This is a genomic window from Microbispora sp. H11081 (assembly GCF_012999535.1).
GTDB lineage: Bacteria > Actinomycetota > Actinomycetes > Streptosporangiales > Streptosporangiaceae > Microbispora.
This window is the reverse complement of sequence record NZ_JABBWV010000005.1, coordinates 1-57,671: the sequence shown is the minus strand read 5'-3', so window position 1 is coordinate 57,671 and position 57,671 is coordinate 1. Positions and strand designations below refer to the sequence as shown.

48 protein-coding genes and 1 tRNA gene (1 of these 49 running past the window's edge) are annotated in these 57,671 nt (G+C 71.3%); 33 read left to right on the top strand and 16 right to left on the bottom strand.

From position 1 onward, the window contains the following. The 7 genes from HHX31_RS15135 to HHX31_RS35660 all read left to right on the top strand — a co-directional run. Positions 1-1,089: the 3' portion of a metallophosphoesterase gene (locus HHX31_RS15135; RefSeq protein WP_311931801.1), read on the top strand. Its footprint begins 219 nt before the window's first position; the window shows 1,089 of its 1,308 coding nt (coding positions 220-1,308); its start codon lies beyond the left edge, outside the window; it ends in the stop codon at positions 1,087-1,089. Between the two features lie 151 nt (positions 1,090-1,240). Continuing rightward, positions 1,241-3,307 carry a dTMP kinase gene (gene tmk, locus HHX31_RS15130; protein WP_169948925.1) on the top strand — a complete coding sequence of 689 codons (2,067 nt, stop codon included), beginning with the start codon at positions 1,241-1,243 and terminating at the stop codon, positions 3,305-3,307. 4 nt (positions 3,308-3,311) lie between these two features. Further along, a complete protein-coding gene (locus HHX31_RS15125; protein ID WP_169948924.1) occupies positions 3,312-4,490 on the top strand; it encodes a DNA polymerase III subunit delta' in 1,179 nt (392 codons plus the stop codon). A gap of 139 nt (positions 4,491-4,629) precedes the next feature. Then, positions 4,630-5,142 carry a SigE family RNA polymerase sigma factor gene (locus tag HHX31_RS15120; protein WP_311931800.1) on the top strand — a complete coding sequence of 171 codons (513 nt, stop codon included), beginning with the start codon at positions 4,630-4,632 and terminating at the stop codon, positions 5,140-5,142. Beyond that, positions 5,139-6,515, top strand: coding sequence for a hypothetical protein (locus HHX31_RS15115; protein ID WP_169948922.1), 1,377 nt, complete (start codon positions 5,139-5,141; stop codon positions 6,513-6,515). Before HHX31_RS15120 ends, HHX31_RS15115 begins: the two co-directional genes overlap by 4 nt. Before the next feature lie 136 nt (positions 6,516-6,651). Then, entirely contained in the window at positions 6,652-7,503 is an 852-nt protein-coding gene (locus tag HHX31_RS15110) for a regulatory iron-sulfur-containing complex subunit RicT (RefSeq protein ID WP_169949252.1), read from the top strand. Between the two features lie 148 nt (positions 7,504-7,651). Beyond that, positions 7,652-9,823, top strand: coding sequence for a helicase-associated domain-containing protein (locus tag HHX31_RS35660; RefSeq protein WP_169948921.1), 2,172 nt, complete (start codon positions 7,652-7,654; stop codon positions 9,821-9,823). A gap of 62 nt (positions 9,824-9,885) precedes the next feature. Here HHX31_RS35660 and HHX31_RS15100 read toward each other — a convergent pair whose 3' ends face one another. Both HHX31_RS15100 and HHX31_RS15095 read right to left on the bottom strand, forming a co-directional pair. Further along, complete coding sequence (locus tag HHX31_RS15100) at positions 9,886-11,736, bottom strand: lectin (RefSeq protein WP_311931799.1); 1,851 nt, start codon at positions 11,734-11,736, stop codon at positions 9,886-9,888. A 354-nt stretch (positions 11,737-12,090) separates the two neighbouring features. Next, the gene (locus tag HHX31_RS15095) at positions 12,091-13,623 is read right to left on the bottom strand and encodes an alpha/beta hydrolase (protein WP_169948920.1); all 1,533 of its coding nucleotides are present in this window, start codon (positions 13,621-13,623) and stop codon (positions 12,091-12,093) included. A gap of 422 nt (positions 13,624-14,045) precedes the next feature. Between HHX31_RS15095 and HHX31_RS15090 the strand changes: the two genes are divergently transcribed. Beyond that, positions 14,046-14,122, top strand: a tRNA-Thr gene (locus tag HHX31_RS15090). Between the two features lie 498 nt (positions 14,123-14,620). Here HHX31_RS15090 and HHX31_RS15085 read toward each other — a convergent pair. Continuing rightward, on the bottom strand, positions 14,621-14,974 hold the full coding sequence (locus tag HHX31_RS15085; RefSeq protein ID WP_169948919.1) for a hypothetical protein: 354 nt from the start codon (positions 14,972-14,974) through the stop codon (positions 14,621-14,623). Between the two features lie 495 nt (positions 14,975-15,469). Next, entirely contained in the window at positions 15,470-17,632 is a 2,163-nt protein-coding gene (locus HHX31_RS15080; protein ID WP_169948918.1) for a phosphocholine-specific phospholipase C, read from the bottom strand. An 866-nt stretch (positions 17,633-18,498) separates the two neighbouring features. On the opposite strand from HHX31_RS15080, the gene HHX31_RS15075 reads away from it, so the two are divergent. Beyond that, complete coding sequence (locus tag HHX31_RS15075; protein WP_211589762.1) at positions 18,499-19,554, top strand: serine hydrolase domain-containing protein; 1,056 nt, start codon at positions 18,499-18,501, stop codon at positions 19,552-19,554. Between the two features lie 73 nt (positions 19,555-19,627). On the opposite strand, the gene HHX31_RS15070 is transcribed toward HHX31_RS15075, so the two are convergent. Then, a complete protein-coding gene (locus tag HHX31_RS15070) occupies positions 19,628-20,068 on the bottom strand; it encodes an iron chaperone (RefSeq protein WP_169948916.1) in 441 nt (146 codons plus the stop codon). A 57-nt stretch (positions 20,069-20,125) separates the two neighbouring features. Beyond that, positions 20,126-20,581, bottom strand: coding sequence for a carboxymuconolactone decarboxylase family protein (locus HHX31_RS15065; RefSeq protein WP_169948915.1), 456 nt, complete (start codon positions 20,579-20,581; stop codon positions 20,126-20,128). A gap of 164 nt (positions 20,582-20,745) precedes the next feature. On the opposite strand from HHX31_RS15065, the gene HHX31_RS15060 reads away from it, so the two are divergent. The 7 genes from HHX31_RS15060 to HHX31_RS15030 all read left to right on the top strand — a co-directional run bounded on the left by HHX31_RS15060 (position 20,746) and on the right by HHX31_RS15030 (position 27,860). Next, positions 20,746-22,995, top strand: a complete 2,250-nt coding sequence (locus HHX31_RS15060; protein ID WP_211589761.1) for a tetratricopeptide repeat protein — start codon at positions 20,746-20,748, stop codon at positions 22,993-22,995. Between the two features lie 66 nt (positions 22,996-23,061). Then, a complete protein-coding gene (locus HHX31_RS15055; protein WP_249346026.1) occupies positions 23,062-23,784 on the top strand; it encodes a TOPRIM nucleotidyl transferase/hydrolase domain-containing protein in 723 nt (240 codons plus the stop codon). Between the two features lie 44 nt (positions 23,785-23,828). Next, a complete protein-coding gene (locus HHX31_RS15050; protein ID WP_211589760.1) occupies positions 23,829-24,269 on the top strand; it encodes a hypothetical protein in 441 nt (146 codons plus the stop codon). A 326-nt stretch (positions 24,270-24,595) separates the two neighbouring features. Beyond that, complete coding sequence (locus HHX31_RS15045) at positions 24,596-26,125, top strand: CARDB domain-containing protein (RefSeq protein WP_211589759.1); 1,530 nt, start codon at positions 24,596-24,598, stop codon at positions 26,123-26,125. Positions 26,126-26,199: 74 nt separating this feature from the next. Beyond that, positions 26,200-26,583: a nuclear transport factor 2 family protein gene (locus HHX31_RS15040; RefSeq protein WP_169948912.1), complete on the top strand. Its 384-nt coding sequence runs from the start codon at positions 26,200-26,202 to the stop codon at positions 26,581-26,583. Between the two features lie 114 nt (positions 26,584-26,697). Beyond that, positions 26,698-27,225, top strand: a complete 528-nt coding sequence (locus tag HHX31_RS15035; protein ID WP_169948911.1) for a sigma-70 family RNA polymerase sigma factor — start codon at positions 26,698-26,700, stop codon at positions 27,223-27,225. Then, positions 27,222-27,860, top strand: coding sequence for a permease-like cell division protein FtsX (locus HHX31_RS15030; RefSeq protein ID WP_169948910.1), 639 nt, complete (start codon positions 27,222-27,224; stop codon positions 27,858-27,860). The genes HHX31_RS15035 and HHX31_RS15030 overlap by 4 nt, the downstream gene beginning before the upstream one ends. Before the next feature lie 91 nt (positions 27,861-27,951). Here the strand turns inward: HHX31_RS15030 and HHX31_RS15025 are convergent, their stop codons facing one another. Both HHX31_RS15025 and HHX31_RS15020 read right to left on the bottom strand, forming a co-directional pair. Beyond that, positions 27,952-28,998 carry a hypothetical protein gene (locus tag HHX31_RS15025; protein ID WP_169948909.1) on the bottom strand — a complete coding sequence of 349 codons (1,047 nt, stop codon included), beginning with the start codon at positions 28,996-28,998 and terminating at the stop codon, positions 27,952-27,954. Positions 28,999-29,250: 252 nt separating this feature from the next. Next, positions 29,251-29,907, bottom strand: a complete 657-nt coding sequence (locus HHX31_RS15020; RefSeq protein WP_169948908.1) for a class I SAM-dependent methyltransferase — start codon at positions 29,905-29,907, stop codon at positions 29,251-29,253. 413 nt (positions 29,908-30,320) lie between these two features. Between HHX31_RS15020 and HHX31_RS35655 the strand changes: the two genes are divergently transcribed. Continuing rightward, entirely contained in the window at positions 30,321-31,043 is a 723-nt protein-coding gene (locus HHX31_RS35655; protein ID WP_169948907.1) for a GNAT family N-acetyltransferase, read from the top strand. Here HHX31_RS35655 and HHX31_RS15010 read toward each other — a convergent pair. From HHX31_RS15010 to HHX31_RS14995, 4 genes are all read right to left on the bottom strand, one after another. Next, positions 31,030-32,154: a S9 family peptidase gene (locus HHX31_RS15010; protein ID WP_169948906.1), complete on the bottom strand. Its 1,125-nt coding sequence runs from the start codon at positions 32,152-32,154 to the stop codon at positions 31,030-31,032. The two genes, HHX31_RS35655 and HHX31_RS15010, sit on opposite strands and share 14 nt — an antisense overlap. A gap of 31 nt (positions 32,155-32,185) precedes the next feature. Beyond that, complete coding sequence (locus HHX31_RS15005) at positions 32,186-33,556, bottom strand: aldehyde dehydrogenase family protein (RefSeq protein ID WP_169948905.1); 1,371 nt, start codon at positions 33,554-33,556, stop codon at positions 32,186-32,188. Beyond that, the gene (locus tag HHX31_RS15000; protein WP_169948904.1) at positions 33,557-34,651 is read right to left on the bottom strand and encodes a phenazine antibiotic biosynthesis protein; all 1,095 of its coding nucleotides are present in this window, start codon (positions 34,649-34,651) and stop codon (positions 33,557-33,559) included. A gap of 219 nt (positions 34,652-34,870) precedes the next feature. Then, entirely contained in the window at positions 34,871-36,187 is a 1,317-nt protein-coding gene (locus HHX31_RS14995) for an NAD(P)/FAD-dependent oxidoreductase (RefSeq protein ID WP_169948903.1), read from the bottom strand. A 235-nt stretch (positions 36,188-36,422) separates the two neighbouring features. Here HHX31_RS14995 and HHX31_RS14990 point away from each other — a divergent pair, with 235 nt between their 5' ends. Next, on the top strand, positions 36,423-38,033 hold the full coding sequence (locus HHX31_RS14990) for an ABC-F family ATP-binding cassette domain-containing protein (protein ID WP_169949248.1): 1,611 nt from the start codon (positions 36,423-36,425) through the stop codon (positions 38,031-38,033). Between the two features lie 22 nt (positions 38,034-38,055). On the opposite strand, the gene HHX31_RS14985 is transcribed toward HHX31_RS14990, so the two are convergent. Together HHX31_RS14985 and HHX31_RS14980 are read right to left on the bottom strand one after the other, a co-directional pair. Next, positions 38,056-39,066 (bottom strand): alcohol dehydrogenase catalytic domain-containing protein, encoded by a 1,011-nt coding sequence (locus HHX31_RS14985; protein ID WP_169948902.1) that lies wholly within the window; start codon positions 39,064-39,066, stop codon positions 38,056-38,058. Between the two features lie 80 nt (positions 39,067-39,146). Next, positions 39,147-40,016 (bottom strand): helix-turn-helix transcriptional regulator, encoded by an 870-nt coding sequence (locus tag HHX31_RS14980; RefSeq protein WP_169948901.1) that lies wholly within the window; start codon positions 40,014-40,016, stop codon positions 39,147-39,149. 194 nt (positions 40,017-40,210) lie between these two features. Between HHX31_RS14980 and HHX31_RS14975 the strand changes: the two genes are divergently transcribed. The 4 genes from HHX31_RS14975 to HHX31_RS14960 all read left to right on the top strand — a co-directional run bounded on the left by HHX31_RS14975 (position 40,211) and on the right by HHX31_RS14960 (position 45,694). After that, on the top strand, positions 40,211-40,984 hold the full coding sequence (locus tag HHX31_RS14975) for an FxLYD domain-containing protein (protein WP_169948900.1): 774 nt from the start codon (positions 40,211-40,213) through the stop codon (positions 40,982-40,984). A gap of 47 nt (positions 40,985-41,031) precedes the next feature. Then, a complete protein-coding gene (locus HHX31_RS14970; RefSeq protein WP_169948899.1) occupies positions 41,032-42,129 on the top strand; it encodes a trans-acting enoyl reductase family protein in 1,098 nt (365 codons plus the stop codon). 164 nt (positions 42,130-42,293) lie between these two features. Beyond that, positions 42,294-44,384 (top strand): sigma-70 family RNA polymerase sigma factor, encoded by a 2,091-nt coding sequence (locus HHX31_RS14965; RefSeq protein WP_169948898.1) that lies wholly within the window; start codon positions 42,294-42,296, stop codon positions 44,382-44,384. Positions 44,385-44,527: 143 nt separating this feature from the next. Further along, positions 44,528-45,694 carry a C40 family peptidase gene (locus tag HHX31_RS14960; protein ID WP_169948897.1) on the top strand — a complete coding sequence of 389 codons (1,167 nt, stop codon included), beginning with the start codon at positions 44,528-44,530 and terminating at the stop codon, positions 45,692-45,694. Here the strand turns inward: HHX31_RS14960 and HHX31_RS14955 are convergent, their stop codons facing one another. Next, positions 45,695-46,192 (bottom strand): inorganic diphosphatase, encoded by a 498-nt coding sequence (locus HHX31_RS14955; RefSeq protein ID WP_169948896.1) that lies wholly within the window; start codon positions 46,190-46,192, stop codon positions 45,695-45,697. It lies immediately after the preceding gene. A gap of 86 nt (positions 46,193-46,278) precedes the next feature. Between HHX31_RS14955 and dacB the strand changes: the two genes are divergently transcribed. The 11 genes from dacB to HHX31_RS14900 all read left to right on the top strand — a co-directional run bounded on the left by dacB (position 46,279) and on the right by HHX31_RS14900 (position 56,371). Further along, positions 46,279-47,664, top strand: a complete 1,386-nt coding sequence (dacB, locus tag HHX31_RS14950; protein ID WP_311931798.1) for a D-alanyl-D-alanine carboxypeptidase/D-alanyl-D-alanine-endopeptidase — start codon at positions 46,279-46,281, stop codon at positions 47,662-47,664. A gap of 269 nt (positions 47,665-47,933) precedes the next feature. Beyond that, the gene (locus HHX31_RS14945) at positions 47,934-48,983 is read left to right on the top strand and encodes a zinc-dependent metalloprotease (protein WP_169948895.1); all 1,050 of its coding nucleotides are present in this window, start codon (positions 47,934-47,936) and stop codon (positions 48,981-48,983) included. Positions 48,984-49,171: 188 nt separating this feature from the next. After that, a complete protein-coding gene (gene tilS, locus HHX31_RS14940; protein ID WP_169948894.1) occupies positions 49,172-50,182 on the top strand; it encodes a tRNA lysidine(34) synthetase TilS in 1,011 nt (336 codons plus the stop codon). Between the two features lie 12 nt (positions 50,183-50,194). Beyond that, positions 50,195-50,752 (top strand): hypoxanthine phosphoribosyltransferase, encoded by a 558-nt coding sequence (gene hpt / locus HHX31_RS14935; RefSeq protein WP_396711029.1) that lies wholly within the window; start codon positions 50,195-50,197, stop codon positions 50,750-50,752. A 268-nt stretch (positions 50,753-51,020) separates the two neighbouring features. Further along, on the top strand, positions 51,021-53,027 hold the full coding sequence (gene ftsH, locus HHX31_RS14930; RefSeq protein WP_169948893.1) for an ATP-dependent zinc metalloprotease FtsH: 2,007 nt from the start codon (positions 51,021-51,023) through the stop codon (positions 53,025-53,027). A 2-nt stretch (positions 53,028-53,029) separates the two neighbouring features. After that, positions 53,030-53,629, top strand: coding sequence for a GTP cyclohydrolase I FolE (folE, locus tag HHX31_RS14925; protein WP_311931797.1), 600 nt, complete (start codon positions 53,030-53,032; stop codon positions 53,627-53,629). A gap of 73 nt (positions 53,630-53,702) precedes the next feature. Continuing rightward, complete coding sequence (folP, locus tag HHX31_RS14920; protein ID WP_169948892.1) at positions 53,703-54,575, top strand: dihydropteroate synthase; 873 nt, start codon at positions 53,703-53,705, stop codon at positions 54,573-54,575. A gap of 22 nt (positions 54,576-54,597) precedes the next feature. Next, complete coding sequence (locus HHX31_RS14915) at positions 54,598-55,026, top strand: nuclear transport factor 2 family protein (protein WP_169948891.1); 429 nt, start codon at positions 54,598-54,600, stop codon at positions 55,024-55,026. Further along, complete coding sequence (folB, locus tag HHX31_RS14910; RefSeq protein ID WP_169948890.1) at positions 55,023-55,406, top strand: dihydroneopterin aldolase; 384 nt, start codon at positions 55,023-55,025, stop codon at positions 55,404-55,406. The genes HHX31_RS14915 and folB overlap by 4 nt, the downstream gene beginning before the upstream one ends. After that, the gene (gene folK, locus HHX31_RS14905; RefSeq protein WP_169948889.1) at positions 55,403-55,903 is read left to right on the top strand and encodes a 2-amino-4-hydroxy-6-hydroxymethyldihydropteridine diphosphokinase; all 501 of its coding nucleotides are present in this window, start codon (positions 55,403-55,405) and stop codon (positions 55,901-55,903) included. Before folB ends, folK begins: the two co-directional genes overlap by 4 nt. 18 nt (positions 55,904-55,921) lie before the next feature. Next, positions 55,922-56,371, top strand: a complete 450-nt coding sequence (locus tag HHX31_RS14900; protein WP_169948888.1) for a DUF3180 domain-containing protein — start codon at positions 55,922-55,924, stop codon at positions 56,369-56,371. Positions 56,372-56,375: 4 nt separating this feature from the next. On the opposite strand, the gene HHX31_RS14895 is transcribed toward HHX31_RS14900, so the two are convergent. Then, positions 56,376-57,578, bottom strand: a complete 1,203-nt coding sequence (locus HHX31_RS14895) for an NADH-quinone oxidoreductase subunit D (RefSeq protein ID WP_169948887.1) — start codon at positions 57,576-57,578, stop codon at positions 56,376-56,378. Positions 57,579-57,671: the final 93 nt, after the last annotated feature.

The window sequence follows — 57,671 nt, the reverse complement described above, 5'->3', positions numbered from 1 at the left end:
CTGGCCCTGATGTTCTACCTGTTCGTGTTCGGGCTGGTCATGGAGGTGCCCAGGGCGGTCGCGACGTTCCTCGTGTCCAGGCGCGGCCGGGCGACGGCCGCGGCTCCGGCGGCGGAGGAGGCGGCGCCGGTGGACGAGGTGGTCCTCGCCGGCGCGGCGGCCGGGGGAGGATCCGCCGCGCACGGCCCGGCCGCGACCGGCGGGCCGGCAGCGGGAGGGACGGGCGCGGGCGCGCCGGCGATGGACCGCAGGCTGTTCATCTCCCGTACGGCCTCCGGGATCGTGGCGGCGGGCGCGATCGCGACCGTGGGCTACGGCGTGAGCCGGGCGCTCGGCGACCCGGTGATCGAGCGGGTGGCGTTGCGGCTGCCCAGGCTCGACCCCCGGATGAACGGCCTGCGCATCGCGGCCGTCAGCGACATCCACCTCGGCCCGCTGACCGGGCGGGGGCACGCCGAGCGGATCGTCCGGATGATCAACGGCCTGGAGGCCGACGCCGTGGCGATCGTGGGCGACCTGGTCGACGGCACCGTCGCCGAACTCGGTCCCATCGCCACGCCCCTCAGGTCCCTCGAATCCCGTTATGGCGCGTACTTCGTGACCGGCAACCACGAGTACTACACGTCGGCGGGTCCCGAGGAATGGATCGAGGAGTTGCGCTCGCTCGGCATCCGGCCGCTGCGCAACGAGCGGGTCGAGATCCGCCATGGGGGAGCCGTGCTCGACCTGGCGGGCGTCAACGACCTGAACGGCGCGCCATCTGGCGACGGCCCGGACTTCGGCAAGGCGCTCGGGGGCCGCGACGCGGACCGGCCCGTCGTGCTCCTGGCCCACCAGCCGGTCCAGGTGACCGAGGCCGCCGCCCACGGCGTGGATCTCCAGCTGTCCGGGCACACCCACGGCGGGCAGATGGCGCCGTTCAACCTGCTGGTGACGCTGCAGCAGCCTGTGGTGGGTGGGCTGGCGAGCGTGCCGCGTACGGGTGGTGGCGACACCCGGCTTTACGTCACCCGGGGCGCGGGTTTCTGGGGGCCGCCGGTGCGGGTCGGCGCGCCGCCCGAGATCACCCTCGTCGAGTTGCGGGCCTGACCGCGGCCTCGCGCGCGGGATTCGAGCAGAACATTGCCGCCATCTCGACAGCGAGGACGAGGCGGACGTAATACCCTCAGGCGACGAGCAGGCCCCCGTGGCCCGTTCGTCCGTCTCCCAAGCCCAGCGAGCACCTGGATACGCTGACATCATGAGCACCCCTGGCCGTGCCGCCGCCGCGCGACGCAAGCAGCCGCACGTGCTGGCGAACGCGCCGTTCCGCAGGCTGTGGACGGCGATGGCGACGTGCAGCCTCGGCGACTGGCTCAACATCATCGCGCTGACCGCCCTGGCGGGTAACCTCACCGCCGGCTCCGGCTTCAAGGCGCAGAGCCTCGCCATCGGCGGTGTCTTCGTCGTCAAGATGCTGCCCGCGATCCTCCTCGGCCCGCTCGCGGGAGTGATGGCCGACCGGTTCGACCGTAGGCTCACAATGGTCATCGCCGACCTCGCGAGGTTCGCGGTGGTCCTGTCGATCCCGCTGGTCGGCGCCTACCAGTGGCTGATCGTCGCGACGTTCCTGGTCGAGTGCGTGAACCTCTTCTGGGTCCCCGCCAAGGACGCCACCGTGCCGAACCTGGTGCCCAAGGACCGGCTGGAGGAGGCCAACCAGCTCAACCTACTCGTCACGTACGGCACCGCCCCCGTGGCCGCGGCGCTGTTCGCGGTCGTCTCCGGCGTGGTGACGACGATCTCGGCGGCCTTCCCCTCGTTCACCGTCGCGGCCACCAGCGTGGCGCTGTACGCCAACGCGCTGGCCTACCTGGCCTCGGCCGTCATGGTCTTCACGCTGCGGGCGATCCCGAAGACCCACATCGGGCACGTGCCCACGCCGTCGGTGCTCCGGCAGATCACCGAGGGCTGGCGGTTCGTCGGCGGCAACCGGATCGTGCGCGGCCTGATCATCGGCATGCTCGGCGCCTTCGCCGCAGGCGGCGCGGTCGTCGGAGTGGCCAAGGCGTACGTGCAGGCCATGGGCGGCGGCGACGCGGGGTACGGCGCGGTGTTCTGCGCCGTCTTCCTCGGCATGGCGTTCGGCATGTTCTTCGGCCTGCGACTGCTGAAGGGCCTGTCGAGGCGGCGGCTGTTCGGGCTGTCGATCGTGCTCGCGGGGCTGGCGCTGGCCGCCGTCTCGCTCATCCAGAACCTCGTGGTCGTCGTCGTGCTGACCGTGGTGCTCGGCGCCTGCGCCGGCATCGCCTGGATCATCGGCTACACGGTGATCGGCCTTGAGGTGGAGGACGGGCTGCGCGGCCGCACGTTCTCCTTCCTGCAGTCGCTGGCCAGGGTGGTGCTGCTGGTGGTCGTGGCGCTGGCCTCCAGCCTCGCGGCGCTGTTCGGCGCGCACACCGTGCGCATCGCGGACATCAGCTACCGCTTCGACGGCACCAACATCGTGCTGCTCCTGGGCGCGCTGCTGGCGATCGCCGTCGGGGTGGTCGCGCTGCGGCACATGGACGACCGCCCCGAGGTCCCCATCGGGACCGACCTGCTGAACGCGCTGCGCGGGCGGCGGATCGTCGAGGAGGAGGCGGACCCCGAGCGCGGGCTGTTCATCGCCTTCGAGGGTGGTGAGGGCTCGGGCAAGACCACCCAGTCGCGGCTGCTCGCGATCTGGCTGCGCGACCAGGGCTTCGACGTCGTGCAGACCCGCGAGCCGGGTTCGACCAAGGTCGGCATGAGGTTACGGGCGATTCTGCTCGACGCCGCCCACCAGGGCCTGTCGCCGCGGGCCGAGGCGATGCTGTACGCCGCGGACCGCGCCGAGCATGTGGAGAAGGTCATCAGGCCCGCGCTGCGGCGAGGCTCGACGGTGGTCTCCGACAGGTACGTCGACTCGTCGCTCGCCTACCAGGGCGCCGGGCGCTCGCTCGACCAGGAGGACGTCGCGAGGATCAACAGGTGGGCGACGGGCGGGCTCGTCCCCGACCTGACCGTGCTCGTCGACGTGCCGCCCGCGGTCGGGCTGCGGCGGATGGCCTCGCCGGCCGACCGCATCGAGGCCGAGCCGCTGGAGTTCCACGAGCGGGTCCGGCGGGAGTTCCGGGCGCTGGCGGCGGCCGACCCCGACCGCTACTTCGTGGTGGACGGCACGCTCGAACAGCGTGAGGTGTCGCGCCTGATCCAGGACCGGGTGCGTGAGATCCTGCCCGACCCGGTGCCGCAGGAGGCCGAGGAGGCCACCGGCACCATGCCCGCCATCCGCGACTTCGGATAGCGGGATGACCGTCTTCGGGGATCTGATCGGGCAGGACCGGGCGGTCGACGTCCTGGGGCGGGCCGCGTCGGCCGCCGCCGAGTTCGTCGCCGGAGGCCGGGGCGCGGGCATGACCCACGCCTGGCTGTTCACCGGGCCGCCGGGATCGGGGCGGTCCACGGCCGCCAGGGCGTTCGCGGCGTCGCTGCTCTGCGCACGGCAGGGCTGCGGCCACTGCGACGCCTGCCACCAGGTCGAGGTCGGCTCGCACCCGGACGTCACGTTCGTACGGCCCGAAGGGCTGTCGTACAGCGTGCGGCAGACACGAGAGCTCGTGCTCAAGGCGGCGGGGGCGCCCACGCTGGGCCGGTGGCGGATCGTGCTGTTCGAGGACGCCGACCGGGTGACGGAGGCGGCGGCGAACGCGTTGCTGAAGGCCATCGAGGAGCCGCCGCCGCGGACCGTGTGGCTGCTGTGCGCGCCGTCCCCGGACGACATGATCATCACGATCCGCTCGCGCTGCCGGGTCGTGACGCTGCGCACGCCCCCCACGGAGGCGGTCGCGAACGTGCTGGTGACCCGGGACGGAGTGCCCCACGACGTGGCGCTCGACGCCGCGCGGGCGGCCCAGGGCGACATCGGCAGGGCGCGGCGGCTCGCGCTGGACGAGGAGGTGCGGCGCAGGCGCGACGAGGTCCTGTCGATCCCCCGGTCCCTGACCGGTGTGGCGGAGTGCGTCACCGCCGCCGAACGGCTGGTCAAGACCTCCACCGAGGACGCGGAGGCGGCCACGACCGCGCTGAACGAGGCCGAGACGGCCGAGTTGCGCAAGGTCTACGGCGAGGGCTCCTCGGGCAAGGGGCTCAACAAGGGCCTCGTGCGCGGCGGCGCGGGCGCGATGAAGGAACTCGAGACCATGCAGAAGTCGCGGGCGACCCGCATCAGGCGCGACTCCCTCGACCTCGCGCTGCTCGAACTCGTGGCGTTCTACCGCGACGTGCTGGCCGTGCAGTTCGGGGCCCTGGTCGAGCTGGCGAACGAGGACCGCAGGCACGAGGTGGAGGCCATCGCGCGCGCGTCCACCCCCGAGCAGACGCTCCGCCGTACGGACGCGATCATGAAGTGCCGGGAGCGGCTGGCGGCGAACGTGCACCCGCAGATCGCGGTCGAGGCCATGACCCTCGCCCTCCGCTCGCCCGCGTAGGTCGCCCGCGTAGGTCGCCCGCGTAGGTCGCCCGCGTCAGGGCTCCGTTCGCGCGACGCGAGCAACCTCGGCGGGCGTACGGCGTCTCTGGTACATGAAGACCGAAACGCTCGATCCCGACCGGCAACCTGGGGGGCCCGTGCCCGTCCCGCCTCTGTCGGCGGGCGCCGACGCCACGATCAGCGGTCTCTACGCCGAGCACGCACTCGGCCTCACCCGACTCGCCCTGATCATGGTCGGCGACCGGGAGAGCGCCGAAGACGTGGTGCAGGAGGCGTTCCTCGGTCTGCATCGGCGCTTCGACCGCCTGCGTGACCGGGACAAGGCGCTCCTCTACGTGCGCGCCGCGGTGCTCAACAACGCCCGCACGGTGCTGCGCAGGCGGCGGCTGCCGTCCCTGTTCGCCGGCACGTACGACCCGCCCGTCTGGTCGGCGGAGTCGGCCGCGATCCTCGGCGCGGAGCGGCGGGAGGTCATGGAGGCCCTTCATCGCCTGCCCCGGCGCCAGCGGGAGGCCCTGGTCCTGCGCTACTACGCCGAGTTGTCCGAAGAGGAGACGGCGCGGGTCATGAAGATCAGCCGGGGCACCGTCAAATCCACCACCTCCCGGGCGCTCGACGCGCTCGGCCGCCTCCTGGGAGAGACCCGATGAACGACGTCATCCGCCGGTTGCAGGACGCCGCCCACGCGGTGGGGGAGACGGTCGACGCCGTCCCGCCGTTCGCCCCGGCGGCCACCCCGGCCCGCCGCCGTACGCGCGTGGGCACAGGACGGGGCAGGACGTGGCTGATGCCGGTCGCGGCGGCGGCCGCCGTGATGCTCGCGGTCGCGGGCGGCGCGGCCGTCGCGCGCCATGGCGGCGGCAGCGACGACACGGCCGCCGGCATCGCCGTCGGCCCGGCCGCCGACCCCGCTTTCCTCGCCCACATCGGCGACCCCGGCGACATCACGATCAGGAGCGTCACCGACGGGCACAGCACCGACGTCGTGCCGCGGCCCGCGAAGGACGAGGCGTTCTTCGCGGTCCAGGCGGCGCGCGACAACCGAGTCTTCTACGCGGCCACCATCTCGGACGGCTGCCGCTCGCGGCTGTACCAGTTCACGCTGGACGGGGAGGGGAGGGTCGCCTCGCATGGCGAGCTTCCGTACACGCCGCCGGGAGGCACCGAGATCACCGCGCTCGCGGTGAGCGGCGACGGTGCGACGCTCGCGTACGGGCTGTCTTCCTGCGAGCCGGAGCAGCCGCGCGTGTCCCTCGTCGTCACCGACACCGCGACCGGCGGCAGTCGTACGTGGACGTCGACGCGTCCGGCGGGCATCCGGGATCTCGCCCTGACCGAGGACGGACGCCGCGTGCTCCTCACCAGGGGCATCGGAACGGCTTTCGGGATCTCGGAAGTACCCCGGTCTCCCAGGTCGGAGCCCCCGGCCTCGGGAGTGCCCGGCGAGGCCGGTGCGTCGGCGGTGCCCTCCGCGTCGGACAGCCCCGGGGCAGTGCCGGACGGATGGGAATGCGGCGTGCGGTCGATGGGCGCGGAGCCCGGCGGCTCTCCGGACGCCACTCCGAACGCGAAGGTCGCCTGGGCCTGCTCGGGCCGGCAGGATCCGGTGCTGCTCGACACCGGCGTCGCCGGCACTCTCGACGACGCCCGTGTGATCAAGCTGACGTCAACGACAGGGACGCCCCCGGCCCTGATTCTCGGGGCCACGATCACACCCGACGGGTCGCGAGTGATCGCGGCGCAGATGACCCTCAAGCCGGGCACGGCAGAGGAGGCCGCGAGAAAGGACGACGCCGACGGCATCGTGGCGTACGACCTCGAAGGGCGTCAGATCGAGGTTCTCGATGCCCACGGCGGCAGAGGGGTGGCTCCGATCGGGGCGCTCGACGTCGACGGCACCGGCCGGAACCTGCTGGTCTCCAGACCCGGCGAGCTGGGCGAGATCACCCCGTCCGGCTACCGGACGCTGCACTCCTACGACGTTCCCCCGCAGGACGTGCCCGTCGGCGAAGTGGCCTGGTAGGCGCATCACCCCAGCGGGGCCGGCCTCCCGGCCCCGCCGGGGGTCGTCCACAGGTGATGATTGCCGGTGCCGTACGGCACGTATGGTGGGTTCGGACGCGTTAGCCGTACGGATCGAGGAGGGCCGGCGCTTGGGCATGATGATGGCCGTGAGCTTCACCCGCTACGGACGGCTCTACTACCTCGATCCGGGCGGCCACTCACCCAAGGTGGGCGACAAGGTCCTCGTGCCGACCGACTCCGGGCCCGAGGTCGCCGAGTGCGTGTGGGCACCGCAGTACGTGAGCGAGGACGTCGAGGGGCTGCCCGTCTGCCAGGGCATCGCGGGCGAGGAGCACCTGACAAGGGACGAGGCCAACCGGCGCCGCAGGGCGGAGGCCCGCAGCGTGTCCAAGCGCCTCATCAAACGGCACGAGCTGCCGATGAAGGTGGTCGGCGTCGACTACCTGGACGCCGACAACGTCTACACGGTGTACTTCTCCGCGCCGCACCGGGTCGACTTCCGCGCGCTCGTGCGCGACCTGGCCCGCAACCTGCGGGCCAGGGTCGAGTTGCGGCAGATCGGCCCGCGCGACGAGGCCAGGCTCCAGGGCGGCATCGGGCCCTGTGGCCGCGACCTGTGCTGCGCGACGTTCCTCAAGGACTTCGAGCCGGTCTCCGTGCGAATGGCCAAGGACCAGGACCTTCCGGTCAACCCGCTCAGGATCGCGGGCGCCTGCGGCCGGCTGATGTGCTGCCTGAAGTACGAGCATCCGCTCTATCAGGAGTTCCGGGCGTCGGCGCCGCGCACCGGCCTCGCCGTGGACACCCCGCAGGGCCCCGGCACGGTGGTGGGCCACAACGTGCCGTCCGACTCCGTCATCGTCCGTCTCAACGAGGGCGGCCGGCGCTGCGCCTGCTCCAAGGCCAGCGTCTGCGCGCCCCGCAAGGCCCACGACGCCAGGTACGGCGAAGAGCGGCCGGTGGCCGAGAGCGACCCGAGTGCCTGACGCGGGGGGCCTTGCTGTCACAGATGGCGGTGGAGAAAACCCGCCGTCGTCTCTGCGGCGCGCGTGACGTACGGCTCCCTCCGGCGGTGCCCATCGGGTGAACCGGCAACAGGTCCGGCTGCCGAACGCGGAGTTATACGCTGCGGTGGTGAGCACTCGGCGCCGCCTTGAGGCATGGCTGAAGACGAAGACGCCAGAGGACCGGCGGCTGATCCTCGCCCGGATCGGGTTCACGTCCGAAGACGACGTGACCCCCCAGGACCTCGCCCGCCTGCTGCTCCAGCCGCGCGCGGCCCTCTCGCTCGCGCGGTTCTGCACCCTTCCGCAGCATCAGGCGCTGTCGGCCGTCGCGTGGCTGGCGGCGGAGCGGCACGAGCCGCTGCTCAACCTCTGGCATGACGCGGACCCGGCCACAAGGGCCGTGCCGCGCGCCGACGTGCTCGACCTGCTGGCCGGGAGCGATCCCGCCCTGCGGGTGCACGCCGCCGCCGCCCTGGACGCGCTCGCCGACATGGCGTTGGTGCTTCCGCCGCACGACGACCAGGTGATCGTGTCCACCGGCGTCCACGCGCATCTCGCCGAGGCGGCGGGGCTGGGCCGGCCTGCGGCCGAGCTCATCAGGCTCCACTTCAATGCCCCGGAGGTCCACGCGATCGCCGAGGCCCTGGGATTCCCGAAGGCCAGGGCGCGGGAGGGCGCGGAGCAGAACGTGCTCGGCCTGCTCACCGACCAGGAGCGGGTACGGGCCCTGCTCGCCCAGGCTCCCGCGGAGGCCAGGGAGTGGCTGCTCGACATCATCGGGCACGGATCGCAGGTGCTCAGCCACGTTTATCAGGCGCGCGGCGGTTTCGGCTACCAGCAGGCGCCGAAGTACGCCTTCCGGCCGGGAGGTTCCGGCGACCCGAACACCGACTGGCTGGCCGCACGCGGCCTCCTCCTGCCCGCCGGGCAGTACGACACGGCGGAGGTGCCGATCGAGGTCGCCGTTGCCGCCCTCGGCGAGCTGCGTGTTCCGTTCGTCCCGGAGCCGCCGCGGCCCCCGGCCGGCCTCCCCGATGCCGCCGGGGCCGACGGTTCCGCCCAGGCGGCCGCCACCGCCGCGCTGTCCCAGATCGAGCGCGTGCTCGCCGCGTGTGCCGACCAGCCTCCCGTCCTGCGCAAGGCCGGCGGTCTGGCGGTCCGCGACACCAAGCGGATCGCCAAGACGGCCGGTGCGGCCGAGGACGTCACCCGGCTCTGGCTCGACCTGGCCACGCAGGCCGGGCTGCTCGGCCTGCACGCCGAGCCGGTGCGGCGACCGAAGGGCCATCGCGGCAAGCTGCCTGAGCCGGTCGTGAGCCTGCTGCCGAAGACGGCGTACGACGACTGGCTGAAGCGGTCTCCCGTGGAGCGGCTGGTGGCGATCATCGCCACCTGGGCGACCATCCCCGCCGTGTACACATTCTGGCCGGAGGAGGCCGGGACGCCGGTCGCCCTCACCGAGCCCGAGGACCCGTACGCGGTCGGGATCAGGACCGCCGTCTTCGAGGCCCTCGCCGCGCTGCCCCAGGGCAGGGGCGTCTCCGCCGACGGCCTGGCGTACGTGACGGAACGGGCGGCCTGGCATCGCCCGCACCACTTCGCGGAGTCGGGGGCCGGCGACGAGCTGGTCGGCGCCGTCGTGCGTGAGGCCGAGTCGCTCGGCCTGGTCGCCGGGGGCGCCCTCACCGGCGTCGGCCGCGTCGTCCGCGATCTGCTGGTCAGCGGCGAGGCGTGGACGTCGCCGGAGCCCGCGCTGACCGCGGCCCTGGCCGCCATGCTCCCGCCCGCGCAGGCCACCGCCTTCTTCCAGGCCGACCTGACGGCCGTGGTCCGGGGGATGCCCGGACCGGAGCTCGCCGAACTGCTCGACGACGTCGCCGACCGCGAGTCGGAGGGACACGCCGTGGTCTGGCGCTTCTCCGGTGCGACCGTGCGCCGGGCCTTCGACCGGGGACACGAGGCCGACGCCCTGCTCGCGCGGCTCGCCGAGGTGGCCGAGGCGCCCCTGCCGCAACCGCTCGAATACCTGATCAAGGACACGGCCCGTACGCACGGACGCGTCCGGGTGGTGCGCTCCGGGTGCTGCGTCCGTTCCGACGACGAAGCGCTCGTCGAGGAGCTCGCCCGCTCCCGGGCGCTGCGCACGCTGGGCCTGCGCAAGATCGCCCCGACCGTCCTGATCAGTGCGGTGGGCGAGGAGGAGACCCTGGCCCGCTTGCGCGCCGCCGGCTACCCCCCGGCGCTGGAGTCCGAGACCGGGGCGGCGATCGTCGAGAGAGCCGCTCGCCGGCGTGCCTGACGTGCGGCCGGCCAGGGACGGCGCTCAGCGCGCCACCCCTGGCCGGCCGGCCGCGGACAGCGTCAGACGCGGGTCCACTTCTGGTTGGTGCCGCCGTGGCAGGTCCAGATGTGCACCTTGCTGCCGTTGGCGGTGCCGTAGTTCGACACGTCCAGGCACTTGTTCGCCCCGACCGCCGTGATGCTGCCGTCGGAGTTGAAGCGCCACTTCTGGTTGTTCTGCCCGTTGCAGTCCCAGATGATCACTGCCGTGCCGTCCGCCGTGCCCGCGCCGTTCACGTCGAGGCACTTGTTGCCGTAGACGCGCAGTTCGCTCGCGCTGGTGGAGGTCCACCGCTGGTTGGCCTGGCCGTTGCAGTCCCAGATCTGCGCCTGCGCCCCGTTGGCCTGTGAGCTGTCGGTGACGTCAAGGCACCGGCCCGAGCCCGTGCCCCGGATGGCGTTCGCCGCCTGGGGAGTGCCCGACGGCGACGGAGACGGCGACTGCGCGGGCGAGGGCGATGCCGGGGGCGTGGGTGACGGGCTGGTGGCCGGCCCGCTGCCGCTGAACTGCCACCAGTTCACGTTCATCAGGTAACCGCTGCCGCCGGTGAACCTGAGATACAGGTCGTGGGTGCCGGTCGCGTTGCTGACCGGGCATGAGACGGTCGTCCAGGTCTGCCAGCCGCCGGTGCCCGGAACGTCGCACGTCCCCATGAGCGTGCCGCTGACGCTGTCGCGCCGCAGTTCGATCTTTCCGCCGCTGGCGCCCGAGGCCACCCGTGCGCTGAAGGACGTGGCGCCGTTGCCGAAGGCGACGCCCTTGACCTTGATGTAGTCGCCGTTGTCGATGAAGCCGACGTTCATGCCCCCCTCGGTGGACGCCTCGGTCTCCACGCCGGACTCCCAGGCGATGGTCTCGGCCTCCTGCCGGACGTACGGGTCCAGCGTGCCGATCTGGGGCGCTCCGGTGGTGGTCATGTTGATCGTCGGGATGGTGCCGTCGGCGTTGTAGTTGAACTTCTCCACGGCCACGGACCTGGTGAAACCGCCACCGCCCGGCAGCGCGCCGTTGTGGTAGAAGAAGTACGAACCGCCGTTGAAGTCGACGATTCCCGGGTGGTTGGTGAAGCTGCTGCCCTGCGTCGGCATGACCGTGCCCCGGTAGGTCCACGGCCCGGTGGGGCCGGTGGCCGTGGAATAGCCGATGAACTCGGAGCAGCACTTCGCCGCGAACACGTTGTAATAGAGGCTGCCCCGCTTGTAGACCCAGGGTCCCTCTTCGTACAGGGTCGGCCGGCTGGCGTCACCGGTGCGGGTGCCGAACCCGGAGGTCGTGAGGTTGACCTTCGTCGGGCTGCCCGAGTAGGAGATCATGTCGCTGTTGAGCTTGACGTACCACAGGTTCGGGTTGCCCCAGTAGAGGTACGCCTGCCCGTTGTCATCGATGAAGACGGTGGGGTCGATCTCGCCGTTCTCCACCAGCGGGCGTCCGAGGGCGTCCTTGAACGGGCCGGTGGGGCTGTCGGAGACGGCCACGCCGATGGCCATCCTGCCGCTCGCCCGGCTGGTCGTGGGGACGTACCAGTAGAACTTGCCGTTCCGGTAGATGGCCTGGCCCGCCCACGCGTCGGATTTCGCCCAGCTGAAGCTGGAGACGCTCAACGGCGAGCCGTGGTCGGTCCAGTTCACCATGTCGGCCGACGACCAGACCCGCCACTCGTTCATCGTGAACCACGTCGAGCCGTCCTCGTCGTGGCCGGTGTAGAGGTAGACCCGGCCGTTGTGGACGAGCGGCGCGGGGTCGGCGGTGTAGATGGTCTGGACGATCGGGTTGTCCGCCCTGGCCGCGGTGGCCGGGAGCAACGCCAGCATGCACAGCAGGCCCACGATCCAGGTCGCGGTGCGCCTGGACAGTGAAAACGCGTTTCTCACATGCGCCTCCTGAGGTGGTGGTCGCTCACCGTGCACGCGAGGGTCGTCCGACCGTCAACGTCACCGAGGGAATGTGAGCGTTAACAATTCGCGGTGGCGACCGTGGTCATGCGGCGGAGCAAACCCCAGGCGCGAGGGACGGTCAAGGCGGCGGACCCGCGCGGGCCCACCCGCGCCTCGCGGGCGGCCGTACGCGCACCGGCGCTGAGCTGGCGCCCGAGTCCGGTCCGAGCGCACCACGGCCCTTACCGAGGAGTGAAACTTTCACCCACTGAGCCGGTTAACGTACGGGAGGATGGCGCACCGCCGGCGGTGCGCCATCCTCACCGGCCTGCCGTCGAGCCCCGTGAGGGCTCAGCCCGCCTTCGGGCAGACCGTGCCGTTCTTGGGCGCGCGCAGAGCGAGCAGGTAGTCGTCGACCGCCGTGTCCACACAGGTGGAGCCGCTGCGGTAGGCCGTGTGCCCGTCGCCGTCGTAGCCCAGGAGCACGCCGGAGGTCAGCTCCCTGGCTAGGCCCTGCGCCCACTCGTACGGCGTGGCCGGGTCGCGCAGGGTGCCGACGACGAGGATCGGGGGCGCGCCCGCCGCCTTGAGCGGCTTGTCGCCGCCGACGGACTTCGCCGGCCAATAGGCGCAGGGCAGCGAGCCCCACATCACGAACTTCCCGAAGTGCGGCGCCACCTTGGCGGCCTCGTCGGCGGCCTGGCGGTACGCGTCGAGCGACTTGGGGTAGGGGTGGTCCACGCAGTTGACGGCCATGTTCGACTCGGTCTGGTTCGAGTACGAGCCGTTGGGCCGCCGGTCGACCAGCAGGTCGGCCATCCGGAGCAGATCCGTGCCGTCGCCCTCGTTGATCGCCTTGCCCAGGGCCTCCCGCAGCCGGGGCCACGCGGCGCGCTCGTACAGCGGAGTGGCGATGCCGATCACTGTCCACGCCTCATTGACCTTCCGGCCGTCGCCGAGGTCGTTCTTCAGCGGCTGCCGGTCGGCCTTCGCCAGCAGGTCGCTGATCTCCTGCAACGCGCCGTCCACCGTACGGCTCTTGAACGGGCAGGAGGCGCTGAGGAGGCAGTCTTCGACGAAGGCCCGCAGCGCCACCTCGAAGCCCTTGGCCTGCACCTCGTTGGACTTCAGCGACGGCACCGCCGGGTCCACCGCGCCGTCGAGCACGAGAGCCCGCACGCGCTTGGGGAACAGGTCGGCGTACATCGCGCCGAGGAAGGTGCCGTACGACTTGCCCAGATAGGTCAGACCGGGGTCGCCGAGGACCCCGCGCAGGACGTCCATGTCCCTGGCCGCGTCGGCCGTGCCGACGTGGGGGAGCAGGCGGGCCGCCTTGGCTCCGCAGCTCTCGGCGAACTCCTTCGACGCGGTGTCGAGCGCCGAGAGCTCCGCCGGCGTGTCCGGGCTCGAGTCCATCCCGATGTACGTGTCGAGCTGCGACGCCGTCATGCACGTGATGGGGGTCGACTCGCCGACGCCGCGGGGGTCGAACCCGACGACGTCGTACTGGGCGCGGACCTTGTCGCTGACCACGGACTTGGCCGCACGCGCGTACTGGACGCCGGAACCTCCCGGCCCGCCGGGGTTGATGAGCAGCGAGCCGGCGCGCTTGCCGGTGGCCGGCAGGCGGATCACGCTGAGGTCGATGCGCTCGCCGGTGGGCTTCTCGTAGTCGAGGGGCACCTGGATCTTGGCGCACTGGAAGCCGTCGCCGCAGTCGCGCCAGTCGGGCCGCTGGGCGTAGAACGGCCTCAGCTCAGCCGTGGGAGCCTCCACCGGCGGCTGCGCCGCCTGCGTGCCCGTGGCCGGCTGATCGGTTGCGGGCGGCGTCTGGGCGGAGCACGCCGTGAACGGCAGCATCGCGGCCAGCGCCGCGACCGCCATTCGCCGGCTCGGACCGCCGCCGTACCGCGTACGAGACAGTGTGACCTTCGCTTTCTGCCCGGCCGATCGCATACCCGTCGTTTCCCCTGCCGTCGCCTGCGTGACGAAGACCAGCATGCCGCCTACGGCGGACGGGCGGTGACGTACGGGCCGCGCCGGCGAAGGACGAGGTCGAACGTCCGGCGGCTCGACCCCGCCGAGAGGCGGGACAGGGTGCTTTTCCTGTGACGGATGGGCCTGATACGTCCCGTTTCCGCTGGTCACTCGGCAAAGGCAGAGCCGATGGACGGCCGGTAAATTTTTACCCGTCTCGCGGGAACGCGCCCGGTCCCGGCTCCGCCCGGGGGGCGCGCCACTCCGGCGATGACGGGTGCACGAGAACCGTGCCGACCCTGTAGACTGTGCGAAGCCGTTCGCGGCGTGCCGCCTTAGCTCAGTCGGCCAGAGCACTTCACTCGTAATGAAGGGGTCAAGGGTTCGATTCCCTTAGGCGGCTCCACTACAGAGGCCCTCCCGGACCACCTGGGAGGGCCTCTTGCTAACACCCTTGCTGGCAGGCGTTCGTGACCCTGGGATCGTGCGATCACGGACATGGAGGCCGTGGCCTCGGCGAGGTCTTCCCGCTCCGGTGACGAGCGGTGCCGTCGGGGGGCGTACCTGAGCGTCGCCCGCTGAGTCGGCCTGCTCGTCGCGTTCGGTGGCGCGCAGGACCAGGGCCCGCTGTGGTGCGCGCGAGGTCGCGTCAATCCATCCAGGTAACGCGAACGATCAGCACAAGGCGCAGATGCTCTGCGACGATGAAGTTGAGGAAGCCGCGGCCGCCGTACAGATCGAGTGTCCGAAGGCCTCCACCGTGCAACGCGCCTCTACCGGCATGGACCGCATCCCTTCCGAGGATTGCGAGTTGGTCGGCAAGCCGCTCGACCTCAAGGATGACGGTCGGGGGGAACCGGCAATGACATGCTCGGCGTCGGGGTTGTACTCCCAGGTTTAGGCGTCAGTCACCAACGGCCTCTTGGCGTGCGGACATTGTGATCTCGTTGATCTCGGCCAGGGCTGTGTCCAGTTTGGTTCTGTCGGTCGCGGCGGCGACTTCCGTCTCCAACGCGCGGAGGCGGGCCGCTAGGCCGGGACGACGGTGTATCGCCACGAACTCACCCCACTGCTGTATGAAGTTCTGCAGAGGTGCCACGGTGCTCTGGCGCGCCGCCTGCTCGGTCGCCTGGTCGAGGTGGTCGACGAACTGGTTGAGATATGCGGGAGCAATCTGGGCGACTGCTGCCCTGAGGGCGGCGGTGGTAAGTGGCGGGCGGGGAATCAGTGCCTCGCTGTCTTGATGCGGGGTGGGCATCGTTGACCTCCAAGCTGTTACGCCTGCACGCTGCCGCTATGACGGAACCCTTCGCATCCTGAAACCGCAGGTCAAAAGCCCGACATGGGTGGGGCCGATTTCCTACGACCGCGGCTGGCGGATTCGGTTACGCCTCGTCGTCAGAATAGACCTCTGCCGGCTGACGAGCCCGCCTCCCGTTCCGGCACCGGCTTCGTGCCGTCGGACGATCGACAACCCTGGAGCACCGCGCCCGCTGATACCGCTACCGCAAACGCCTCGCCCTCACATAACCCGAGCTTCCAGCATCAGACGCTGCTCGTCGAGACGGAGGGCCGGATCGTGAAGTACGGCGTCGTGCTAGGGCCTGTACGGGGTTCGGATCTTCAAGCCAGGAGGCTTCGGATCCACAAGATGGCACCTCGTAAGTAGAGGCCGGCGAGATAGCTCTCCGGTCGCGATGCACTCGCGGTCGGGGGCGCAGCGGGAAGGGCCTGCTCTTGGTGCGGTCCCGGATCAGCCGGTGATGCTGGCCTCGCCGGTCTCGAGGTGGCCGACGAACCGCTGCGACCAGCCCGCGTCGATGTCGGCCGTGACCGTCACGTCGTACCAGCCGTCGCTTTCCTTCACCGGGTTCACCGCCCACGCCTCCTTGCCGTGCGCGTTGACCTGCACGGTTTCCGGCTTGCCCGAGATGTAGTTGTTGTGCGTGATCGTGAACGTCACGCGGGTGTCGCCGTTGTTGCGCAGCCAGAGCTTCAGCTTCGGGTTCTTCGTCGACTTGCCGTCGTAGTAGTCCGCCTCGACGACGAGGTCCCTGCCCGCGGTGGCGACGTCGCCGACGAACCGGCGCAGGAACCGGTTCGGGCCGGTGACGGTGATGTCGTATGCGGTGTCGTCGGCGGAGGAGCCCACGGCGCCGGTTCCGGACATCGTCGACTTCGCGGCGACCGTGTACTGGCCCGGGAACGCGGCCGGGTACTGCGCCAGCGTCGGGAGCCCGGCCCGGTTGTTGTACACGGCGAAGTGGCTCGCCTTGGTCACGAAGGGGGCCTCGTTGCTGAAGGTCAGGTTCGCCACGGCGCCGGTGAACCCGGTCAGGTTGGCGTTCGGCTGGTACGGCAGCGGGCGCGCCCGCTTGGTCCCCTCCTCCTGCGTCGGCATCGTGTTGTCGCCCGGCAGCGGGGTGTACCGCGTCTCGGGGATGAGAGGCCCGGTCTCCGGAAGGTCGGGCATGCCGTAAACGGGCTTCTCGAAGTCGAAGGCGTTCGTCAGGTCGCCGCAGACCTTGCGCCGCCACTCGCTGATGTTGGGCGAGATGGCGGGCTTGCCGAGCGCGCTGGTCCACTTCTCGATGAGCTGGATGACCGAGGTGTGGTCGGAGACCTCCGAGGTCACCCAGCCGCCGCGGGTCCAGGGCGAGATGAGGATGAGCGGCACACGGAAGCCGAGGCCGACGGGGAGCGGCTCGGTGACGCCGTACGCGGCCATGGTGCCGGAGACGAACTCGTCCGCCTCGCCCGGCGCCGGAACGGGGGGCGGGACATGGTCGAACTGACCGTCGTTCTCGTCGTAGTTGATGATCACCAGGGTCGAGTTGAACACGTCGGGGTCGGCGTTGAGGGCCTCGAGCACGCCGCGAAGGAAGTACGCGCCGTTGCTCGGCGCGGTGACCGGGTGCTCGGAGAAGAACTGGTTGTTCACGACCCAGTTCACCTGGGGCAGGGTGCCCCCCAGCACGTCGGCGCGGATCGCGGCGATGAGGTTGTCCGCGTTGCCCGACAGCCCGGTGACGGGCTCGGGGACGTTCTTCACGCCGTTGTCGTAGTAGACGTTGCCCGGCGCGGCCGTCCCGCCCTGAGTGGGGTCGAGCTTGGCGAAGGTGTTGAAGTACTCCAGGCCGTTGTCGCCGTAGTCGTCGGCGCACTGGTAGACCCGCCAGCTGACGCCCGCCGCCTGGAGCGTCTCCGCGTAGGACTCCCAGGGCAGGAACTTGCCCCGCTCGTCGCCGCCGTCGTAGGCGGTGAAGCTGCCGTGCCTGTGGTCGGCGTTGATCGTTCCGCCCCACAGGAAGGTGCGGTTGGGCCCGGTGGCGCTGAGCACGGAGCAGTGGTAGGCGTCGCCGACCGTGTAGGCGTCGGCGAGGGCGTAGTGGAACGGCAGGTCACGGCGGTCCAGGTAGCCCAGCGTGGTCGGGCCGCCCTTGGCGTAGTACCAGCCGTTCATGAGGCCGCCGTACCAGGCGCCGTGCTGATCGGTCCAACCGTGGCTGGTGCCGCCGTAGTTGGCGGCGCCGAGCTCGGCGCTCGGCGGGGTCGCCCCACTCCAGGTCTTGGCTCCGCTCAGCCGCCAGGGGTACTGCGTGTCGGCCCCTTCCGTCAACGTCTTCGGCTGCTCCCAGACGGTCTTGCCACCGGGGAGCACGACGGTCGAGCGGTCACCGAAACCGCGCACGCCCTTGAGCGCGCCGAAATAGTGATCGAAGCTGCGGTTCTCCTGCATGATCACGACGACATGCTTGATGTCACGGATGTCGCCGTACGGTTTGGGTGGGTGACCCGGCTTCTTCTGCGTGGTGGCTGCGACGGCGCTCGCGCTGGGCAACGCGGCGCTGACGGCGGCCGCTCCTGTTACGGCAGCGGCAGTGCCGAGGAAGTTCCTGCGGGACAGTTCAGGCATGGCTTCAGACCTCCGCGTGGGGGGATGTGCCGCACGACGCTAGCCGCGCGATCTTGCCCGGAGGCGACCAGAAGACAAAGTCGACATTGCCGATTGGTGCTGTCCATATAGCTATGAATAAGGCCAAAGCTGGCGAAAGGGTTGAGCGGGCGTCGGCCGGTGCCTGAGGATGGCGCACCGGGTCAGTGCCCGCTCTCCTGGTCGCCTGTCAGTCCTCATGCGACGTCGGTGCGGGGGTCGTCGATCGTGCGGACGTTCGCGGCGCGGATGCGACCGCTCTCGCTCCTGTCGGCCACGTGGGACGGTCAGAAGCGCAGGGCCGGAATACGCCCTCGGATTCGAAGGAATTCGGGCGGCGTCAAGGCCTGCTAGGTTGGCGCGGATTCTGCCGGCGGTGTCTTCGATCCGATCTGAACTCCGAATGGCCGCAGTAAGGAACGTGTCTGTCGCCTCTAGTAGGCCGGGCTCGACGTGGAGACGTGTCCAAGGAGATCCGATCTTGTTCTCTCGTGCGATGGTGAGAACGCTTCCTGATCAAGGAACTGGTTGTCGACCCAATAGTCAGAATTCGTCGGCAGGCCGTGCAACCGAGACGTGGGATCACCGACCCGTAGACCGCGTGTCGTAGCTGATCGGCCGTCATGTCCGGGTGCGGAGACGCGGATATGATCATTGGGCGGTGAGTATTTTCGTCCCGGGTGGGTGTTTGGTCCCATAAGGCGACTGCCGCACCGATGATGATCGAAAATGCGGTGATCGGTTCCTGCATCCCGCCGGCCCGAGACGAACTACGCCCTCAGCTTACTGTTCGGTAGCTGACCGAATTCCGGCCAAGGGTGCGCAACGCGCCACTAGGGTTGATGGGCGTGATTTACGGAAGTGTCGAACCCGGTTTCGAGCAGGTGCGGGACGTTTTCGCGGATGTACTGAAGCGGCAGTCAGCAGGAGCGGGGGCGGCGGTCGCCGTCCGGCTGGACGGCCGATGGATCGTCGACTTATGGGGCGGGCCAGGTTGGTCCCGCGACAGCATCGTCATGCCGTACTCCGTGACCAAGCCGTTCGCGGCGGTCTGCGTGTTGCTGCTCGTGGATCGGGGCCTGCTGGAGTTGGACGCGCCGATGCGGCGCTACTGGCCCGAGTTCACCGCGTCGGCCACTGTACGGCACGTCCTGTCGCATCAGGCGGGCCTGGTGGCGCTGGACTCCCCTGTGCCCACCGAGACCTTCTACGACTGGGATCGGATGTGCGCGCTTCTCGCCGCGCAGGAGCCGTCGTGGCAGCCGGGCACCGCGCACGGCGAGTCGGCGCTGTTCTACGGGCACCTGCTGGGCGAACTGGTCCGGCGCACCGACGGACGGACGCTCGGCCGCTTCCTCGCCGAGGAGGTCTGCGGCCCTTACGCGCTGGACTTCTACATCGGCCTCGGCCCCGCGGAGCGGGCGCGGGCTGTCGACCTGACCGGCTTGACCCCGGCCTACCGTGCCGCCGCGCTGGAGGGCAAGCCCGACCTCTACCGGCGGGCCATCGGCAACCCGCCCGGCGTCCAGGACCCGGCTGTGGTCAACTCCGCCGCCTGGCGGGCCGCCGAGATCCCCGCTGTCAACGGCCATGGCACCGCCCGCGCGGCCGCCGGGTTCTACGCCGTGTTGCCTCGGCTGCTTTCAGCGGGCCTGCTCGCCGAGGTCGCCACCGCCCAGTGCTCGGGTAAGGACGAGGTTCTCGGAACGGAGACGACCTGGGGGCTGGGCTTCGGCCTCGACGGCGACGACTACGGCATGGGCGGCCTGGGCGGCAGCTACGCCGGATCCGCGGCGGGTTACACCTTCGCCTTCCTCACCGGCCACGCCGGCGATTTCGACCGCGCCAACGACCTGGAGAACGCGCTGCGTTCCGTTCTCGGGCTCGGCCCGATTCCCGGCTAGACAGAGCCTGGCGGCCCTGCGCGGCGTTGGTCGCGCAGGACCCGCCGGCGTTTCCGTCGTGGAGGCCCGGTGTTCAGCTCACCGCCTGCCGCAGGAGCGCCCCGATCCTCTCCTCGACCTCGGCGGTCAGCTCGGCCAGGGCGTAGGAGGCCGGCCACATGGCGCCGTCGTCGAGGTTCGCCGCGTCGCTGAAGCCGAGCGTCGCGTACCGCGCCTTGAACTTCGACGCGGGCTGGAAGAAGCAGATCATCTTGCCGTTGTGTGCGTACGCCGGCATTCCGTACCACAGCTTCGACGTGAGGCCGGGCACGCCGGCCTTGATCACGGCGTGCAACCGCTCGGCGATCACCCGGTCGGGCTCCGGCATCTCGGCGATCTTCGCGAGCACCTCGCTCTCCGTGTCGGCCTTGGCGCCCCGCCGAGCGCTCTTCATCTCCTTGGCGCGCTCCTTCATCGCGTCGCGCTCCTGCTCGGTGAAAGCGGCCTTGGTGGTGGTCTTCTGCGTGGTCGACATGACGACTTCCTCTCTCTGGTGGGTGTGGTTATGGGGTGGTGTGAAGCGGGAGCCGCGTCACCACGCGCCCGCCTGCTGACGGGTGGGCACGTTGAGCCGGTTGAAGGCGTTGGCGATCGCGATGTTGAGCAGCAGCGCGGCCAGTTCCTTCTGGTCGAAGTGCTTGGCGGCCATGTCCCACACCTGGTCGGGCACCGGGTCCGGCCGGTCGGCGAGCCGGGTGACCGCCTCGGTCAGGGCCAGCGCGGCGCGCTCCTCTTCGCTGAACCACGGCGTCTCCCGCCACGCGGCGACGGCGTGCACCTGGTCGGCGGTCACGCCGTGCCGCTGCGCCTGGTGGACGCCACCGGCCACGCACGGAGCGCAGCCGTTGATCTGGCTGGCCCGCAGGTGGCTCAGCGCCAGCAGCCTGCCGTCCACTCCGGCGCCCGCGACGGCCTTGCCGACCGCCATCAGGGCCTCCATCGCCTCGGGGACCAGGGCCGCGGGGTTCGGCATGCGCTCGGTCGACATCGTTTCTCCTTCGTGGCGGGTGTTTCCGACAGGCACCATGTGACCATCGGCGTGCCGGGGCCCGCCTGGTCCGTGGGACACCGTGGGACAGGCTGCACCCGGCTGAGCAGCGCGAACGCACCGCTGATCCGTCTCGGTGGGCCGGGACGGGTACGGTGTCGCACGTGTCCAGCCCCCAGGAGCGACTGGTGGCCCAGCTCGGCCGGATCAAGGAGCTGAGCGGGCTCAGCCTGCGTGCCCTCGCCGGCCAGACGGGTCTGAGCAGTTCGTCTTTGTCCAGGTATCTGACCGGACAGTTCGTGCCGCCGTGGGAGGCGGTCGTGGCGCTGTGCCGGGCCGTGGGACGCGATCCCCGGCCGCTGCGCGCGCTGTGGGCCGAGGCGGCGGAAGCCGGCGCGGCACCCGTACGGCGCCGCAACGACCTGCCGGCCGACCTGTTCGACTTCACCGCCAGGGAAACGGAGTCCGCGCTGGTCGAAGAGCTGCTGCGCACCACCGGCGCGGCCGCGGTCGACGGCATGGCGGGCGTGGGCAAAACCAGCCTGGCCGTGCACGTGGCCCACAGGCTCGTTCCTTCCTATCCGGACGGCGCTCTCTATCTCGACCTCCAGGGCTTCACCCCGGGTCAGGAGCCACTGGAACCGCGCGCCGCGCTGGGCCGGCTGCTGGACGCGCTGGACGTGGCGCACCCACCGGCCGGCACCGCAGAACGCGGCGCGCTCTGGCGGTCGGAGCTGTCCCGCCGGCGGGTTCTCGTCGTGCTAGACAACGCGGTCGACGCCGAGCAGGTGCGCCCGCTGCTCCCCGGCGCGGGGAAGTCCGCGGTCCTGGTCACCAGCCGCCACCGGCTGGTCAGCCTGGACGGAGTGCCGCCGGTGTCCCTGGAGCCGCTGGCCGACGGCGACGCGGTGCACCTGTTCGGCCGGGCGGCCGGGCTCGCGCTCGGTGAAGAGGACGCGGTCGGCCAGGTGCTGCGGCAGTGCGGCGGGCTCCCGCTGGCGCTGCGGATGGCGGGCGCGCGGCTACGCCACCGCCCGGGCTGGACGGTCGCGGTGCTGGCCGAGCGGCTGGGCGCCACCCCCGGCCGCTTCGACTCCGTCTTCGGCATGTCGCTGCACCAGCTCGACGCGGCCGAGCGTCGCATGTTCCGGCTGCTGGGGGTGCTGCCGGGCGCCGACTTCGACGCGGCGGTGGCGGGCGCGCTCACCGACATGCCGCTCGGCCGGGCCGGCGCCGCGCTGGAGGAACTGGTCGACGCCCACCTGGTCCAGGAGACCTCGCCGGGGCGCTACCGGATGCACGATCTGATCCGGCAGTACGCGGCGGACATCGCCGCCGACGAGGAGCCCCGGGCCGAAGACGCCCTGCGCCGGGTCCTGCGGCACTATCTGGCCCAGGCCGTCGCCCACGAGCGGACCCTGCCCTCGCCGCACCGCAAGGATCCCTCGCCGGGGGATCCGGCGAAGGCCATGGCCTGGTTCGACCTCGAGTACGTCAACCTGGTGGCCTGCTTCGACTCCGCCGTACGGCTCGGCGAGGACGAGGTGGTGGCCGAACTGCCGCGGGCCATGCGGGTCTGGTTCTTCCGGCATCGCGGGACCGACGACCAGGCACGCCTGCTCGAAGCCGCCGCGTCCGCCGCGGCGCGTCTCGGCCGCGACCAGGAGCGGGCCTCGCTGCTGGCCGACCTCGGCTACGCCCGTGCCGCCGCCGGACGCCTCACCGAGGCGCTGTCCGCGTACGAGGCGGCCGAGCGGTCGGGGCCGCCGGACGACGACGTCGCGGCCGCCCTGGCGCTGCGCATCGGCCTCGTACGCCGGGATCTCGGCGACCTCGAAGCGGCACGGGCGCACTTCCGGCGGGCACACGAGCTGTTCGAGAGGATCGGGCGCCCCACGGGCCAGTCCCAGGCGCTGGCCTTCGACGGATGGGTGACACTGCACCTCGGGCGGCGCGCGGAAGCAGTCGAACTCGCCCGCGAATCCGTCGCCCTGGCGGACGGGCCCGCGCAGGTCACCGGGCTCGTCACCCTCGGTCTGGCGCTGGCGCCTGACGACCCGGCGGAGTCGCTCCGTACGCTGCACGACGCGCTGGAGCTGTCAGAACGGCACGATCTCCAGCACAACCAGGCGTGGTGCCACAACTATCTCGGGGTCGCCCTGCGGATCACGGGCTCGCCAGAGGAGGCGCTCGAACACCACCACCGGGCCTTCGAGCTGCTGGAACCGCTGGCCGAGGTGCAGTTGGAGATGGATTTCCTGCACACCTACGCGGAGACGTGCCGGGTGGCGGGCCGCCGTGACGAGGCGCTGGCGCTGCTCGACCGGGCCATCGGGCTCGCGCGCGAGCTGGGCCGGCCGTACGACGAGGAGCTGGCCCGTACGGCGCGGGAGGCCGTGCGCGCCGGCCGCTGAGCCCGCCGACGTCCGCGCCCGCGTTAATCGATTGTCCGCCGCCTTTGTGTCGCCGATGATGCGGCCATGGCGACGAAGCGGCGGTCCGGCACGGGCGACGAGCGCGGCAGGCCGGGCGAAGCATTACGTCGCCGGGCGCTCGACGGCTACGCCAGCGGCCCTGACGCCCCGATCCGGGCGCTGGAGCGGGCTCTGACGAAGGCCGCCGACGCCGTGACCGTGGTGCTCGTCGAGGGCCCCAGCGACCAGATCGCACTGGAGACGGCGGCGGTGGGCCGCGGCCGGGATCTCGATGCGGAGAAGGTCGTGATCGTGCCGATCGGCGGGGCGCACGCGATCGGCCGCTTCCTGGCGGGGCTGGGGCCGCCGGGCACCCGGGTGCGTCTCGCGGGGCTGTGCGACCTGCACGAGGAGGAGATCTTCCGGCGCGCGCTGGTCGCGAACCGGGTCGGCTCACCCCGCACGCGCGCCGACATGGAACAGCTCGGGTTCTACGTGTGCGTGCGCGACCTGGAGGACGAGCTGATCCGCGCCGTGGGCAGCGCGGAGATCGAAGCTCTTTTCGACGTCAACGGCGACCTCAGGGCGTTCCGCTCGTTGCGGAGCCAGCCCGAGTGGCGCGGACGGGAGCCGGAGGCGCAGATCCACCGGTTCATGGGCGGCGGCTCGCGCAAGCTCAGGTACGCACGGCTGCTCGTCGAGGAGGCGATCGGGAGAGACCGCCTGCCCCGGCCCCTCGACGCGCTGCTCGACGCGGTCTGCGGCGTCCGGAAGCGGACTGACATATGAGAGGTGTGCCGGAGGACGACAAGGCCACAGGCGGTGCGACCGCGGTGAAACGCCGGCGTCTGCATCGGGCCGTCTTCGCCGCCGCCGGGGTCTACAACATCGCCTGGGGCGCGTACGCGGCCCTGGACGCACAGTGGCTCTTCCGGTTCGCCGGCATGCCGCTCCAGAACCATCCGCAGATCTTCATGACCCTGGGCATGGTCCTGGCACTGTACGGCGTGCTGTACCTGGATGTGGCCCTGCGGCCCGAGCGGGGCTTCCTGATCGCGGCCGTGGGGCTCGCGGGCAAGGTCGCCGGCCCGCTCGGCTGGGTGTGGCTCGTCTCCACCGGCCAGTGGCCGGTCTCCTCGGGAATCCTCGTCGTCACCAACGACCTGATCTGGTGGATTCCATTCGTCGTCTATCTCGTGGACGCCCGGCCGATCTGGTGGCGCGACGTCCGCGGCGGCCCTTACCGTGATCACGGTATTTCCGATCTTCCGTAGCGCGGCCGTCACCCGCGGAATCACGAAGGGATCTTGGTATCGCGGCCAAGCCGACTGCCGTCGCTCGCCGTTCCGGAACGTGCGTATACACACGGCGGACGGCGAAGCGGATCCGCGGGAGCAGTTCCTGGTCCGGTTCCAGCCGTCGTGAGCTCGACCTAGATCTAGATCTTCCCTGTACGGGGTCGGGAGACAACAAGATCCGGCCAACTGTCGGCACGGCCACATGTGTCGAGCCGGGCCACGCCTCGCCGTCGGACGAGTCTTCCGTGCGGTGCCAGCGCCGGTCGTACGGCCTGGTGGATCCCCACGAAGAGAGGACCTTCATGATGAGGCACATCAGCAGGATGTGTTACCCCGTCGCCGCACTGGTGGCGGCGGCCGTCCCGCTGACGCTGTCCGGCCCGGTCGAGGCCGAGGCCGGGGCCGCGCCCGCCCGTACGGTGGCGGCGCCGGACCCCGCGTCGTGCCCCGAGCGGGTGGCGCTGGTCAACGGTGGTTTCGAGAAGCCCACCGTCGCCGGGACGTGGGCTCCGCTCCCCGACGCCGCGCAGAAGAACGCGAACGCGGTGCCGGGCTGGCGGACGACCGCCACCGACCACATGATCGAGGTCTGGAGCCCTCGGATGAACGTCCCGGCGGCGGAGGGCGCCCAGTTCGCCGAGTTGAACGCCAACCAGGTCTCGACCCTCTACCAGGACCACGCGACCACCCCGGGGCAGAAGCTGTACTGGCGGCTGTCCCACCGTGGACGTCAGGGCACCGACGTGATGGCTCTGGACATCGGCGCTCCCGGAGCCCTCGTCCAGCAGGGGACGATGTCCGACGGCACCGGGAAGTGGGGTGCCTACCACGGCACCTACACCGTGCCCGCCGGGCAGACGACCACGAGGTTCGCCTTCCGGTCCATTTCCGCCGCCGGAGGCAACGCGTCGGTCGGCAACTTCCTCGACGACGTCTTCTTCGGCACCCCGGCGTGCGTCGTCGTCGGCAAGTCCGCGAGCCCGCAGGGGCCGGTGGACGTCGGCGCCGAGATCACCTATCGGATGACCGCCGTCAACAAGGGCGGCGACGTGGCGGAGAACGTCAGGCTCACCGACAAGGTCCCGGCCGGGACGACGTTCGTGCCGGGATCGCTCCGGATCGTGAGCGGCCCGGGCAGCGGCGCAATGACCGACAAGGCCGGTGACGACGAGGCCGAGTTCGACGCCGCCACCGGTGCGATCTCCTTCAGGCTGGGAGACGGCGCGACCGGTACGGCGGGGGGCCGGCTGCCCAACGACACCGTCGTGGCGGACGGCACAACCGTGGAGTTCCGCGTCAAGGTCGGCAGGGCGGCCGCCGGGAAGCGGCTCGTCAACAGCGGCGTGGTCGGCTACGAGAACCGGCTGGGCGCCGACCCGGAGCCGCTGACCTCGACCAGCGGTGACGCCGTCACCGAGGTGAACCCGGCCGTCGACCTCAGCGTGGTCAAGTCCGCGGACACGACCGAGGTCACCGTGGGCCAGACCGTCACCTACCGCGTCACCGTCGCCAACGCCGGGCCGAACGACGCGACCGGCGTCGCCGTCAAGGACGTCCTGCCGGCCAACCTCACCTTCGTGTCGTCCACACGCTCGGCCGGTGCGTACGCTGGGGGAACGTGGACAGTGGGAATGCTCGCGAACGGCGCGACGGCCACGCTGGTCGTGCACGCGAAGGCCACCGCGATCGGGGAGACGGTCAACACCGCCACCGTCAGTGGCGAGGAACTCGACCTCGACGCGGACAACGACAGCGACGCGGTCAAGGTCTGCGTCCTGCGCGAGCCGTTCTGCCCGTTCTGCGCGCCCGGGAGCACGCGGAACGCCGGGTAGTGAGCCGGTGAAACGGCGGGCCGCCGGGACTACCGTTGTGTCGCCGAAGACGCAGCACGACGGAGAGGACCGACATGGCAGGCACTCTTCTGGACGACCTGTACGAGGCCGAACGGCGACTGCAGAAGGCGCAGCTCCTGGGTGATGTGGAGGAGCTCGACCGGCTGCTCGACGAGCGGCTGGTCTTCACCGGACCGCCGGACGGCCGGCTGCACACGGAGGCCAAGCCGCTCGATCTCCACAACCACCGTTCGCGTACGCAGGTGATGACGAAGGTGGCCGAGGAGGACCTCACGGCCGTCGTCTCGGGGACGACCGGAGTCACGTGCTTCCTCGGCACCCTCGAAGGCGCCTTCGCCGGCGAGCCGTTCGCCGGTCGGCTGCGCTATACGCGCACATGGGTGCACACCGACGAGTACGGCTGGCGCGTCCTGGCGGCCCACGCCAGCGAGGCGTGACGCGAGGTCTCGACGTCGTGAGGCCCCTTCGGACCATCATCCGGAGGGGCCTTCAGGCGTGCCGAGCCGGAAACCCGCGAGCAGCGGATCGGCGGGGGTGCGCGTTCACACTGCATGGATCGTGAATCCCAATGGCCGACGGCGCTCGCGCCGCCCGGACCTCCTCCCCAGGCCGATCTGGCGGCCCTGTATCGCGAGCACCGGGTCGGCCTGGTGCGGCTCGCGGTGCTGCTCGTCGGCGACCTGGAGACGGCCGAGGACGTGGTGCAGGACGTCTTCGCCCGGCTGCACGGCCGGCGGCGGCCCCCGGACCTGACGCTCGCCTATCTGCGGACCTGTGTGCTCAACGGGTCGCGGTCGGTGCTGCGCCGCCGCGCGGTCATGCTGCGGCGCACGCAGCGGGTCACCGACCTCGCCGACTCGGCGGAGACCGCCGTCCTCATCGGGGAATCCCGCAGGCAGGTGCTGCTGGCGCTGGCCCGGCTGCCCAGGCGCCAGCGGGAGGCGCTGGTGCTGCGCTACTACCTCGACCTGGCGGACTCCGAGATCGCCCTGGTCATGGGGGTGGGGCAGAGCACCGTCAGATCCACGACCGCACGGGCCCTGGCCAGACTCCTTCGCGAACTGGGAGAGGACGCATGAGCACCATCGAGGATCGGCTTCGTGACGCCATGGCGGCCCGCGCGCGTACGGTGCCGGACGACGGCCTCGACCACGCGCTGCCCGCGCCACGCGGCACCCGGACGCGCGGCCTAGCGATCGCCGCCGCGGCCCTCGCGGTGGTCGGCACGATTGTGGGCGTGGCACGGCTCGCGGAGCCGTCGGCGAACCGCCGTGACGTCGGCGTCGCCGCGGCTTCGGCGAGCGGCGGCGCGGCCTCATCCGGCATGGTCGACGTGTCGGTGTTCCTCTGCACGGATTCCTCCCCCTTCAAGAGCTGCAGGGGCGGCGAGGTCACCGCCTGGGAGAAGGAGAACATCAGCCGAGCGCTCCGGGCCCGCCGTGACGTGAAGACTGTGACGTTCGAGGACCGGCGGACGGCGTTCGAGAACTACCGCAGAAGCGAGACGAACCCCAGGCTGCTGAAGGCGACCCGGGCCGAGGACATGCCGGAGTCCTTCCGTCTGAAGCTCGTCCCCGGCGCCGACCCCCTGGCCGTGGCCATGGCGGCGAGCGGCCTGCCCGGGGTGTCCAGCGTCGTCGACGAAGGGTGCCTCAGGGACAACCAGAACCGGCCGGAGGAGGTCCAGCGACAGTGTGACTTCCTGGTCAGGTGACTCTGAGCGCGCCTGACACGTGGAAGGGGCACGGGCGGGAACGCCCGTGCCCCTCGTGGCCCTACTGGCTGTCAGGGCGTCGCTGCCCGGCTCACGGGTCGCAGTCCTCGCTTGAGGAGTGGTGCATGGGCCGGCTGTAGCTGACCTCCTGCGACTCGGTGACGTACCGCGTCTCGGTGACCGGACGCTGGTACGTCATCATGCGTGTGTAGCTGACCGGACGGCTCTCGGTGACGAACCGCGTGGACTTCACCTCGTGGCTCTCCGGCACCATCCGGGTGTAGCTGACCGGACGGCTCTCCGTGACGTAGCGCGTCTCGGTGACCGGGCGCCTGAAGGTCTCCTGGCGGGTGACCGGCCGCGACTCGGTGACGTAGCGCGTCTCGGTGACGGGCCGCTGGAAGGTCTCCTGGCTGGTGACCGCACGGCGCTCGGTGACGTAGCGCACCACCGGGCGCTGGTAGGTCACGTACCGCGTGACCGGCCGCGACTCGGTGACGTACCGCGTCTGGGTGACGGGCCGCTGGAAGGTCTCCTGGCGGGTGACCGGCCGGCTTTCCGTGATCATGCGTGTGTAGGTCACGGGGCGCTGGTAGGACACCTGACGCGTTTCGGTCACCGGACGCATCCGGGTGACCATGCGCGTCTCGGTGACCGGGCGCTGGTAGGTGACCTGCCGGGTGAACGTGACCGGACGGCTCTCGGTCACCATGCGCGTCCGCGTCATCGGGCGCTGATAGGTGATCGTCCGCGTGTAGCTGCTCGGACGGCTGTACGAGGACTGCTCGCCGAGCGAGAGACTGCTGCTGCGGCTGCGCAGGGACGACCGGTCCAGTGAGGACCGGGAGTAGGCGAGGTTGCTTCCGGACTGACCGCTCCACTCCTCGCTCGACGAACCCTCCTGGGCGCTCTCCCGCCCGTACCCGCTCTCTTCCTCGTACGCGCGCCTGCTCTGCTGCGCCGCTTCCTCGGACTGTTCGCCGAGGCTGGTGCCCGGCTCCGTGGCCCGCGGCGCGCTGAGCGCGGCGGCGAGGCCGGAGGGCTGGGCGGCGGTGGAGGCCGATGCGAGTGCCGGCCAGAGCGTGACGGCGGACAGGACTGCCGGACCCAGCAGTAATGAGAATCGAGTGCCGTGCATAGAGATACTCCTCTCCGATCAGCGATCGGGTCGCATCTCAATCCTTGGCACCGCGGCCGGAGCCCGTCCAGGCGAGTTGACTCGTCCCGGGAGGTTCGCTGTCGCATTCCGTATGCGGCGATGGGGGTGGCTATCGGAGGCGCGGCCGATGACCGGGCTCCGTTTTGCCGCCCTCTTCCGGGAACGATGGGTTTTCAATCGTGCCGACACGTTTACACATTCGGTGTTGCATGTTCTTCCGGAAAGAGCCGCTCAGCGGTGGGCGATGACCACGTAGCGTTCGTCGTGGACGGGTTTGCCCCACAGCACGGGATCTGTCAGCGGCTCCGCCCGCACGCTCGCGGCGTACGGCCGCAGCACCTCCTCGAGTGGCCCGGCGCTCACCCCGCCGAGCCAGGGCAGAGAGCCGGCGCCCGGCACGTACGGCGGGCCGTCGCCGGAGGCCCGCCAGTTGCCCTCGATGAGGATCAGCCGGCCGTCCGGGCGCAGCAGGCGCAGCCACGTGCGCAGGGCGCGTTCCGGCGTGGGCAGGGTCCACAGCAGGTGGCGGACCAGGACGACATCGAAGGAGGCTCCCGCGGACGCGGGCGGGTCGCTCGCGTCACCGGTGAGCACGGGGGTGTCGAAGCCCGCGGTGGTGAGCTTGCGCCGGGCCGCCTCGGCCATCCGGGGAGACAGGTCCACGCCCACCGGGCGGTGTCCCTGCTCGGCCAGCAGCAGCATGAGCGAACCCGTGCCGCAGCCGAGGTCGAGGACGTCGGCAGGAGGGCTCGGCATCCAGGAGCGCAGCCGTACCGCCCAGGCCGCGCGGACCCGCAGGTCGTGCAGTCCGTGGTCGGCTTCCTGGTCGAAGGTGTCGGCCTTCGCGTCCCAGTAGGAGGCGATCGACTGGGGATCAAAGTCGGGCATGGTCGCATTTTTTCAACATCGGCTGACACAACCGGCTACGAGAAGTAAGAGATACGGCATCCGCAGGGCTCGGTGGGCCCGCGCACCTGGCGGGACGGCCCCGCAGACGCCAGGACCCCGGCAGGAGGATCTCCTGCCGGGGTCCCGCACGTGTGGTGCCGGTGCCGGGTCGCCTCTCGGCGAAAGGCACAACGCGGCTCCAGCCGAACGGTAGTCCGCGAAGGCAAATTAGGTGAGGCCCGGGGACACCTGCACACCGGCCACGCTTCATCCAACCACGTCCCCGCCCCTGATGTTCCCGGGCCACGCCATCTTTTTCCGGCGTTCTTTCTGACCGGTGCTCGACCTCGGAGGACGTGCCGTCCGCGGAAAAGCACTTGCCCACGTCGCCGGCGCCGCGAAAGCCTCCCTCCGTGGAGCGAGTGATCCTGGCCGGGCCGGACGGCGTCCCGGCCATCAGTTATGTCGAAGACCGGCGGAACGGGCGGCCGTGCGCCGACCTGATCGAGGTCCTCGGCCCCGGCGCGGCCGAAGCCGTGATGACGAACCTGCGGGGCTGGGCGGTCGCGGGGCCGGTCGGCCTGGGCGAGGAACTCATCGCGCGCGGCGCCCGGATCACGCGGCACGCGCACGAGATGACCTGCGAGCTGAGCACGGCGCCGTACGCCGAGGAGGGGGCGCCCGACGGCTTCCGGTTCGTGCCCTGCGACCGGTCCGCCGAGGACGTGTTCGCGGCGTGGCGGGCGGCCTACCCGCGGAGCCACCCCGACCACAGGGCCATGGACGACGACGCCGCGCTGCGCGACGTCCTCGGCCCGCTGCTGGCCGGGAGGATCATCGGCGAGATCCTGCCGTGCAGCCTGCTCGCCGTGGACGCGGACGACTCGGTGGGAGGCGGCGTCCTGGTGACCTTCTTCCACGACCGGCCCTGGGTGGCCGAGGTCTTCCGCGATCCCGCGCGCACGCCGTCCGGCCTCGGCGCCCGCATGCTCGCCGCCGTGCGGACGAGGGCTGCGGACGCCGGATACGAGCGGCTGGGCCTGGCCGTGAGCGAGGGCAACCCGGCCAGACGCGTGTACGAACGGCTCGGCTTCACCCTGGTCAGGAGTTCGATGACCCTCGTCATCCCGAGCTGATCGACGAGACGAACTCCTTCAACTCCCGCTCGTAACGCCCCGGGTCGGCGTTCCAGGAGCCGGTGTGCCCGCCGCCGCTCGTCCGTACGAGCCTGACGATGTCGGGGCGGGCCTCGGCGAACCGCAGCGCCGGGCCGACCGGAACGGTCGCGTCGCCGTCGTCCACGAAGACCAGCGTGGGGACCCGGAACTCGCGGGCGTGCCGCAGGTGGTCGACGTCGTCCAGCGACACGCCGGTGCGCCGCTCGACGAACCACTGGCCCACCGTCACGAGGAAGCCGGGCACGCCCATCTGCTCGGCCCCGAGGGCGATCGGCGCCCGCCAGTCGATGACCGGGCTGTCGAGGATCATCGCCTTGATCGGCTCGCCGGGCAGCTTGCGCACGGTCATCGGCACGATGCCCCCGCCCATCGACCAGCCGTACAGGACGATGCCGGTCGCACCCTGCTTCCTGGCGTACGTGATGGCCGCGGCCACGTCCTGCCATTCGGAGGCGCCGAGGTGGAGCTTGCCGTCGGGGCTCGCCGGGGCGTCCTCGTCGTTGCGGTAGGTGATGCCCAGCACCGGCATCCCCAGGCTGTGGAAGACCGGCAGCACGCGCAGGGCCTCCGCCGGGCCGGCGTTGCGGCCGTGCACGGCGATCACCCAGGTCGCCGAGGCGCCCTCGGTCAGCCAGCCGGGGAAGTCGCCGAGCGGCGAGGGGATCTTCACGTCCCGGTACGGCACGCCGGCGGCGGCCGGGGTCGCGTGCCCCCACATCCAGCGGTCGAAGTAGGCGCGCACCCCCGGACGCAGCTCGCCGCGGACGACCTCGGTGACCTTCCTCGTCACCGTGCCGGCCCCGGACGCCATCGCCGGTCCCAGGATGGCGTTGCCGTCCGCCCAGGTCAGGCCGTACGTTCCGGGGGAGTCCGTGTCGGAGCCGCCCTTGATCGTGACCTGGTCGCCGCTGACGGCCGTCACTTCAAGGGGATAGGAGGGGGTGTGGACGGGGTCGATCACGAGCCCGGAGTAGTACCAGCCCGCGCCGCCGAGGGCCGCCACCGCGAGCACCAGGACGACGGCCGAGGTCCACAGCAGGCGGCGCCGCCATCGTGTCGTCCCGAGCATGCCCAGAATCTACTGGGCATTTGACACTCCTTTAAGTGCGGATGACGCCTTTCGTACGCATAAGGAACTCACCCAGGTAGGCGTCGTGCGGGACCCACGGCGGCATCAGATAGGTGGGGGTGTCGCCCAGGTAGACGTTCCTGATCGACGGTTCCTCCACGAGCCGGTCGATCAGGGCGTCGTCCGACGTGATCGCGGTGAGCACGAGCGTGTTCCGCAGCGGCTCGATGCCGTCCGCCCGGCTCCAGGGCGCGAACCACACGCACGGGAACGACAACTCAAGGCCCGTCTGCGGCGCGTCCGGCCGGTCCACCAGGAAGACGGCGGGGCGCAGCACCGCGCTGCCGTCGCCCAGTTCGTCCACCACGCCGTCGCCGCCGAGCACCGGCGTAGCGCCGTCCATGTGGTCGAGCAGATACTTCTCGATCGCGCGGGCGTCCGCGACCGGCTGGAGGGGCAGCACCGCGCCGTCGTCCTCGGGAGGCAGGCTCGGGATCGCGGAGAGCCGTTCCGCGACGGCCTCGGCCACCGGCGCGGGATCACCCTCCACCAAGACAGCGGTCGCGTTCACGCAGGCCGTCCCGCCGAAGGCGCTGACCGAGTCCACGATCGTGCCCAGATGCGGCTTCCAGTCCTCGCCGGTGAGCAGGATCTTGGACCGTCCCGGGCCCTGTGGCAGCACATTGACGTCGTTGCCGTACTTGCTCACCACCTCCTGGCCGCCGTACACCATGGCGAGGTCCGCGTCGCGGATGATGTCGTCGGCGACGGCGTAGTCGGTCGGCAGGAGCACCACCTGGTCCTCGCCGAACCCGGACTCCCGCAGCGCCGTGATCAGGCGGTGCGGCGTGAACGGCTCACGCCGCGAGGGCCGCACCGCGACCCGGTAGCCGAGCGCCAGGGCCTGCAGCCACAGCGAGTGCACCCCCGGGTGGTTGCCCGCGGCGTGTACGGCGAAGACGTCGCCGCGCCGGGTCCAGACCGCGTGGCCGTCGCAGGTGAGCGGGTCGCGCCAGTCGTCCACCGCGCCCTGGGGCCGGGCGTGCCTGGTGATGCGGTACGCGTCGCGGGTCCGCCGCCCGATGCCCGCGGTCGCCGAGCGCACCACCGCGATCGGCATGCCCGAGACGCGGCTGACGATGTGCTGATACTCCTCAGCGGGGAGGCCGGCCACCGTGCCGGTCGCGAACAGCCGTCCCGCGCGGGCGAGGGCCGAGGCGCGGTCGTGCGGCGGCAGGGTCCGCGCGCCCCGCAGGGCCGCCATCGTCCGCTGGACGAACAGCCGCGGCACCAGGCTCAGCTCCGCGACGGGCGTCCCGGTCAGATCCGTGATCGTCCGCCGGACGCGGCTGTGGTACGGCCCGCCCGCGCCCAGGGCGTCGAGGAGGATCGGCTCCTCCATCTAGTACACCCCCTCGATGACCGGTTGGTCGTCGAAGACCGGAAGCGGCCCGACCTCGGCGACCGAGTCGCCCATCTGGCCGGGCGGCGGCGCCACGCAGGTGGCGAGGTCGCGTTCGAGGTTGTTGGGCAGCAGGAAGCTCTTGCTGACGTGGTGCATCACCACCTGGCCGCGGTCGCCGTACCGGACGGCCTCGCCGGTCTCCCGGTCCACCACCGAGAACATGATGTAGGGCGAGAACGTGTCGAAGATGACGATGTCCTCGTCCGGCGCCGTGACGCGCTCGGGCACGCCGCCGAGGATCATCGTGCTGCCGTACGTGCCGTACAGCTTGACGCCGGGGAACACCTCGGTGCGGAGCAGATAGCGGGTGTCGGGGTCCATGCTGGCCCCGCCCCAGCTGATCGCGGCGATCTTCGAGTTGATCAGGTCGACGAGCGCGTCCCTGCGGGCGAGCCGGGTCAGCAGCGGGGGCGTGGTCACCAGCACCCGCACGTCCTGGCTCCGCAGGATGTGGGCGCTCTGGTCGATCAGGTGCTCGGCGTAGCGCTCGGCCTCGTCGCAGCGGTTCTCGGCGATGCATCGCTTCACCCACCGGGGGTCGATGTCGATCGTGAACCGGATGCCGCCGCGCCGCGCGGCCTGCCGGCGGACCATCTCGCCGAGGATGTGCGGCCCGGTCGGCCCGAGGTAAAGCCAGTGCCCGTCCTCGGGGTACCCCCTGGCCCGCAGGTCCAGTTCTGTCCTGTGCGCCAGCCGGTCCATCCAGTCGCGCAGCAGCACGACGCGCTTGGGCGGCCCGGTCGTGCCGCCGCTCTCGTACACGCCGACCACGTCCGCGTCCGCGCCGTACCCCCGGGGGATCAGGTCATCCACCCGGACGTCGCGCAGTTCGTTGGCGACGTTGGGGAACCGGCGCAGATCGTCCAGGGTGCGCACGTCCTCGCGCGGGTCGAAGCCGAGCGTCTTGGCCCGTTCGAGCCAGAACGGCGAGCCGGTCTCGGGGCTGAAATGCCACCGCATGGCGGCCTCGATGTACTCCGGGCCATCCGGGACCTGGTCGAGCGGGCAGTCGAGGATCTGTTCTGTTGCCATCTCCCGCCCCTTTGGCTTGGAAATGCCCTGAAAAGCAAGGCTATTTCCGTGCGATTCGCCATCGGGTCAAGAGATTCCGGTCATGGGCAAAAGCCTGCACGGGCCGTACGCGGGAGTCAGGGCCGCGGGGAGGTCCGCTGCCAGGACCGGCCCCGGGCTCCTGCGGGTCGCCGCCTGGCACTTCGGGCACACCCGCCCTGCCGATCACGGCCGCACGGCCTATCCCCGGGTGAGGACACGCAGGGCGACGCGGGGACGCAGCAGGGCCGGGGTCGGGTCGAGGTAGCCCGCCACGCGCCAGAAGGCGTCGGCCACGGCCGCGTCGGTCGCGCCCACGCGGTGCAGTCTCGACACGTAGCGGTTGATCAGGCGGGTGAGGAGCGGGCGGGAGCCGGTGATCTCGGGCAGGGCCAGGTCGCCGACGGCGGACAGCTGCCAGGCCGGATCGACGACCTTGGCGGCCGCGCGGTAGAAGCGGCGCGCGAGGTCGCCGCGCCCGGCCGCGAGGCAGGCCCGCAGGGCCTCGGCCTGCAGGGACGCCACGGTCATCCCCTGGCCGTAGATGGGGTTGAAGCTGCACAGGCCGTCGCCGAAGACGAGCAGACCCTCCGGGTACGCGGACAGCTTCTCGTACCGCCTGCGGACGCTGGAGGGAAAGGCATGGGTGACCGGGTAGGAGAGGCGCTCCGACCTCACGATGACGTCGTGCACGTCGCGTGGGGCGATGGTGCCGGCGAAGTCGACCAGCGCGTCCGGATCGGTGGGCGGGTGGTCGCCCGCCATGCCGGCGACGGTGAGCAGCCAGCGGTCTCCCTCGCACGCCATGAAGGCCATCGCGCGCGTACGGCCGGGGACCGGGCCGACCAGGACGCCCTGCTCGGGCGCGAGGGCGCCGGGGGGTGTGCGGAAGAAGCAGCTGACGTATTTGATGCCCACCTTGATGCGCTCCTCCGCCGGGGCGGGATAGCCCAGCCGCGAGACCCATTCGACGGACCGGCCCGACCGGCCGAGTGCGTCGATCACCAGGTCGGCCTCGACGGTCTCCTCCTGACCGCCGGAGCCGGAGCGCCGGACGAAGCGGGCGCCGGTGACCCGGCCCGCGGAGGCGACCAGGCCGGAGACGTCGCAGCCCTGGACGAACTCCACGCCGGGCAGGGTGGCGACCCGGCGGCGTACGGCGTGTTCCAAGGTGGCGCGGGTGGGCTGGAGCATGAGCGGCCCGGGGCGGCCGCGGGTCAGACGGTGGCCGGAGACGACGAACCTGATCTGCCGGGCCAGCTGGGTGTGCGGCACCCCGGCCAGGCCGAGCTCGCCGGCGAGACCCGGGAAGAACGAGCAGAGGACCTCGGAACCGCGCGGGAGCAGGACGTGGACGTGCCGGCCCTGCGGCACGCCGCGCCGGTTCAGCGGCTCGGCGGGGAGCTCGTCCCGCTCCAGCAGCGTCACCCGGGCGTACGTCTCGCTGAGCGCCCGTGCGGCGAGCAGACCGCCCATGCTCGCCCCGAGTACCACGGCGTGACCGGCCTTGCGTCCCATCGCGCACCCCTGCCGCCGGAGAAGTCGTCAGCGTCATTGTGTGGGCGGCCGTCCGGGCGTGGATCCGCAAGAATGCGGTCTTGCCATCCTTTCGCGACGGGCCGGTTCCTCGGCCGGCGTAGGCATCGCCGATCTCGTCTCGGCGCGCGGCCGGTGCAAAAACGAGATGCCGCATGCGGAAGCGGTGAGTAGCCTGCGCTGGAAGCGCACGAACATAACCGAGCAGGAGATTCCGGTGGGGCACGTCGAGATCGGGCATCTGACGCATGTGCTGCCGGACGGCAGGCTGCTCCTGAACGACGTGTCGTTCCGCGTGGGGGAGGGCGTCAAGGCGGCCCTGGTCGGTCCGAACGGCGCGGGCAAGACGACCCTGCTCCGGATGATCGCGGGAGATCTCCAGCCGGTCGAGGGCACCGTGGCGCATTCGGGTGGTCTCGGGGTGATGCGGCAGTTCGTCGGCAACATCCGCGACGGCCGCACGGTGCAGGACCTGCTGCTCAGCGTCGCTCCCGAGCGCGTCAGGACGGCGGCGGAACGGCTCGACGCCGCCGAGCTCGCGATGATGGAGCGCGACGACGAGAAGACCCAGATGCGGTACGCCCAGGCGATCACCGACTACGGCGACGCCGGTGGCTACGACATCGAGGTGCTCTGGGACGCCTGCGCGATGGCCGCACTCGGCACGCCGTACGACAGGGTGAAGTATCGCGAGGTCACGACGCTTTCCGGCGGCGAGCAGAAGAGGCTGGTGCTGGAGGCGCTGCTGCGCGGGCCCGACCAGGTGCTGCTGCTCGACGAGCCCGACAACTACCTCGACGTGCCTGGCAAGGTGTGGCTGGAGACGGCACTGCGCGAGACGCCCAAGACCGTGCTGCTGGTCTCCCACGACCGCCAGCTCCTCGCCAACGCCGCCGACCGGATCGTCACGGTCGAGTCCGGCAACGTCTGGATCCACGGCGGTGGCTTCACGACGTACGCGCAGGCGCGGCGCGAGCGCAACGAGCGGCTCGACGAGCTGCGCAGGCGCTGGGACGAGGAGCACGCCAAGCTCAGGCGCCTGGTGGCCATGCTCAAGCAGAAGGCCACCTACAACGACGGCATGTCCTCCGCCTACCACGCCGCCCAGACCCGGCTGCGCCGGTTCGAGGAGGCGGGGCCGCCGGAGGTCGCGCCCAAGGACCAGCTCATCAGCATGCGCCTGCGCGGCGGCCGTACGGGCAAGCGGGCGGTGATCTGCGAGGCCCTGGAGCTGACCGGCCTCATGAAGCCCTTCGACCTCGAGGTCTGGTACGGCGAGCGGGTGGCCGTCCTCGGCTCGAACGGCTCAGGCAAGTCGCACTTCCTGCGGCTGCTCGCCGGGGAGGGCGTGCGGCACACCGGGACCTGCAGGCTCGGCGCGCGGGTGGTCCCCGGGCACTTCGCCCAGACCCACGCGCGGCCCGAGCTGGCCGGACGTACGCCCTGCGAGATCGTCATGACCGAGCACGCCCGGTTGAAGAACGAGGCGATGAAGGCGCTCGCCCGCTACGAGCTCGCGGGCCGGGTCGCCGAGCAGCGGTTCGAGACGTTGTCGGGCGGGCAGCAGGCGCGGCTGCAGATCCTGCTGCTCGAACTGTCCGGCGCCACGCTGCTGCTGCTCGACGAGCCGACCGACAACCTCGACCTGGCCAGCGCCGAGGCCCTGCAACAGGGCCTGGACGCCTTCGAGGGCACCGTGCTGGCGGTGACGCACGACCGGTGGTTCGCGACCGACTTCGACCGCTATCTCGTCTTCGGGTCGGACGGCAGGGTGTACGAGTCGCCCGAGCCCGTCTGGGACGAGACCCGGGTGGTCCGCCCGCGTTAGCCGTGGCGTCACTCCTCGCGGGTCACGCGAACGTGATGACGCGGCGGCCGCCGCCGGACCCGCCGCCCATGGCTTCGAGCGCCGCCGGAGCCTTGTCGAGGCCGATCGGCGTGACCTTGGGCAGGATGCGGTGCTGGGCGGAGAAGGCCAGCGTGTCACGTAGATCGTGAGGCGATCCTGACGGGGAGGCCATGACCCGCAGCCGGTTCAGCACCATCGGCTGGGCACGGAGGGTGAGCGGGGTGTTGTCGTAACCGGCGAGCACGAGCGTGCCGTCGGGGGCGAGCCCGGTGAGGACGGCGGAGGCGGCCTCGTTCGAGGGGGCGGCGTTCAGGATGACGTCGGCGCCGCCGTCCCACGCCTTGAGGGCGGCGGCCGGGTCGGTTTCCCGGCCGGCCACGTACATCTCCGCGCCGAGTTCCTTGGCGATCCCCTCGCCCTCGGCCGACCGGCCGATCACGGCGACCCTGGCGCCCATGGCGACGGCGTACCGTACGGCGAGCGCGCCGATGCCGCCGGCGCCGATGACCGCCACCCGGGAGCTCGCGGTGGCCCCGGCCCGGCGCAGGCCGTTGAACGCGGTGAGGCCCGCGCACATGAGCGGCGCGGCGGCCACCGGGTCGAGCCCGGCCGGGAGCGGGGTCACATATCCGCCCTTGAACAGGCCGAACTCGGCATAGCCGCCGTCGGCCGTGACGCCGGTGACGCGCTTGGCCGGGCAGAGGATCTGGTCGCCGGACACGCAGTAGTCGCAATGGCCACAGGAGTCGTACAAGAACTGGGCCCCGACCGCGTCGCCCACGGACAGGCCGGTGACGCCGCTGCCGAGCGCCGCGACCGTGCCGGTGATCTCGTGGCCGGGCACGATCGGGAAGCGGGCGAACGGGAAGTGCCCGCGGAGCAGGTTGAAGTCCGTGAAGCACACGCCGCAGGCGGTGATCTTCACCAGGACCTCGCCCGGGCCCGGCTCCGGGATCTCACGGTCGACCAGGGACAGCGGGGCGCCGACCCCGCTTGCGAGTGCTGCACGCATGTTTCCTCCGTCTGCACGGCTGACGCCCCCGCGCCGCCTTCACCAGCGTGCTCCGCGTGCTCCCGGGCAGCCAGGGGCGCTCAACCCCACCCTCCGGCCAGTCCGAACGCCGGTCCCGGCGTGTCGCGCCACACGTCGGCCGGATCGAGCGCGTGCATCCTGCGTACGGCGTCGGCGTCGTCGGGGACGAACCAGAGCAGCCGCTGGGCGGCGTCGGCGGTGACGATGCTGTTGCAGGTGACCTTCAGGATGCCGAGCACCGGGTTGACGATCCGCTTGTGCTCCTCGTGGCGGGCCTCGACCTCGTGCGCCCGCCACAGCCCCGCGAACTCGGCGCTCGCGTCCAGCAGGTGCCCGACGAGTTCGCGGCTGACGGCGTCCGCCGGGCCACGACGCGCGACCGCGGCGCGCAGATCGGAGACGAGCAGCCGGGAGTGGTGGTCGTGGTCCTCGCGCGGATAGAGGTCGCGGGTGGCCGGGACGGTGAACCAGTGGTAGAGGAAGCTGGCCCGGATCCCGGTCAGCCCCGCCTGCGGCCCGACCAGGACCTGCGCGGCGTGGTTCTGCGCCACCACCTCATGCATGTCGGTGATCACCATGGCGGGGGTGTCCTCGAGCCGCGCCATGAGCTGCCGCAGCGCCGCCTGCATCCGTACGGGCTCCGCCCCGGGCGGCGCCGGATGCCCCGCCAGATGGAACAGGTGGCCGGTCTCGTCCGGCCCCAGGCGCAGCGCGCGGGCCAGGGCGTGCAGGACCGGCTTCGACGGGATTTGGCCGCGTCCCTGCTCAAGCTCCGTGTAGTAGTCGGCGGACAGGCTCGCCAGGTCCGCCACCTCGTCCCTGCGCAGGCCGGGCACCCTTCGCCGGCCGCCGTCCGGCAGGCCGACGGCCTGCGGGCTGAGCCGGTCTCTGCGCGACCGCAGGAACGACCCCAGCTCCCCGAGATCCACCGCGTCCTCCCCGTGCTCCCGCCTCCATCCTCGCGCACCGGACGCCGGTGGGCTCCCGGGGAGGCGAGGGCGGCCGCGGCCCGGGTGGTCCGCCGGCGCTAGACGGCCGGTAAAGATACCGGCGGGATCGCGCGTGTCCATGAGGCGGCGTCCCATTCAGGGGTTATGACGGCTAAGTGACGCGACGTTGCCACATGACCACCGCACTCGTCATCGCCACACTGGCGATGGCGTCCTGCGCGAGCAATGACAATCAAGAGGGCCCGCGACCGCTGGCCCTGAAGGAACAGGTGTCCTCGATCGTGCGCTCGGGGGCCGGCTACGCGGTGAGCTGGGCGGGGGTGCTGAGCAACCCCAACCGCTGGCACTTCGGCGAGAACGCCGTCGCCGTGATCACGGCGGTCGACGCCGGTGGCAAGGAGATCGTGCACCTGGAACAGCCGCTCGACGCGGTGCCGCCCGGCCGCCCGCTGGCCTTCAGCGGCCAGATCACGGCGACCGCCCAGCCGGTCCGCGTGAAGATCGACTACCGTCCCGCCTCGTGGCGGCCGATCCCGCGCACCCCGTCGGCGTTCCTCAAGTTCCCGGTCTCCGAGGTCCGCACCGACAAGCTGAAGGACGGGTCCTACCTGATCACCGGCTACGTGCTCGACCCGTTCCGCAAGCCCGCCGGCGGCCTCGCGGTCACCGCCCTGCTGCGCGACGCCGCGGGCACGCTCCTCGGCGGGGCCACGACGTACGTGGACGACGTGCGGCCGGGCGCGCGGCGCCGCTTCGTCATCACCGTCGAGGGCGTGCGCGGCGCCGTCGCGGCGGCCGACGTGCAGGCCACGACGTGGGGCTCGACCGCCAAGACGTACGAGGAACTGGCCCAGGCGGGGGCCGTGCCGCTGCACACGGTGGCGCCGACGACGGAGCCGTTCGCCAAGGACCGCGGGTATCCGCCGCCCAGCGATCGGCGCCAGTGAGCGGCCCACTGCCGATCTTGACGGGCCGGGAGGACTACGGTAGCGGGATGGCCACCCCGAGGATCGTGCTGTTCGGAGCCACCGGCTTCACCGGCAGGCTCACCGCCGAGGCGCTCGTCGCACGGGGGGCCCGGCCGCTGCTGGCGGGCCGGGACGAGGCGCGGTTGACCGCTCTCGCCGAGTCGCTGGGCGGTGACCTGCCCGTCGCGGTCGCCGACGTCGGCCGCCCCGAGTCCGTACGCAGGATCGCCCGGCGCGGCGACGTGCTGATCTCGACGGTCGGCCCCTTCGTCCGGTGGGGTGAGGCCGCGGTCGCCGCCGCGACGGAGGCGGGCGCGGTCTACTTCGACACCACGGGAGAGCCGACCTTCGTCAAGCGCATCTTCCAGCGGTACGGCCCCGCCGCGGCGGCCAGGGGGGCCGCCCTGGTCACGGCGTTCGGGTACGACTACGTGCCGGGCAACCTCGCCGCGACCATGGCCCTGGGCAAGGCGGGGCCGGGGGCGGCGCGCGTGGACGTCGGCTATTTCGTGGACGGCGCCGGTGTGGGCCACGCCAGCGCGGGAACCCGGGCGTCGGCGCTGGGCATGCTCCTCGAACCGATGTACGGCTTCCGCGACGGCCGCATCGCCCCTGAGCACGGCCGCACCCGCAAGTTCGTGGTGGACGGCAGGGCGCGGCACGGCCTGTCCATCGGCGCGTCCGAGCACTTCACCCTGCCGCCCGCGCACGCGGGCCTGCGCGAGGTGAACGTCTATCTCGGCTGGCTGGGCGGGCTGACCAGGGTCGCGGGCGTGCTCGCCAGGGCGACTCCCGTCATCGCCGCCGTGCCCGGGGTCCGGCGGGCGACCGAGGCGCTGGCCGACCGGGTGCTCCGTACGGGCGTGGGCGGCGGGCCGGCCGGGCCTGGCATGACGACCCACGTCGTGGCCGAGGCGTACGACGCGGAGGGCCGCCGCCTGGCCGCCGTCCACGTCGCCGGCGGCGACCCGTACGAGTTCACCGCGCGCGTGCTTGCGTGGGCGGCGGATACGGCGCTCGCGGAGGGCGTGCACGGCACCGGCGCGCTCGGGCCGGTCGACGCCTTCGGTCTCGACGCGCTGACCCGCGGGTGCGCGGAGGCGGGGATGACCGTCCGGGAGTGACGGCACCCGTACCGCTGGCCGGATATATCCCGATTAATCTCGCAATAAGACGGCGAATTGCGGCAGTTCGTTTGCATGGCGGAGCGTAAAAGTCTGCCGTGTAGTCGCGCGACTTCGCCTGAATGGGTGGAGCGGGGAGTTACCGAGCATTTACGCTCCGTTATATGAACGATGGCGTCCTGGTCGAGGCGTTGCGAGCCCGGGATCCGGGAGCGCTGGCCGCCCTTTATGACATATATGCGGAGAATCTTTACCGATACTGCCGCACCCTGCTGGCCGGCCCCGACGCCGCCCAGGTCGCGCTGCGGGACACGCTGATCGCCGCGGAGGCCCTCGTCGGCTCGCTGGCCGATCCGCAGAGGTTCCGTCCCTGGCTGTACGCCCTGGCCAGGGGCGAGTGCATGCGCCGCCGCACGCCCGGACCCGAGGACGGGCAGGAGACCGGGCCGGTCCCCGTCCCGACCATGCCCTTCCCCGCCGGCGCCATCGCGGGCACGGCCGCCACGGTGGACACGGCCGAGATCGACCTCCGCGTCGTCGCCAGCAGCGCGGTGGGGGCGTTGTCCCCCGAGGACCGGGAGGTGCTCGAACTCGCGGCCAGGCACGGGATGGCCGGGCAGGACCTGGCCGCCGTGCTCGGCACGGGCGAGCGGTACGCCGAAGGGCTTCTCGACGCGGCCACGGAACGCCTGCGCGAGACGGTGACCGCCGAGATCCTGGCCAGGCGCGCCACCCACGACTGCGAGCGTGCCACCGCCATCCTCGCGGAGTTCACGGGAGACCTGACCCCGCAGGAGCGGACCCAGCTGATCCGGCACCTCGCCCGGTGCGAGGTCTGCGGGCTCCAGCGCGTCAGGCAGGTCTCCGCGGCCAAGGTGTTCGGCCTGCTCCCTCAGGTCGCCCTGCCAGAGACGCTGCGGGTGCGGGTGCTCAGCAGCTTCATCGATCCAGAACTCGTCCCCTACCGGCGGTACGTCGCCAAGCGCGTGGGCGGGCTCAACGCCGCGGGCTTCCCGAGGGCGGGCCGCAGGGAGGGCAGGCTGGCTCAGGCCGTCGCGGGCGCGGTGGCCGCCCTGGCGGCGGTGGCGACGATCGCGCTCGTGTTCGCCCAGTTCGCCGGGGACCTGCGTGAGGAGGCCGCCGACACGATCGCCCCGCGCCACCTTCCCACGGCGGAGGTTCCGGCCGGCCCGTCCGCGGGCTCCGGGTCGCCGGACGGGCCGCAGGACGCGGACGACGAAGGCGCGGAGCGCTCGCCGGCGCCCCAGGCCTCCCGTGGGCCGGCCGAGCCCGTCGCGCCCGTGCGGCAGGTCGCCCTGCCGCGCCCGGCGCCCCTGCCCCCGCCCGCGCCGCCCACGACCGGGCGGCCGCACCATCCCGCGCCGCCGGTGAAGCCGTCCGCGCGTCCCACCAGCGTGCCGTCCGCCACCGCCTCGGACCCGGCCGTCTCGCCGTCGGGTCCGACACCCGTGCCCACCGTCACGCCGGACACCCCCGGCGAGGAGCCCAGCCCCGGTGGTCAGGGATCCGGTGGTCCTGGCTCAGGAGGTCCTGGCTCGGGTGGTCCTGGCTCGGGAGGTCCTGGTTCCGGTGGTCCGGGCCCGGTTGGGCCCGGCCCGGGTGGTCCATGGCCGGGCCGGCCGCACAGGGGCGGGCCGCCGCCGGCGCACTGGCCGGGACACCACCCACCGTGGCGCGAGCACCAGCACCACTCCCATGCTCATCGGGAGTGGCCGCCGTCACCCCCGCGCCCACGTGCCCATGGCGCGCCCGTACGCGGTGGCTACGGGGGTGGCTACGGCGGTGGCTACAGGGGTGGCTACAGGGGTGGCTACGGCGTCGGGCACGAAGCCTGGCGCACGGGCTCGGGCCGGCCCTTCCACGGCCGCCCCATCGCCAGGCCGAAACCCGGCCCGTACGGCGGAGCGGTGCGTGTGGGCAAGAGCCAGGGCCAGGACCGCGGCACGACCGTCCGCAGGCCGGGCAGGGACGGCGCACATCGGGACGGTCCGCGACGTGACGACTCGCATCGGGACGGCCCGGGGCCTGGCTGGGCCGGTTCCCCGCAGGGCGGACGCGGCCCCACCCGGGAGGGTGGCAGGGAAACCGGCGCCGGACCTCGTGGTGCGGGGGGCGACCCCGCCGGAGGGCGCCCGGGAAGCCCTGGAAGCCCAGGAAGCCCGGGAAACAGCGGAACCGGGCCCGCGCCCGGCGGTGGCGGTCCGGCCACGGACCCCGAACGGAAGGCTACATAGGGGGTCTTTTCGGGCATTGGCCCACCTCTTTCCCTGTCTTATCGGGACAACCCGCCACACAGGTGTATTACTGGGCGTGACTTAAATGTGTACGGAGAGTAGCCGCCGGGAACTGAGGGGAGTGGAGCAAGGAAGGGGAAGTAATGCCACTCCTCAGAGCGTCGGGGCTGGTCGCCGGCCTCGGGTCAACTCTGGTTCTGACCTTGGGAGCGCCCGCGGGAGCCGAGCCGAAACCGTCCGCGAAGGACGTCGCCAAGGCGCGGCAGCAGGTGCAGGAGCGCGCCAGGGAACTGGGCAAAGCCGAGGCCGATCTCGCGGCCGCGCAGGCCGAAGAGGAGACGCTGAACGCGGAGGCCGAGCGGCTCGTGGAGGCCTACAACGGCCAACTCGTCCAGCTTGAACAGGCGCGCAGCGCGTACGAACAGTCGGCGCAGCGGGTCCGCCAGGCGGCCGGCGAGGTCGACCGGCTGCGCGGCGAGGTGGCGGCGCGGGTGGCCGAGGCGTACGGCGGGCTGCGGCTGTCGCCGTCCACCGCGGCGATGCTCGGCGGTCTGGGCGACGTGCGCGACTTCCTGCGAAGAGCAAGCGTGCTGACGCAACTGGGCGACGAACAGGCCGCCACCCTGAAACGGCTGGAAGACGCGCAGCAGGTCTTCGAGATCCTCCGAGAACAGGCGGCCCGTGCCTACTCCGAGCAGTCAAGCAGCGCCGACGAGGTGCGGCAGGCGAAGGACGCGGCACAGCGGGCCGTCGAAGCACAGCTCGAACAGACCAAACGCATAGAGCAGCAGAAAGCGGAGATCTCCAAACGGCTGGAGGCCGCCCGGGGCCGCGTGGACGAGCTGAAAGAGGCGAGGACCAAAGCCCGGCAGGCCGCCAGAAGGGTGGCACTCCCCGCGCGCAGAAGCCTGGCGGTGCCCGCGTGGGCCGGCCGGTTCGGGACGGGGCCCGGCGAGCTCGCCGCCCAATGGGCGCTCAGACAGATCGGCAAGCCGTACGTGTGGGCCGCCGCGGGCCCGTCGGGGTTCGACTGCTCGGGGCTGACGATGCGGGCCTGGCAGCGGGCCGGAGTGTCACTCGATCACTGGACCGGCACGCAGTGGACCTCGGGACGGCACGTCCCGCTCAAGGATCTGCAGACCGGCGACCTCATCTTCTTCGGCCGGTTGAGCCGTAATCCCGGCACCATCCATCACGTGGGCATGTACCTCGGGCGCGGCATGATGGTCCACGCCCCCCGCACGGGGGACGTGGTGCGCATCTCGCCCATCTGGCGCCACGATCTCGTAGGAGCCACCCGGCCCCGCTGATCAGTGCTCCTCGTGCTCCGTCTCCTGGAACCGCTTGATGCTGGCGAGGATCTCGGCCTCGGCCTCCACCCGCCCGACCCAGTTGGCGCCCTCGACGGACTTACCTGGCTCAAGGTCCTTGTAGACCTCGAAGAAGTGCTGGATCTCCAGCCGGTCGAACTCGGCGACGTGGTGGATGTCGCGGATGTGCTCCATCCGCGGATCGGTCGCCGGGACGCACAGGACCTTGTCGTCGCCGCCCTTCTCGTCGGTCATCCGGAACATCCCGACAGCGCGGCAGCTGATCAGGCAACCGGGGAAGGTCGGCTCCTGGAGCAGCACGAGCGCGTCTAGCGGGTCGCCGTCCTCGCCGAGGGTGTTCTCGATGAACCCGTAGTCGGCGGGGTACTGGGTCGAGGTGAAAAGCAGGCGATCCAGACGTATGCGGCCGGTCTTGTGGTCAACCTCGTACTTGTTCCGTTGTCCCTTGGGAATCTCAACGACAACGTCGAACTCCACTCGTTCCTCCGCATGAGTCCCCGGTCTCCCGGGTGGGCGTTAATGTCTCGTAGGCGTGTTCAGGGTCGGCGCGAAATGAGGGTGTAGTGGTGCGACGTGAGCGGTGGATGGTGGTGGCCACCCTCGCCCTGCTGCAGATATTCGTCGTCCTCGCGGGCGCTTATTGGGTCACCCATGACGCCGACAGGAACCCGGCTCCGGTCGCGTCCCCGAAGCCGACCCCGGTCCCCCTGGTGACCGCGGGTCCGGTTCTGGCCGCGGCGGGGGGCGGGGCTCTCCCCGCCAAGGGTACTTTGACCACGCGGCTCGCCGCTGCCATGGGTGACCCCGCACTGGGCGGCAGCGTGGCCGGGATCGTTTTCGACGCACTCACGGGACAACCCATATACGACGGCCGTTCCGGCACCGCCATCACCCCCGCCTCCACCACCAAGGTCGTCACCGCCCTGACGGTGCTGGCCACCGTGGGGCCGGACGCCCGCCTGGCCACCCGGGTCGTACAGGGGAGCACCGCCGGATCGATCGTCCTGGTCGGCGGCGGCGATCCCACCCTGGCCGGCCCGGCCACGAGCGCCGCCGAGCAGCGGGCCACCTACCCGAGGCCCGCGTCGCTCGCCCGGCTCGCGTCGAGCACGGCCAAGGCGCTCAAGGCGGCGAAGATCACCTCGGTCGACCTGTCGTACGACACCTCGCTTTTCACCGGGCCACGGACCGCGCCGGGCTGGAAGCCGACGTACATCCCGGAGGGCAGCGTCGCGCCCGTGGCCGCGCTCACGATGGACGAGGGCCGGGCGCGCAACGGCGCGCCCTACCCGGACCCGGCACGGGCCACCGCTGACGCCTTCGCCTCGCTGCTCGGGAAGAACGGCATCAAGGTGGGCAAGAAGGTCGACACGGCCAAGGCGGCGCCCACCGCGCGGGAACTGGCCCGGGTCGAGTCGGGCCCGGTCTACGCGCTCGTCGAGCGGATGCTCACGCACAGCGACAACGACCTCGCCGAGGCGCTCGCCCGCCACGCGGCCGTGAAGGAAGGACTCCCGCACAGCTTCGAGAGCGTGCCCACGGCGGTCGGGCGCGTGCTCACCCGCCTCGGCGTGAATGAGAAAGTGGAGGTCACCGATGGCAGCGGGCTCTCCACGAAGAACCGGATCACGCCGGCCGCCCTCGCCCACATCCTCGCCGTGGCGGCGTCTCCCGCCCATCCGGAGTTGCACTCGCTGATCAGCGGCCTGCCCGTCGCGGGATTCACCGGGACGCTGCACGACCGTTACGGGAAGTCCGACTCGAAACCGGGCGCCGGACTGGTCCGCGCGAAGACGGGCACCCTGGACGGGGTGAACACCCTGGCGGGCATCGCCTACACGACCGACGGGCGGCTGCTGACCTTCGCGTTCATGGCCGACCGGGTGGCCAACCCGCCGGAGGCGATCGCCGCGCTCGACAAGATGGCCACGATCGTCTCCCAGAGCTGAGCCTCCGGGTGGTGGTTCGGGGCGCGTTGGGTAGGTCCCTCGGTGCGTGCTCGCTCGTACCTCGCTGCGCGCGCTCCTCAGTCCAGACACGGCACCCCTCTGTGCTTGTTTGCCCCGCCTTCGGCGTGGCGGCTCGGGGCGCTATAAGCCCTGTCTTCCCTCGGTGCGTGCTCGCTCGTACCTCGCTGCGCGCGCTCCTCAGTCCAGACACGGCACCCCTCACAGGACCATATGCGCGGGGGGAGGGCGGAGAACGTACGGTGGTGGGTATGCAGGTGATCGACTGGGATCTGGCCGTCTCTACCGGGGTGCGTCTCGTGCGGCCCGGCCCTCAGGTGAGCCGTGAGGAGGCCAGGCAGGCGGTCCTCGAACTGCGGCGGTTGTCGCGGGACGCCGAGGGGCACGTGCGGGACTTCACCCGCATCGACTCGGCGCCGCCGGAGGAGGCGACCGTCGTCGACCGCCCCGGGTGGATCCGGGCGAACGTGGACGGGTTCCGGGTGGTCCTGGAGCCGCTTACGCAGAAGATGTCGAACATGCCGGCGGTCGTCGGCGCGGTCGGCTCGCGCATCACCGGGCTCGAGGTCGGCGCGGTGCTGGCGTTCCTCGCCTCGCGCGTGCTCGGGCAGTACGAGCTGTTCCTCCCGCCCGACCCCTCGGGCAACGCCCCGACCGGGCGGCTGACGCTGGTGGCGCCCAACATCGTCCACGCCGAGCGCGAACTGGGCGTCGACCCCCGTGACTTCCGCCTGTGGGTGTGCCTGCACGAGGAGACCCACCGCGTGCAGTTCACCGGCGTCCCCTGGCTCAGGGAGTACGTCCGCGGCCAGATGACCGAGTTTCTCCTCGCGTCCGAGATGGACCTGACGACCCTGCTGGAGCGCCTGCGGGCCGCCTCCGACGCGGTGGCCGACGCGTTCAGAGGCGGCGAGGGCAACCTCATCGAGGCCATCCAGACGCCCGAGCAGAAGGCCGTGCTCGACCGGGTGACCGCCGTGATGACCCTCGTGGAGGGGCACGGCGACTACGTCATGGACGCGGTGGGCCCCTCCGTCGTGCCGTCTGTGGCCGACATCCGCGCCAAGTTCCAGCGCCGCCGCGAGGGCGGATCTCGCTTCGACCAACTCGTCCGCCGGCTGCTCGGCATCGAGCTCAAGATGAAGCAGTACGCCGAGGGCTCCCATTTCGTGCGCACCGTGGTGGACGAGGCGGGCATGGAGTCGTTCAACAAGGTGTGGACCTCGCCCGAGACCCTGCCCGACCGCCAGGAGATCGCCGACCCGCACGCCTGGATGTCCCGCGTCCTCACCTCCACCTAACCCCCCACCCCACCAACGTGATCTTGTAGTTTGTCGCAGGGATCCCCCCTGACCTGCGGCGCATCCCTTCGTGATCATGCGATAAACCGGACACCTCCGGGCTGACCTGGGCCGACGCCTGTCGTGATCATGCAGTCGCCGGGCCGGGAAGTTGCCCGGCCCACGGGCGGCACCGCCAGAATGGCCGCATGGGCCCGCATCCCGCCGTCGCCGACGTCCGCCGTGCCGTACGGCTCTCGCTCGCGGACCTCGCCGCGCCCCGGGGGGCGGCGGAGCCGTCGGGTCCGCTCGTCCTCGTCGCCTGCAGCGGCGGCGCGGACTCGCTGGCGCTGGCGGCGGCCACCGCCTTCGCGGCGCCGCGCCTCGGCCTGCGCGCCGGGCTGCTGACCGTCGACCACGGGCTGCAGGAGGGCTCGGCAGGGCGGGCCCACGACGTCGTACGGCTCGCGCGCTCGCTCGGTCTCGACCCGGCCGAGGCGCTGGTCGTCACGGTCGGCACGGACGGAGGCCCCGAGGCGGCGGCGCGGGAGGCCCGCTACGCGGCGCTGTCCGCCGCGGCCGGCCGGCTGGGCGCCGCCGCGGTCCTGCTCGGCCACACCCGTGACGACCAGGCGGAGACCGTGCTGCTGCGCCTGGCGCGCGGCAGCGGCACGCGCTCCCTGTCCGGCATGGCGGAGATCACCGGAATCTACCGGCGCCCTCTGCTCGGGCTCGGCCGCGCGCGGACGAGGCAGGCGTGCGACGCGCTCGGCCTGCGGCCCTGGGACGACCCGCACAACGACGATCCGGCGTACGCCAGGGTCCGGGTGCGGCACGACGCGCTTCCGGCGCTGGAGGCGGCGCTGGGGCCGGGGATCGCCGAGGCGCTGGCCCGTACGGCGCGGTTGTGCCGGGACGACGCCGACGCGCTGGACGAATGGGCAGAAAGCGTCCACGCGGCGTCGCGGGGGCCTGGCGGGGAACTGGACGTCTCCGTGCTGGCCGGCGTGCCCGGAGCGGTGCGGCGGCGGGTCATCCAGCGGGCGGCCGTCGAGGCGGGGGCGCACGCCGCCGCGCTCGCGGCGGTGCACATCGAGGCGGTCGAGCGGCTGGTGACCGGCTGGCATGGGCAGAAGGGGGTGGACCTACCCGGGGGGGTCGGGGTGGTCAGGCGCTGTGGCACCCTTGTGTTCGCCGTGGACAACCTCTCGCTCGCGTAAGGAAAACCCCAGGTGGACGCATCCGACATGGGTAGGGATCTCTCCAGAGTGCTCATCTCCGAAGAGGAGTTGCAGGAGAAGATCAAGGAACTGGCGGGCCGGATCGACGCCGACTACGCAGGCGGCGAACTGTTGATAGTCGGCGTGCTCAAGGGCGCGGTCATGGTCATGGCCGACCTCGCGCGCGCGCTGCACGTACCCGTGCAGATGGACTGGATGGCCGTCTCGTCGTACGGCGCGGGGACGAAGTCGTCCGGTGTGGTGCGGGTGCTGAAGGACCTCGACACCGACATCGCGGGCCGGCACGTGCTCGTGGTCGAGGACATCATCGACTCCGGGCTGACGCTCTCGTGGCTGATGAACAACCTGAAGTCGCGCAACCCGGCGTCCGTGGAGATCTGCACCCTGCTGCGCAAGCCGGACTCGGTAAAGGTGGATTTGGACGTCCGTTACGTGGGCTTTGACATCCCCAGCGAGTTCGTCATCGGCTACGGCCTCGATTACGCCGAGCGCTATCGCAACCTCCCGTTCATCGGGACTCTTGCGCCTCATGTGTACGGAGGGGAGTAAGCCCTTAGCGAAGTGACCCTCGAATCGTGCGTTATTGGGCGCCGGGTCGGGGAACACGGGGTTGGCTGACGTACGTTGGAAGGGCAAAGCCGGAGCCGCTCGGGCAGTTACCCGACGCGGCTGCCGGGTGTACCTTCGGATATCCGTGGGATGCCACTGAGGCCGGCCCGCGGTAGTGCGAAGGAGCGGTAAGGGATGCCGCGACCCCGGGTTCTCCCGGGGCAGGCCTTGGTCAGGAAGGAACGGGCCCGCCGGGGTTCCGCAACGGATGGATCTCAAGCGATTTACACGTGGCCCACTGCTGTGGATCCTGGGCGTCGTATTGCTTCTTCTGCTCGTCACCACGATGTTCGGCGGAGACGGCAACTACGCCACCGCTGACACGTCGACGGTCGTCCAGCAGATCCAGCAGGGCAATGTCAAGAGCGCGACCGTCGTCGACAAGGACCAGCGCGTCGAGCTGACTCTGAACAAGCCCATCGAGGTCGCGGGCAAGAAGACCGACCGGATCCAGGCCCCCTGGGTCGAGGGTCAGGGCGTCCAGCTCGCGCAGGCGCTCGAACAGGCCAAGCCCAGCCAGGGCTGGACGGTCGAGGTGCCCAAGCAGAACTTCCTGGTGAGCCTGCTGGTCAGCTTCCTGCCGATCATCATCGTCGTCCTGCTCTTCCTGTTCATCATGAACCAGATGCAGGGTGGCGGCTCCCGGGTCATGAACTTCGGCAAGTCCCGGGCGAAGCTGATCACCAAGGACACCCCGAAGACCACCTTCGCCGACGTCGCGGGTGCCGACGAGGCCATCGAGGAGCTCCAGGAGATCAAGGAGTTCCTCCAGGCACCGGCCAAGTTCCAGGCGATCGGCGCGAAGATCCCCAAGGGCGTGCTGCTGTACGGCCCGCCCGGAACCGGCAAGACCCTGCTCGCCCGCGCCGTCGCGGGTGAGGCGGGCGTGCCGTTCTACTCGATCTCCGGTTCCGACTTCGTCGAGATGTTCGTCGGCGTCGGCGCCTCCCGCGTCCGCGACCTGTTCGAGCAGGCCAAGGCGAACGCCCCGGCGATCATCTTCATCGACGAGATCGACGCCGTCGGCCGGCACCGTGGCGCGGGCCTCGGCGGCGGCCACGACGAGCGTGAGCAGACGCTGAACCAGCTTCTCGTCGAGATGGACGGCTTCGACGTCAAGGGCGGTGTGATCCTCATCGCCGCCACCAACCGCCCCGACATCCTCGACCCCGCCCTGCTGCGTCCCGGCCGCTTCGACCGGCAGGTCGTCATCGACCGGCCCGACCTGGAGGGCCGCAAGGGCATCCTGCGCGTCCACGGCCGCGGCAAGCCGTTCGACTCGGACGTCGACCTGGACGTGATCGCCCGCAGGACCCCCGGCTTCACCGGCGCCGACCTCGCCAACGTGATCAACGAGGCGGCCCTGCTGACCGCCCGCCAGGACCAGAAGCTCATCACGATGGCGACTCTCGAGGAGTCGATCGACCGCGTGATGGCCGGTCCCGAGCGCAAGTCGCGGGTCATGTCGGACCAGGAGAAGAAGATCATCGCCTACCACGAGGGCGGTCACGCCCTGGTGGCCCACGCGCTGCCCAACTCCGACCCGGTCCACAAGATCACGATTCTGTCCCGCGGCCGCGCTCTCGGTTACACGATGACGCTGCCCATGGAGGACAAGTTCCTGGCGACCCGGTCCGAGATGATGGACCAGCTCGCCATGCTGCTCGGCGGCCGCACCGCGGAGGAGCTCGTCTTCCACGAGCCCACCACCGGCGCGTCCAACGACATCGAGAAGGCGACGTCGATCGCCCGCCGTATGGTCACCGAGTACGGCATGAGCGAGCGGCTCGGCGCCCGTAAGTTCGGCAGCGGCAACGGCGAGGTCTTCCTCGGCCGCGAGATGGGTCACGAGCGCGACTATTCCGAGCAGATCGCCTCGGCGATCGACGAGGAGGTCCGCCGCCTCATCGAGAGCGCGCACGACCAGGCGTGGGAGATCCTCGTCCAGTACCGTGACGTGCTCGACAACCTCGTGCTCGAACTGATGGAGAAGGAGACCCTCTCCCGCGAGCAGGTCCTCGAGATCTTCTCGCCCATCGTGACGAGGGAGAAGCGGCCCTCGTACGCCGGATACGGCAAGCGCCTGCCGTCCGACCGTCCTCCCGTCATCACCCCCAAGGAGCGCGCCAACGGCAACGGCCAGGCGCTGCCCGCGGGCGGCTCCGGCGCGACGCCGTGGGCCAACGACCAGTCGACGCAGCGGGACGAGGCCTGACGGTGGCCGAAAGCCACGTGGTGACGCCGCACGCCGGTTTCGACCACGATCGGATCGAGAAGGCGGTCCGGGAGATCCTGTTCGCGATCGGGGAGGACCCCGATCGCGACGGGCTCCGGAACACCCCCGCCCGGGTGGCCAGGGCGTTCGCCGAGCAGTTCGCCGGTCTGGGCCAGCGGCCCGAGGACGCGCTGACCACAATGTTCGACGCCGACCACGACGAGATGGTGCTTGTGAAGGACATCGAGGTGATGTCCACCTGCGAGCACCATCTGCTCCCCTTCCACGGCGTGGCCCACGTCGGTTACACCCCGAACGAGAAGGGGCGCATCACCGGCCTGTCCAAGCTGGCCAGGCTGGTGGACGTCTACGCCCGCCGGCCGCAGGTCCAGGAGCGGATGACCTCCCAGATCGCCGACGGGCTGATGAAGGTCCTCGAACCTCGGGGGGTGATCGTGGTGATCGAGGCCGAGCACATGTGCATGACCATGCGCGGTGTGCGTAAGCCCGGGGCGAAGACGCTCACCTCGGCCGTACGCGGCGACTTCCGCACCTGTGACGCGACCAGGGCCGAGGCCATGTCGCTGATCCTGCGCGGCTGAGCGCGGGCGAGGCCTCTTGGGACGGCGCTCCTGCCCGGTGGGCACCTCGCCTCATGGCACTAGTCTTGACCCCATGACCGCAGCAAGTGTGCCTGGTATGCCCGACTCTGGGCGGTGCCTGGTCATGGGCGTGGTCAACGTGACCCCCGACTCCTTCTCCGACGGCGGGCAGTGGTTCGACGCCCGAGTGGCGATCAGGCACGGCCTCGACCTGGTGGCCGAGGGCGCCGACATCGTGGACGTGGGCGGCGAGTCCACCCGTCCCGGCGCGGCCCGCGTCTCGCTGGAGGAAGAGCTCCGCCGCGTCGAGCCGGTGATCCGCGCGCTCAGCCAGGAGGGCGTGACCGTCAGCGTCGACACCATGCGAGCCGAGGTGGCCGAGGCGGCCGTCGAGGCCGGGGCGAAGCTCGTCAACGACGTGAGCGGCGGGCTGGCCGACCCGGCGATGCCGCGGGTGGTCGCCGCGACCGGCGTGCCGTACGTCGTGATGCACTGGCGCGGGCACAGCCGCGACATGGAGAGCCGGGCCATCTACGGCGACGTCGTGACCGAGGTGGCGGAAGAACTACGCAAAAGGGTCGACTCCGTGCTGGCCGAGGGCGTACGGGAGGAGCAGATCGTGCTCGATCCCGGCCTCGGGTTCTCCAAGCACGCCGAGCACAACTGGGCCGTGCTCGCCGGGATCGGCGAGCTGAGCCGCCTCGGCCGTCCGCTGCTGGTCGGAGCGTCGCGCAAACGCTTCCTCGGCCGGCTGCTGGCGGGGCCGGACGGCGAGCCCAGGCCATTCGACGGCAGCGACGACGCCACGCTCGCCGTCACCGCGCTCGCGGCCCAAGCCGGCGCCTGGTGCGTGCGCGTGCACCGGGTGCGGCCGAACGCGGACGCGGTGCGTGTGGCCGCCGCCTGGCGGGCAGCAGGCGTACGACACGCTGACGAGGGCCGGTGACTACATGCCGACAGGGACGCCCATGAAGGACATCGAGGAGCTCAACGAGGCGTTCTACAACGCGATCGAGAGCGGCGACCTCGACACGATGTCGGAGATCTGGATCGAGGACGTCCCCGGACGTCCGGCCATGTGCGTCCACCCCGGCTGGCCGATGCTGAGCGGGCGGGCGGAAGTGCTCCGCTCATGGGCGCTGATCATGGCGAACACGCCGTACATCCAGTTCGTGCTGACCGACGTGCAGACGACCCTGCTCGGGGACGTCGCCGTGGTCACCTGCGCGGAGAACATCCTGACGGCCGCCGACACCGACGAGCCGGGCTTCGCGGCCGGCCGGGTCGTCGCCTCCAGCACGTACGTGCGCACCGGGACCGGGTGGCGGCTGTGGCTCTACCACGGCTCGCCGGTCCTCCAGAGCGACGACGAGGACGACGAGGAGCAGGAGCATTGACGACGCGGCCGGCGACCAGTCGCGACAGCGTGCGTCTGACGGGCCTGCGGGCCCGCGGCAGGCACGGCTGCCTGCCCGCCGAGCGTGAGCTCGGCCAGGAGTTCGTGATCGACGTCGCCCTGCACTTCGACACGGCTCCGGCGGCCGCGGCCGACGACCTGACCCTCACGGTCGACTACGGGGCGCTGGCGGCCGAGCTCGTCCGCGTCGTGGAAGGCGAGCCGGTCAACCTCATCGAGACCCTCGCCGAACGGCTGGCCGCGACCTGCCTGGCCCACCGGCTCGTCGAGGAGGTCGAGGTCAGCGTGCACAAACCGGCGGCGCCCATCCCGCTGCCGTTCGGCGACGTGGTGGTGACGATCAGAAGGGGGCGCGCATGAGAGTCGTGATCGCGCTCGGCAGCAACCTCGGCCGCCGCATCGACAACCTCCAGGGGGCGCTCGACTCGCTGTTCGACGCCCCCGGGCTCACGTTCGTGGCGGCGTCGCCGGTCTACGAGACCGATCCGGTCGGCGGCCCCGAGCAGGGTCCGTACCTGAACGCCGTGGTCGTCGCCGAGAGCATGCTCGACCCCCGCGCGCTGCTCGACCGCGCGCAGAGCGTCGAGAACGCCTTCGGCCGCGAGCGCGTGGAGCGGTGGGGTCCCAGGACGCTCGACGTGGACATCATCGCGGTCGGCACCCTGATGTCCGACGACCCCGAGCTCACGCTCCCCCACCCCCGGGCGCACGAGCGGGCGTTCGTCCTGGTCCCGTGGGCGCAGGCCGACCCGGGGGCGGTGCTGCCCGGTCGTGGCTCGGTCGCGGCCCTGCTCGCCGACATGGACCAGAGCGGGGTACGGCTCCGCACCGACCTCGTGCTCGAACCCCCGGTCTGACCGACGAGGAGTGCCCGCGTGAAGCCCAGCAATCCCGGCGTGCTCGTCGGTCTGGTCGCCGTGTTCGCCCTGCTCACGTGGGGCCTGTTGCGGCAGTTCTACTCCGCGTTGCCGACCCTGCCGTGGACCGCCATCCCCACCACGCTGCTGCTGGCCGTCGGCGAGGCGTACACGGGCTGGCTGACCCGGGCGAGGATCCTCCGCCGCCCCGGCACCAAACCCGTCGAGCCGCTCGCCGTCGCCCGCCTCGCGGCGCTGGCCAAGGCCACGGCGTACGCGGGAGCGGCGTCCGGCGGGGTCTTCGCCGGGTTCGTGCTGCGCGTGCTGGACCTGCTCGACCTGGACAAGCCCCGGCAGGACGCCCTCGTCGGAGGCGGGTCGTTCGTGGCCTGCGTGATCCTGGTCTGCGCGGCGCTGTTCCTCGAACACTGCTGCCGGGTGCCGGGCAAGCCCTCCGGGGAGACCTGACCGGCTATTTGTCGATGTCGCCCACCACGAAGAACATCGAGCCGAGGATCGCCACCAGGTCGGAGACCAGGTTGCCCGGCAGCGTCTCCCGCAGCGCCTGGACGTTGTTGAAGGATGCGCTGCGCAGCTTGAGCCGCCACGGCGTCTTCTCACCCCGCGACACGAGGTAGTAGCCGTTCAGGCCGAGCGGGTTCTCCGTCCAGGCGTACGTGTGACCCTCCGGCGCCTTCAGCACCTTGGGCAGCCGCTGGTTGATCGGCCCGGGCGGCAGGTGCCGCAGGCGCTCCACGCAGGCGTCGGCCAGGTCGAGAGAGACCTTGACCTGGTCGAGCAGCACCTGGAACCTGGCCTGGCAGTCCCCGGCCGACCGGGTCACGACCTTCACCGGCAGCTCGCCGTACGCGAGGTAGGGCTCGTCGCGCCGCAGGTCGAAGTCCACTCCCGAGGCGCGCGCGATCGGGCCGCTCACGCCGTACTGCATGATCGTCTCGCGGTCGAGCACGCCGACGCCGCGGGTGCGGGCCAGGAAGAGCTCGTTGCCGGAGATCAGTTCCTCGATGTCGGGCAGCCGCCGCCGTACGGCCGCCACGGCGGCCGTGACCCGGTCGAGCCAGCCCAGGGGCAGGTCCTCCTTCAGGCCGCCCACCCGGTTGAACATGTAGTGCATGCGGCCGCCGGAGATCTCCTCCATGACGCGCTGCAGGGCCTCGCGCTCGCGGAAGGCATAGAGGTCCGCGGTGATCGCGCCGAGCTCCAGAGGATAGCTGCCGAGAAACATCAGGTGGCTGAGCACGCGGTTGAGCTCGGCCAGCAGCGTCCTGGCCCACACCGCCCTGGGCGGCGGCTGCATGCCCAGCATGCGTTCGACCGCGAGCACGACGCCCAGTTCGTTGGCGAACGCCGACAGCCAGTCGTGCCGGTTGGCCAGCACGATGATCTGCCGGTAGTCGCGCACCTCGAAGAGCTTCTCCGCGCCGCGGTGCATGTAGCCGACGATCGGCTCGGCGGCCGCGATGCGCTCGCCGTCGAGGACGAGCCGCAGCCGCAGCACGCCGTGGGTGGACGGGTGCTGGGGGCCCATGTCGAGGATCAAGTCCTCGGTGGCCGGCTCCCTCGCCTGGACGGCGTCGGCTCCCGCGCCGAGCCCCACGACGCGTTCCCGGCGGCCTTCCTGCCCGGTCGGCACGCCGTCCTGCTCGGTCGTCATGTCGTCCATGCTTTCACGCCCCGCCCTCCCACCTCCCCCCGCCACCCTCCCCGTGATCTTGTAGTTTGTCGCATCGATGGCCTGTGTACTGGG

What these genes read in the sequence shown, in the direction of transcription:
- tmk (WP_169948925.1), top strand. Translation starts at nt 1,241, where the DNA reads ATGAGCACCCCTGGCCGTGCCGCCGCCGCGCGACGCAAGCAGCCGCAC.
- HHX31_RS15125 (WP_169948924.1), top strand. Translation starts at nt 3,312, where the DNA reads ATGACCGTCTTCGGGGATCTGATCGGGCAGGACCGGGCGGTCGACGTC.
- HHX31_RS15115 (WP_169948922.1), top strand. Translation starts at nt 5,139, where the DNA reads ATGAACGACGTCATCCGCCGGTTGCAGGACGCCGCCCACGCGGTGGGG.
- HHX31_RS15110 (WP_169949252.1), top strand. Translation starts at nt 6,652, where the DNA reads ATGATGATGGCCGTGAGCTTCACCCGCTACGGACGGCTCTACTACCTC.
- HHX31_RS15095 (WP_169948920.1), bottom strand. Translation starts at nt 13,623, where the DNA reads ATGGCGGTCGCGGCGCTGGCCGCGATGCTGCCGTTCACGGCGTGCTCC.
- HHX31_RS15085 (WP_169948919.1), bottom strand. Translation starts at nt 14,974, where the DNA reads ATGCCCACCCCGCATCAAGACAGCGAGGCACTGATTCCCCGCCCGCCA.
- HHX31_RS15080 (WP_169948918.1), bottom strand. Translation starts at nt 17,632, where the DNA reads ATGCCTGAACTGTCCCGCAGGAACTTCCTCGGCACTGCCGCTGCCGTA.
- HHX31_RS15070 (WP_169948916.1), bottom strand. Translation starts at nt 20,068, where the DNA reads ATGTCGACCACGCAGAAGACCACCACCAAGGCCGCTTTCACCGAGCAG.
- HHX31_RS15065 (WP_169948915.1), bottom strand. Translation starts at nt 20,581, where the DNA reads ATGTCGACCGAGCGCATGCCGAACCCCGCGGCCCTGGTCCCCGAGGCG.
- HHX31_RS15055 (WP_249346026.1), top strand. Translation starts at nt 23,062, where the DNA reads ATGGCGACGAAGCGGCGGTCCGGCACGGGCGACGAGCGCGGCAGGCCG.
- HHX31_RS15045 (WP_211589759.1), top strand. Translation starts at nt 24,596, where the DNA reads ATGATGAGGCACATCAGCAGGATGTGTTACCCCGTCGCCGCACTGGTG.
- HHX31_RS15040 (WP_169948912.1), top strand. Translation starts at nt 26,200, where the DNA reads ATGGCAGGCACTCTTCTGGACGACCTGTACGAGGCCGAACGGCGACTG.
- HHX31_RS15035 (WP_169948911.1), top strand. Translation starts at nt 26,698, where the DNA reads ATGGATCGTGAATCCCAATGGCCGACGGCGCTCGCGCCGCCCGGACCT.
- HHX31_RS15030 (WP_169948910.1), top strand. Translation starts at nt 27,222, where the DNA reads ATGAGCACCATCGAGGATCGGCTTCGTGACGCCATGGCGGCCCGCGCG.
- HHX31_RS15025 (WP_169948909.1), bottom strand. Translation starts at nt 28,998, where the DNA reads ATGCACGGCACTCGATTCTCATTACTGCTGGGTCCGGCAGTCCTGTCC.
- HHX31_RS15020 (WP_169948908.1), bottom strand. Translation starts at nt 29,907, where the DNA reads ATGCCCGACTTTGATCCCCAGTCGATCGCCTCCTACTGGGACGCGAAG.
- HHX31_RS15010 (WP_169948906.1), bottom strand. Translation starts at nt 32,154, where the DNA reads ATGCTCGGGACGACACGATGGCGGCGCCGCCTGCTGTGGACCTCGGCC.
- HHX31_RS15005 (WP_169948905.1), bottom strand. Translation starts at nt 33,556, where the DNA reads ATGGAGGAGCCGATCCTCCTCGACGCCCTGGGCGCGGGCGGGCCGTAC.
- HHX31_RS15000 (WP_169948904.1), bottom strand. Translation starts at nt 34,651, where the DNA reads ATGGCAACAGAACAGATCCTCGACTGCCCGCTCGACCAGGTCCCGGAT.
- HHX31_RS14995 (WP_169948903.1), bottom strand. Translation starts at nt 36,187, where the DNA reads ATGGGACGCAAGGCCGGTCACGCCGTGGTACTCGGGGCGAGCATGGGC.
- HHX31_RS14985 (WP_169948902.1), bottom strand. Translation starts at nt 39,066, where the DNA reads ATGCGTGCAGCACTCGCAAGCGGGGTCGGCGCCCCGCTGTCCCTGGTC.
- HHX31_RS14975 (WP_169948900.1), top strand. Translation starts at nt 40,211, where the DNA reads ATGACCACCGCACTCGTCATCGCCACACTGGCGATGGCGTCCTGCGCG.
- HHX31_RS14970 (WP_169948899.1), top strand. Translation starts at nt 41,032, where the DNA reads ATGGCCACCCCGAGGATCGTGCTGTTCGGAGCCACCGGCTTCACCGGC.
- HHX31_RS14965 (WP_169948898.1), top strand. Translation starts at nt 42,294, where the DNA reads ATGAACGATGGCGTCCTGGTCGAGGCGTTGCGAGCCCGGGATCCGGGA.
- HHX31_RS14960 (WP_169948897.1), top strand. Translation starts at nt 44,528, where the DNA reads ATGCCACTCCTCAGAGCGTCGGGGCTGGTCGCCGGCCTCGGGTCAACT.
- HHX31_RS14945 (WP_169948895.1), top strand. Translation starts at nt 47,934, where the DNA reads ATGCAGGTGATCGACTGGGATCTGGCCGTCTCTACCGGGGTGCGTCTC.
- tilS (WP_169948894.1), top strand. Translation starts at nt 49,172, where the DNA reads ATGGGCCCGCATCCCGCCGTCGCCGACGTCCGCCGTGCCGTACGGCTC.
- ftsH (WP_169948893.1), top strand. Translation starts at nt 51,021, where the DNA reads ATGGATCTCAAGCGATTTACACGTGGCCCACTGCTGTGGATCCTGGGC.
- folP (WP_169948892.1), top strand. Translation starts at nt 53,703, where the DNA reads ATGACCGCAGCAAGTGTGCCTGGTATGCCCGACTCTGGGCGGTGCCTG.
- HHX31_RS14915 (WP_169948891.1), top strand. Translation starts at nt 54,598, where the DNA reads ATGAAGGACATCGAGGAGCTCAACGAGGCGTTCTACAACGCGATCGAG.
- folK (WP_169948889.1), top strand. Translation starts at nt 55,403, where the DNA reads ATGAGAGTCGTGATCGCGCTCGGCAGCAACCTCGGCCGCCGCATCGAC.
- HHX31_RS14895 (WP_169948887.1), bottom strand. Translation starts at nt 57,578, where the DNA reads ATGACGACCGAGCAGGACGGCGTGCCGACCGGGCAGGAAGGCCGCCGG.